Source organism: Iningainema tapete BLCC-T55, from assembly GCF_014698965.1.
GTDB classification, from domain to species: Bacteria; Cyanobacteriota; Cyanobacteriia; order Cyanobacteriales; family Nostocaceae; genus Iningainema; species Iningainema tapete.
Map to the genome: position 1 here is coordinate 1 of NZ_JACXAE010000084.1, position 57,671 is coordinate 57,671.

52 protein-coding genes and 3 pseudogenes are annotated in these 57,671 nt (G+C 42.1%); 18 read left to right on the forward strand and 37 right to left on the reverse strand.

Annotated elements, in window-relative coordinates; translation table 11 throughout:
• The first annotated feature begins 300 nt into the window (after positions 1 to 300).
• The 3 genes from ICL16_RS27205 to dacB all read left to right on the forward strand — a co-directional run bounded on the left by ICL16_RS27205 (position 301) and on the right by dacB (position 4,312).
• Positions 301 to 1,194, forward strand: coding sequence for a WGxxGxxG-CTERM domain-containing protein (locus ICL16_RS27205; protein WP_190834357.1), 894 nt, complete (start codon positions 301 to 303; stop codon positions 1,192 to 1,194).
• Positions 1,195 to 1,549: 355 nt separating this feature from the next.
• Entirely contained in the window at positions 1,550 to 2,680 is a 1,131-nt protein-coding gene (locus tag ICL16_RS27210; RefSeq protein WP_202895751.1) for a PAS domain S-box protein, read from the forward strand.
• A gap of 117 nt (positions 2,681 to 2,797) precedes the next feature.
• A complete protein-coding gene (gene dacB / locus ICL16_RS27215; RefSeq protein WP_190834573.1) occupies positions 2,798 to 4,312 on the forward strand; it encodes a D-alanyl-D-alanine carboxypeptidase/D-alanyl-D-alanine endopeptidase in 1,515 nt (504 codons plus the stop codon).
• A 32-nt stretch (positions 4,313 to 4,344) separates the two neighbouring features.
• Here dacB and ICL16_RS27220 read toward each other — a convergent pair whose 3' ends face one another.
• The 3 genes from ICL16_RS27220 to phnD all read right to left on the reverse strand — a co-directional run bounded on the left by ICL16_RS27220 (position 4,345) and on the right by phnD (position 7,923).
• Positions 4,345 to 5,136: an FHA domain-containing protein gene (locus ICL16_RS27220; RefSeq protein WP_190834362.1), complete on the reverse strand. Its 792-nt coding sequence runs from the start codon at positions 5,134 to 5,136 to the stop codon at positions 4,345 to 4,347.
• Positions 5,137 to 5,272: 136 nt separating this feature from the next.
• The gene (locus tag ICL16_RS27225; protein WP_190834364.1) at positions 5,273 to 7,009 is read right to left on the reverse strand and encodes a sensor histidine kinase; all 1,737 of its coding nucleotides are present in this window, start codon (positions 7,007 to 7,009) and stop codon (positions 5,273 to 5,275) included.
• Entirely contained in the window at positions 7,006 to 7,923 is a 918-nt protein-coding gene (phnD, locus tag ICL16_RS27230; RefSeq protein ID WP_190834366.1) for a phosphate/phosphite/phosphonate ABC transporter substrate-binding protein, read from the reverse strand. The genes ICL16_RS27225 and phnD overlap by 4 nt, the downstream gene beginning before the upstream one ends.
• A 249-nt stretch (positions 7,924 to 8,172) precedes the next feature.
• Between phnD and ICL16_RS27235 the strand changes: the two genes are divergently transcribed.
• Entirely contained in the window at positions 8,173 to 10,338 is a 2,166-nt protein-coding gene (locus tag ICL16_RS27235; RefSeq protein WP_190834374.1) for a hybrid sensor histidine kinase/response regulator, read from the forward strand.
• Positions 10,339 to 10,386: 48 nt separating this feature from the next.
• Here the strand turns inward: ICL16_RS27235 and ICL16_RS27240 are convergent, their stop codons facing one another.
• Both ICL16_RS27240 and ICL16_RS27245 read right to left on the reverse strand, forming a co-directional pair.
• Positions 10,387 to 11,589 (reverse strand): DNA double-strand break repair nuclease NurA, encoded by a 1,203-nt coding sequence (locus ICL16_RS27240; protein ID WP_190834376.1) that lies wholly within the window; start codon positions 11,587 to 11,589, stop codon positions 10,387 to 10,389.
• Between the two features lie 69 nt (positions 11,590 to 11,658).
• On the reverse strand, positions 11,659 to 12,441 hold the full coding sequence (locus ICL16_RS27245) for an HAD family hydrolase (RefSeq protein WP_190834378.1): 783 nt from the start codon (positions 12,439 to 12,441) through the stop codon (positions 11,659 to 11,661).
• 222 nt (positions 12,442 to 12,663) lie between these two features.
• Here ICL16_RS27245 and ICL16_RS27250 point away from each other — a divergent pair, with 222 nt between their 5' ends.
• Positions 12,664 to 12,918, forward strand: coding sequence for a TIGR03643 family protein (locus tag ICL16_RS27250; protein WP_190834380.1), 255 nt, complete (start codon positions 12,664 to 12,666; stop codon positions 12,916 to 12,918).
• Positions 12,919 to 12,946: 28 nt separating this feature from the next.
• Here the strand turns inward: ICL16_RS27250 and ICL16_RS27255 are convergent, their stop codons facing one another.
• From ICL16_RS27255 to ICL16_RS27280, 5 genes are all read right to left on the reverse strand, one after another.
• Complete coding sequence (locus ICL16_RS27255; RefSeq protein WP_190834382.1) at positions 12,947 to 14,191, reverse strand: DNA methyltransferase; 1,245 nt, start codon at positions 14,189 to 14,191, stop codon at positions 12,947 to 12,949.
• 3 nt (positions 14,192 to 14,194) lie between these two features.
• Positions 14,195 to 15,082, reverse strand: coding sequence for a hypothetical protein (locus tag ICL16_RS27260; protein ID WP_202895752.1), 888 nt, complete (start codon positions 15,080 to 15,082; stop codon positions 14,195 to 14,197).
• Positions 15,083 to 15,333: 251 nt separating this feature from the next.
• A complete protein-coding gene (gene gntT, locus ICL16_RS27265) occupies positions 15,334 to 16,683 on the reverse strand; it encodes a guanitoxin biosynthesis MATE family efflux transporter GntT (protein WP_190834384.1) in 1,350 nt (449 codons plus the stop codon).
• Between the two features lie 88 nt (positions 16,684 to 16,771).
• Positions 16,772 to 17,290, reverse strand: coding sequence for an SET domain-containing protein-lysine N-methyltransferase (locus ICL16_RS27270; RefSeq protein ID WP_202895753.1), 519 nt, complete (start codon positions 17,288 to 17,290; stop codon positions 16,772 to 16,774).
• A 422-nt stretch (positions 17,291 to 17,712) separates the two neighbouring features.
• A complete protein-coding gene (locus ICL16_RS27280) occupies positions 17,713 to 17,919 on the reverse strand; it encodes an ATP-binding cassette domain-containing protein (RefSeq protein ID WP_190834386.1) in 207 nt (68 codons plus the stop codon).
• Positions 17,920 to 18,195: 276 nt separating this feature from the next.
• Here ICL16_RS27280 and ICL16_RS27285 point away from each other — a divergent pair, with 276 nt between their 5' ends.
• Together ICL16_RS27285 and ICL16_RS27290 are read left to right on the forward strand one after the other, a co-directional pair.
• The gene (locus tag ICL16_RS27285) at positions 18,196 to 18,645 is read left to right on the forward strand and encodes a hypothetical protein (protein WP_190834388.1); all 450 of its coding nucleotides are present in this window, start codon (positions 18,196 to 18,198) and stop codon (positions 18,643 to 18,645) included.
• A 478-nt stretch (positions 18,646 to 19,123) separates the two neighbouring features.
• Positions 19,124 to 19,831, forward strand: coding sequence for an O-methyltransferase (locus tag ICL16_RS27290; protein ID WP_190834390.1), 708 nt, complete (start codon positions 19,124 to 19,126; stop codon positions 19,829 to 19,831).
• 155 nt (positions 19,832 to 19,986) lie between these two features.
• Here ICL16_RS27290 and ICL16_RS46045 read toward each other — a convergent pair whose 3' ends face one another.
• Positions 19,987 to 20,454: a hypothetical protein gene (locus ICL16_RS46045; RefSeq protein WP_238360980.1), complete on the reverse strand. Its 468-nt coding sequence runs from the start codon at positions 20,452 to 20,454 to the stop codon at positions 19,987 to 19,989.
• 259 nt (positions 20,455 to 20,713) lie between these two features.
• Between ICL16_RS46045 and ICL16_RS27300 the strand changes: the two genes are divergently transcribed.
• Positions 20,714 to 20,893 carry a hypothetical protein gene (locus ICL16_RS27300; protein WP_190834392.1) on the forward strand — a complete coding sequence of 60 codons (180 nt, stop codon included), beginning with the start codon at positions 20,714 to 20,716 and terminating at the stop codon, positions 20,891 to 20,893.
• Positions 20,894 to 20,933: 40 nt separating this feature from the next.
• Here ICL16_RS27300 and ICL16_RS27305 read toward each other — a convergent pair whose 3' ends face one another.
• The 7 genes and pseudogenes from ICL16_RS27305 to ICL16_RS27335 form a co-directional block, all read right to left on the reverse strand.
• Positions 20,934 to 22,613 (reverse strand): VC_2705 family sodium/solute symporter, encoded by a 1,680-nt coding sequence (locus ICL16_RS27305; RefSeq protein ID WP_190834394.1) that lies wholly within the window; start codon positions 22,611 to 22,613, stop codon positions 20,934 to 20,936.
• A 9-nt stretch (positions 22,614 to 22,622) separates the two neighbouring features.
• Positions 22,623 to 22,877: a DUF4212 domain-containing protein gene (locus ICL16_RS27310; RefSeq protein WP_190834396.1), complete on the reverse strand. Its 255-nt coding sequence runs from the start codon at positions 22,875 to 22,877 to the stop codon at positions 22,623 to 22,625.
• A 244-nt stretch (positions 22,878 to 23,121) separates the two neighbouring features.
• The gene (locus ICL16_RS27315) at positions 23,122 to 23,760 is read right to left on the reverse strand and encodes a LuxR C-terminal-related transcriptional regulator (protein WP_190834398.1); all 639 of its coding nucleotides are present in this window, start codon (positions 23,758 to 23,760) and stop codon (positions 23,122 to 23,124) included.
• Positions 23,757 to 24,674: a S1C family serine protease gene (locus ICL16_RS27320; RefSeq protein ID WP_190834400.1), complete on the reverse strand. Its 918-nt coding sequence runs from the start codon at positions 24,672 to 24,674 to the stop codon at positions 23,757 to 23,759. Before ICL16_RS27320 ends, ICL16_RS27315 begins: the two co-directional genes overlap by 4 nt.
• 252 nt (positions 24,675 to 24,926) lie before the next feature.
• Complete coding sequence (locus ICL16_RS27325; protein ID WP_190834402.1) at positions 24,927 to 25,118, reverse strand: hypothetical protein; 192 nt, start codon at positions 25,116 to 25,118, stop codon at positions 24,927 to 24,929.
• Positions 25,119 to 25,163: 45 nt separating this feature from the next.
• Complete coding sequence (locus ICL16_RS27330) at positions 25,164 to 25,382, reverse strand: hypothetical protein (RefSeq protein ID WP_190834404.1); 219 nt, start codon at positions 25,380 to 25,382, stop codon at positions 25,164 to 25,166.
• 80 nt (positions 25,383 to 25,462) lie between these two features.
• Positions 25,463 to 25,852, reverse strand: a pseudogene (locus tag ICL16_RS27335) (ArsR/SmtB family transcription factor); the annotation flags it as partial.
• Between the two features lie 113 nt (positions 25,853 to 25,965).
• Between ICL16_RS27335 and ICL16_RS27340 the strand changes: the two are divergent.
• Complete coding sequence (locus tag ICL16_RS27340) at positions 25,966 to 28,191, forward strand: heavy metal translocating P-type ATPase (RefSeq protein ID WP_190834409.1); 2,226 nt, start codon at positions 25,966 to 25,968, stop codon at positions 28,189 to 28,191.
• Here the strand turns inward: ICL16_RS27340 and ICL16_RS27345 are convergent.
• The 4 genes and pseudogenes from ICL16_RS27345 to ICL16_RS27360 all read right to left on the reverse strand — a co-directional run bounded on the left by ICL16_RS27345 (position 28,188) and on the right by ICL16_RS27360 (position 33,010).
• Entirely contained in the window at positions 28,188 to 28,547 is a 360-nt protein-coding gene (locus tag ICL16_RS27345; RefSeq protein ID WP_190834411.1) for a hypothetical protein, read from the reverse strand. The two genes, ICL16_RS27340 and ICL16_RS27345, sit on opposite strands and share 4 nt — an antisense overlap.
• A 272-nt stretch (positions 28,548 to 28,819) precedes the next feature.
• Entirely contained in the window at positions 28,820 to 29,494 is a 675-nt protein-coding gene (locus ICL16_RS27350) for a tetratricopeptide repeat protein (RefSeq protein ID WP_190834413.1), read from the reverse strand.
• Between the two features lie 87 nt (positions 29,495 to 29,581).
• Positions 29,582 to 30,907, reverse strand: a pseudogene (locus ICL16_RS27355) (Nramp family divalent metal transporter).
• Between the two features lie 141 nt (positions 30,908 to 31,048).
• Positions 31,049 to 33,010: an FAD-dependent oxidoreductase gene (locus ICL16_RS27360; RefSeq protein ID WP_190834415.1), complete on the reverse strand. Its 1,962-nt coding sequence runs from the start codon at positions 33,008 to 33,010 to the stop codon at positions 31,049 to 31,051.
• Positions 33,011 to 33,108: 98 nt separating this feature from the next.
• On the opposite strand from ICL16_RS27360, the gene ICL16_RS27365 reads away from it, so the two are divergent.
• Both ICL16_RS27365 and ICL16_RS27370 read left to right on the forward strand, forming a co-directional pair.
• Positions 33,109 to 33,705 (forward strand): TetR/AcrR family transcriptional regulator, encoded by a 597-nt coding sequence (locus ICL16_RS27365; protein WP_190834417.1) that lies wholly within the window; start codon positions 33,109 to 33,111, stop codon positions 33,703 to 33,705.
• 178 nt (positions 33,706 to 33,883) lie between these two features.
• Positions 33,884 to 34,240, forward strand: coding sequence for a DUF6464 family protein (locus tag ICL16_RS27370; protein WP_190834419.1), 357 nt, complete (start codon positions 33,884 to 33,886; stop codon positions 34,238 to 34,240).
• 21 nt (positions 34,241 to 34,261) lie between these two features.
• On the opposite strand, the gene fmt is transcribed toward ICL16_RS27370, so the two are convergent.
• Complete coding sequence (gene fmt / locus ICL16_RS27375) at positions 34,262 to 35,263, reverse strand: methionyl-tRNA formyltransferase (protein ID WP_190834580.1); 1,002 nt, start codon at positions 35,261 to 35,263, stop codon at positions 34,262 to 34,264.
• 644 nt (positions 35,264 to 35,907) lie between these two features.
• On the opposite strand from fmt, the gene ICL16_RS27380 reads away from it, so the two are divergent.
• Positions 35,908 to 37,218, forward strand: coding sequence for a hypothetical protein (locus ICL16_RS27380; RefSeq protein ID WP_190834421.1), 1,311 nt, complete (start codon positions 35,908 to 35,910; stop codon positions 37,216 to 37,218).
• Between the two features lie 49 nt (positions 37,219 to 37,267).
• On the opposite strand, the gene minE is transcribed toward ICL16_RS27380, so the two are convergent.
• The 5 genes from minE to ICL16_RS27405 form a co-directional block, all read right to left on the reverse strand.
• The gene (gene minE, locus ICL16_RS27385) at positions 37,268 to 37,561 is read right to left on the reverse strand and encodes a cell division topological specificity factor MinE (RefSeq protein WP_190834422.1); all 294 of its coding nucleotides are present in this window, start codon (positions 37,559 to 37,561) and stop codon (positions 37,268 to 37,270) included.
• Positions 37,562 to 37,595: 34 nt separating this feature from the next.
• Complete coding sequence (gene minD / locus ICL16_RS27390) at positions 37,596 to 38,402, reverse strand: septum site-determining protein MinD (RefSeq protein ID WP_190834424.1); 807 nt, start codon at positions 38,400 to 38,402, stop codon at positions 37,596 to 37,598.
• A gap of 116 nt (positions 38,403 to 38,518) precedes the next feature.
• The gene (gene minC / locus ICL16_RS27395; protein WP_190834426.1) at positions 38,519 to 39,526 is read right to left on the reverse strand and encodes a septum site-determining protein MinC; all 1,008 of its coding nucleotides are present in this window, start codon (positions 39,524 to 39,526) and stop codon (positions 38,519 to 38,521) included.
• 79 nt (positions 39,527 to 39,605) lie between these two features.
• Entirely contained in the window at positions 39,606 to 40,997 is a 1,392-nt protein-coding gene (locus ICL16_RS27400; protein WP_190834428.1) for a four-carbon acid sugar kinase family protein, read from the reverse strand.
• A 7-nt stretch (positions 40,998 to 41,004) separates the two neighbouring features.
• Positions 41,005 to 41,646, reverse strand: coding sequence for a hypothetical protein (locus ICL16_RS27405; RefSeq protein WP_190834430.1), 642 nt, complete (start codon positions 41,644 to 41,646; stop codon positions 41,005 to 41,007).
• A 254-nt stretch (positions 41,647 to 41,900) separates the two neighbouring features.
• Here ICL16_RS27405 and ICL16_RS27410 point away from each other — a divergent pair, with 254 nt between their 5' ends.
• A complete protein-coding gene (locus ICL16_RS27410; RefSeq protein WP_190834432.1) occupies positions 41,901 to 42,119 on the forward strand; it encodes a hypothetical protein in 219 nt (72 codons plus the stop codon).
• Between the two features lie 7 nt (positions 42,120 to 42,126).
• Here the strand turns inward: ICL16_RS27410 and ICL16_RS27415 are convergent, their stop codons facing one another.
• The 5 genes from ICL16_RS27415 to ICL16_RS27435 form a co-directional block, all read right to left on the reverse strand.
• On the reverse strand, positions 42,127 to 43,380 hold the full coding sequence (locus ICL16_RS27415) for a DNA-processing protein DprA (RefSeq protein WP_190834581.1): 1,254 nt from the start codon (positions 43,378 to 43,380) through the stop codon (positions 42,127 to 42,129).
• Positions 43,381 to 43,427: 47 nt separating this feature from the next.
• The gene (locus tag ICL16_RS27420; RefSeq protein WP_190834435.1) at positions 43,428 to 45,524 is read right to left on the reverse strand and encodes a RecQ family ATP-dependent DNA helicase; all 2,097 of its coding nucleotides are present in this window, start codon (positions 45,522 to 45,524) and stop codon (positions 43,428 to 43,430) included.
• Positions 45,525 to 45,591: 67 nt separating this feature from the next.
• Positions 45,592 to 47,970: a two-partner secretion domain-containing protein gene (locus tag ICL16_RS27425; RefSeq protein WP_190834437.1), complete on the reverse strand. Its 2,379-nt coding sequence runs from the start codon at positions 47,968 to 47,970 to the stop codon at positions 45,592 to 45,594.
• Positions 47,971 to 47,982: 12 nt separating this feature from the next.
• Positions 47,983 to 48,360: a hypothetical protein gene (locus ICL16_RS27430; RefSeq protein WP_190834439.1), complete on the reverse strand. Its 378-nt coding sequence runs from the start codon at positions 48,358 to 48,360 to the stop codon at positions 47,983 to 47,985.
• A gap of 63 nt (positions 48,361 to 48,423) precedes the next feature.
• Positions 48,424 to 48,777 (reverse strand): hypothetical protein, encoded by a 354-nt coding sequence (locus tag ICL16_RS27435; RefSeq protein WP_190834442.1) that lies wholly within the window; start codon positions 48,775 to 48,777, stop codon positions 48,424 to 48,426.
• 266 nt (positions 48,778 to 49,043) lie between these two features.
• Between ICL16_RS27435 and ICL16_RS27440 the strand changes: the two genes are divergently transcribed.
• Positions 49,044 to 49,535, forward strand: coding sequence for a cupin domain-containing protein (locus tag ICL16_RS27440; protein WP_190834444.1), 492 nt, complete (start codon positions 49,044 to 49,046; stop codon positions 49,533 to 49,535).
• 71 nt (positions 49,536 to 49,606) lie between these two features.
• Here the strand turns inward: ICL16_RS27440 and ICL16_RS27445 are convergent.
• The 3 genes and pseudogenes from ICL16_RS27445 to ICL16_RS27455 all read right to left on the reverse strand — a co-directional run.
• Positions 49,607 to 50,077 (reverse strand): annotated as a pseudogene (locus ICL16_RS27445) (acetolactate decarboxylase); the annotation flags it as partial.
• Positions 50,078 to 50,147: 70 nt separating this feature from the next.
• Positions 50,148 to 51,032 carry a GNAT family N-acetyltransferase gene (locus ICL16_RS27450; RefSeq protein ID WP_190834448.1) on the reverse strand — a complete coding sequence of 295 codons (885 nt, stop codon included), beginning with the start codon at positions 51,030 to 51,032 and terminating at the stop codon, positions 50,148 to 50,150.
• 171 nt (positions 51,033 to 51,203) lie between these two features.
• Positions 51,204 to 52,493, reverse strand: a complete 1,290-nt coding sequence (locus ICL16_RS27455; RefSeq protein ID WP_190834450.1) for a Glu/Leu/Phe/Val family dehydrogenase — start codon at positions 52,491 to 52,493, stop codon at positions 51,204 to 51,206.
• 212 nt (positions 52,494 to 52,705) lie between these two features.
• Between ICL16_RS27455 and ICL16_RS27460 the strand changes: the two genes are divergently transcribed.
• From ICL16_RS27460 to ICL16_RS27475, 4 genes are all read left to right on the forward strand, one after another.
• Positions 52,706 to 54,052 (forward strand): cytochrome P450, encoded by a 1,347-nt coding sequence (locus ICL16_RS27460; RefSeq protein ID WP_190834458.1) that lies wholly within the window; start codon positions 52,706 to 52,708, stop codon positions 54,050 to 54,052.
• 67 nt (positions 54,053 to 54,119) lie between these two features.
• The gene (locus ICL16_RS27465; RefSeq protein WP_190834460.1) at positions 54,120 to 55,016 is read left to right on the forward strand and encodes a helix-turn-helix domain-containing protein; all 897 of its coding nucleotides are present in this window, start codon (positions 54,120 to 54,122) and stop codon (positions 55,014 to 55,016) included.
• Between the two features lie 180 nt (positions 55,017 to 55,196).
• Positions 55,197 to 56,381 (forward strand): NAD(P)H-quinone oxidoreductase subunit H, encoded by a 1,185-nt coding sequence (locus ICL16_RS27470; RefSeq protein ID WP_190834462.1) that lies wholly within the window; start codon positions 55,197 to 55,199, stop codon positions 56,379 to 56,381.
• A gap of 14 nt (positions 56,382 to 56,395) precedes the next feature.
• The gene (locus ICL16_RS27475; protein WP_190834464.1) at positions 56,396 to 56,788 is read left to right on the forward strand and encodes a carboxymuconolactone decarboxylase family protein; all 393 of its coding nucleotides are present in this window, start codon (positions 56,396 to 56,398) and stop codon (positions 56,786 to 56,788) included.
• A 7-nt stretch (positions 56,789 to 56,795) separates the two neighbouring features.
• On the opposite strand, the gene ICL16_RS46050 is transcribed toward ICL16_RS27475, so the two are convergent.
• Positions 56,796 to 57,599 carry a peptidoglycan-binding protein gene (locus ICL16_RS46050; RefSeq protein WP_337907131.1) on the reverse strand — a complete coding sequence of 268 codons (804 nt, stop codon included), beginning with the start codon at positions 57,597 to 57,599 and terminating at the stop codon, positions 56,796 to 56,798.
• Between the last annotated feature and the right edge of the window lie 72 nt (positions 57,600 to 57,671).

Consider the following 57,671-nt stretch of genomic DNA (forward strand, 5'->3'; position numbering starts at 1 on the left):
CGAACTCAGAGGTGAAACGCTGCAGCGGCCACGATAGTTGTCGGGTTGCCGACTGCCAAAATAGCTCAGTGCCAGGGTTATATTTCATCAACAAGCCCCCTTACTTTATAGTGAGGGGGCTTTGTTGTTTCTGGAGTGTCATACTTGCGATTGATTTCATTTATAAAAGGATTGTCATAACTTACCACATGAGGATGAAGATTCTCTTAATAATTTGTCATAAGTTTAACTAAGTTAATTCATTAATCTGTTTTGAAATCAAAAACTTTCTACAGTTGAGAACATCAAGGGAACATAATTATGAAACTTTCTAGTTTATCCAAAATTGTCTGGGCTAACGCTTTCGCAGTTAGTTTAGCTACTTTAGCGCTAGTTCCACCTGTTTTGGCGCAAAGTACTGGTGGTAGCTCCTCTTCCGGCACAGGCGGTACAAGCACAACTGGTACGACAGGTACAGGTACAGGTACAGGTGTAGGTACAGGTACAGGTACAGGTACAGGTACAGGTGTAGGTACAGGTACAGGTACAGGTACAGGTACAAGTACAACTGGCACAACTGGTACAACTGGTACAAGCACAACTGGTACAACTGGTACAAGCACAACTGGTACAACTGGTACAAGCACAACTGGTACAACTGGTACAACTGGTACAGACACTTATGGTGGTACAAGTACAACCAATGGTACAGGTACAACTGGGACAACAGGTGGTAGGACTGGTACGGGTACAGATGCCACTGGTACAGGTACAACTGGTACGACTGGTACGACTGGTACGACTGGTGGTAGGACTGGTACGGGTACAGACACCACTGGTACAGGTACAACTGGTACAACTGGTACGACTGGTGGTACGACTGGTGGTACGACTGGTACGGGTACAGACACCACTGGTACAGGTACAACTGGTACAAACAGTACAACCACAGGTGGCTCTGGTACAGATACTACAGGTACTGGTACGACTGGTTCAGGAAATACTGACAGCACCACTGGTACAACTGGTACTAATGCAACTACAGGTACTGGTACGACGACAAATGAGACAAATAATGTTCAAGTAACAACAGAAGTGAGGAGGAATCGCCGTTCTAGCTGGGGCTGGTTAGGATTGCTTGGTCTTGCTGGTCTTTCTGGTTTGATCAATAAGCGATCGCAACCTCAAGCTTATCGTCATCCTCACGAGGTATAATTTGTTGTAGCTTCAAAAGACAAAGGGCATCATCTCCTGCTCGATTAAGCTTTAAAGTAAATATAAAACACACTCATTTTAAGAATCTTCTTAATGAGAGTGTGTTTTGTCAAATTTAGCTTGTAGAGACGAGACTAATACATAGTTGTTGTAAACTTAAAGCAGTAGTACCAATTTTGATGCCTTTTAAACAGCATAGCAGCTAGGTGAAAGCCAAATTTTGACGAGAAAATGTAAATAAATTTGTAATTAACTTGACAATTGGAATAAAGAGGCTTTCTTGCTAAATAGGATTGTAAGTAAGTAGCGGGACTTGACAGTGAACATAGATAATTTTTCTCAGCGTGCACAGATAATGTATAGGCGCTTATCGGATTTCTACCAAAGTGCTACTACATCGCCTTTAACACTGGATGTGCTACCACAAGCTTTAATGGAACTTGGTAGCGTTTCAGAAATGGTAGAAATAGCCACAGAGGAACTGCATCAGCAGAATGAGGAACTCACACAGACACGAAGTTTGGTAGAAGCCGAACGCCAACGCTACCAAGATTTGTTTGAGTTTGCACCAGACTGCTACTTAGTAACAGATGGTAACGGAGTGATTCAAGAAGCCAATCGAGCAGCAGCGCGGATGCTTAAAGTAACACAGCAGTTTCTGGTGGGCAAACTAATGATTACCTTTGTTGCTAGCGAAGAGCGTCATCGCTTTCGTAACGAACTTACCCAAATATGTCAAAGCGATAAAGTTAGAGAGTTATTATTACGTTTACAGCGACGTAGTGACGAGTACATGGATGCAGCCATAACAGTAGCTGCATGTCATAATTCTGCAAGCGATACAATTAACCTACGCTGGCTGATACGTGATGTCACTGAGCATAGACAAGTAGAAAGGACGACTCTCAACCCAGAGTCCGATCCATTTCAAAATCGTCCTGTTTCTCAATATTCTAAAGGAGAAATAATACCTCTGGGCTGGCAATCAATTTTCTGTGTTCGCCGAGGTTTGGTAAAGCTAAGTACACATTGTGAAACTGGCGAAGAAGTTTTGGTAGGGTTAGTAGGAGAAGGAATGGTTTTTAGCTCTAGTATGACTGGACTACATACCTACCAAGCAACAACTATGTCAAATGTTGAATTAGTCTCAATTAGCGTTACAGAAATGCTAGCCTCTCCCACATTGAGTCACGCCCTTTTACCAAAGATTAATCAGAGATTACGGCAAACAGAATCTTTTTTAGTCGTTTCTGGAAGGCGACGGGTAGAAGACCGTTTTTACCATCTATTGCGACTTTTGAAACAAGAAATTGGTCAACCTGTTACCCAGGGAACTCGCCTTAGTGTTCGTCTTACTCACGAAGACCTTGCTAGCGGTTGCTGTACTACCAGAGTAACAATTACACGCTTGATAGGCAAGTTACAAAAACAAGGAAAAATTGGTTTCGACTCGAAAAAACATCTAATTATTAAAGATATGTATTAGAAATATAGCAATCCTACAAGAAATATGAAATTAGGCTTGAAGGTAGCTAATAGCTAATGGTTAATGCTAAAAAGGCAATTAGCAATTCTTCTATTAGCAACAATCATGTTTTTGTTAATACATAAAAAAATTACTACTAGCTTGCTGCTCTTATTCATGGGTGTTCAGGTAGCTACCACCATTGAATCAGCTAAGGCACAAACACGAGTAGTACCGACAGAAACCACAACAAAATCAATTTGCCCAGCCCAATTAAGTGCCGCTATAGATGCTGTGACAAATCGTCCCCAATTCAGTCGAATGCGTTGGGGAATTTTAGTACAAAACCTCTTTGCAACAAAGCAGTTGCTACAAGCAGAAGAACCACAACCTACTGCCTCTCAAACTCTTTACAACCGCGATGCCCAGAAATATTTTACTCCAGCTTCCACTACCAAATTACTAACAACAGCTGTTGCACTACAGCAACTAGGTGCAAATTTTCGCTTTCGCACCTCCATACATAGTAATGGCGATGGTATTGTGCGTGTCGTAGGTAGAGGAGATCCCAGTCTAAATGACGCCCAGCTTACAAATTTAGCGCAACAGTTAACACAGAAAGGTATTCAAAAAGTCAAGTTGCTAATAGCTGATGATAGTTACATTCAAGGAGAAATAGTTCACCCTTCTTGGCAATGGGAAGATATACAATCAGACTACGGCGCACCCATTAATAGCCTAATTCTCAATCAAAATGTTTTTAGCTTAAGGCTACTGCCACAAACTGTAGGAAAACCACTACAAGTTACCTGGGATGATATTCAAGAAACTAGGCAGTGGCGGGTAGTCAATCAATCAGTAACAATTGAAGAAAATCAACCAAAATTAATCAATATTACCCGTGACTTATCTCAACCAATTTTACGAATACACGCACAATTGGCAGTAAATTCTCAACCTGAGATAGTGAGTTTACCTGTAGTTGCTCCTGCTGAATACTTCTTGCGTCACATGCGTGAAGCTTTGTTACTGGCGAAAATTCCAGTGACACAAACATTCGTCTCAACTAATGCTACTACTAGAAATGAACAAGAAATAGCAGCCGTGGAGTCTCCACCTTTATGGGAATTGTTAGCCCAAACTAATATTAATAGTAATAACCTCTACGCTGAAGCTTTATTAAGAGCGATCGCCATCAAAAAACCTCTGTTGCATAATCAAACTACCGCCGATGCTGGATTAGAAGTAATGAAAGCGACATTAACCCAATTGGGAGTCGAACCAACAGGTTACTTTTTGGTAGATGGTTCAGGGTTATCGCGTAAAAACTTAATTAGTCCAGAAGCTTTGGTGCAAATATTAGGTGCAATGGCAAGATCCCCACAAGCACCATTTTTCCGCGCTTCTTTACCTGTTGCAGGCAAAAGCGGTACTTTAAAAAATCGGCTCATTGGCACTCCTGCTGAAGGGATCGTACAAGCAAAAACTGGCACAATGAGCGGTGTCGTTACTCTAGCTGGATATGTGAATTCGCCTAAATATACTCCGCTAGTTTTCAGTATTATGGTAAATCAAAGTGACCAATCTGCATCAGTTGTACGACAAGCAATTGATGAAATAGTCGTGTTGTTATCTCAGCTACAACGTTGTTAAAAATGTAGAGACGCTCCATCGGAGCGTCTCTACTATTTTTTTATAAATCCTTTGAGCGAGCGCACATCATAATTCAAAATTTTGCCCGAACTAAACAGTTGATATCCAGCTATAAATAAAGCAGATGAAGCTAAAATAGCCAGAAGAGAAACTGACGCAAAAACATTGCCTGTAAAAAGTATAACTGCAATTCCCAAACCGATCAAAATCAAGCCTAAATTACGGTAGGCACGACGCCAAGCTATAACTACAACGCCTGCAACACAGAGAAGAATACCTGGAATACGGAAAAAAATGCCAATTTGAGTATTCGCACTTAATATTATAATACCCGTAACCATCAAAATCAACCCCAACAGCTTGCTGGAACGGTCTATTTGAGTTCCGCTGTTAGAGGCAATTAGATCCGCCTTTTGCGGTTGAATAACTGTAGGATTGGTGCGAGAAATAACACTTTGTTGATTTTGTTTATATTGAAAAATAAATGTAATTTTACTTCCTTGACCAAGTTCGATTTTATCTCCTAAATTGAGGGGATAGCGATCGCGTGGCTCCAGCTTTGTATTATTAAGATATGTACCGTTAGAGCTACCCACATCTACGAGATAGTAAGTGCTTCCTTCTACCTGAATCTCTGCATGATTTCGAGAAGCAAAATCAGAGTCTGGTAATAATGACACATCAATATCCGGTGCAATTTGGTCATTCGGCTTACCGATACGAATTATAGCCAGATTGGGGGGTAACTCAAAATATGTGTTAGATTGAACATGAAAAAGTTCTAAACTTAATCCGGTAGTTTGTAATCTGCCTAAATTTTGCATTGCTGGTTTTTGGAGAGCAAATTTTCAAATAATTTAGATTGTCTTAAGGTAAAAACGCGAGGGAATAATCCGAAATTTGAGTGTTTCTAATTTATTATCTATATTATCTCTTAAATTTTAATTTGCGTGATATGTACTAAGGCTGGATGAACTGTAGCATTGTAGAGGATACTGCCTGTTGCAGAGGAATCTCAATCCAAAACTCGGTTCCTTTCCCCACTTCTGACTCACACCGCAGCACACCAGCGTGTTTCTCTACAATAATCTGGTAGCTTATTGATAGACCTAACCCTGTCCCCTTACCCACCGGCTTAGTAGTGAAAAACGGATCAAACAGCTTACGTTTTACTTGTTCTGTCATACCATATCCATTATCAATAATACGTACTACTACTTGACTATTACTATTAATGTATGTATTAATTATAATAGTTGGTAAGCCACGCTCCATCACCCATGACTTATTACCATCTTCCAAAGCATCAATGGCATTATTCAAAATATTCATAAATACCTGATTTAATTGTCCGGGATAGCACTCAACCAGAGGTAAGTTGCCGTACTCTTTAACAACTTCAATTGCGGGATTGTTGTATCTTGATTTGAGTCGATTTTGTAAAATCAGCAAGGTACTCTCAATACCTTCATGAATATCTACTTTTTTCATGTCAGCTTCATCTAGACGAGAGAAGTTGCGTAACGAAACGACGATATCGCGGATGCGGCTAGCACCGATGTTCATAGAGATTAGCATTTTCGACAAATCTTCAATCAGAAAGTCTAGATCGATGTCCTCGATTTTGCTTTGAATCTTCTCTCCAGGAAAAGGGTATTCTGCTTGGTACATTTGCAATAAATCAAGCAGTTCTTGTGCATATTTACTAGCGTGAGTGATGTTAGCATAAATAAAGTTAACAGGGTTATTAATTTCATGTGCCACCCCTGCTACTAACAAACCCAAACTAGACATTTTCTCGGTTTGAATTAGCTGGGCTTGAGTATTTTGTAGGGAGTGTAAAGCTTGCTGTAGTTCGGCTTGTGCGAGTTGGCGATCGCTAATTTCCTGTTCTAAATTTTGGTTTACCTTTGTCAACTCAGTACTGCGATCAACTAATTTACCGTAGGATTCAGCAAGTTTTACTGCCATTTGGTTGAAAACGCGGGAGAGTTGTTCAATTTCATCACCTGTTTGGAGATGCAAGCGATAGTCCAAATTGCCAGTACCTATTGCTTCCGCGCCAATCTGTAGCTTTTTCAAAGAGCGAATGACGGGAAGGATGATGAAAAACAACTGACTGGCAAAAAGAACAATAACAAGAATTACCACCCCATAAGACACAATTTGTGAAATTCTGTGAAGTTGTGTTAGTTCCAGCTCAGTTCTGAGCATTTGCTGACGGGCTTTACCTATTAGTTCATTTAAAAAGAAGTCAATATCTCTGCTAAAAGCATTAATCGATCTGAAATCTTGTTGGGAATCTAATAAATAAGTCTCTGAGTAAGTTGGAATTGGATTTGTTAGTTCTTTTGTTAAGCGGATGAGAAACTCATGACGACGACGAATCCACTCAATCTCAGTTGCATGGGGATAAGAGCGTTCTAATTTATTGAGATTGGCTAAAAACTTTTTCTGATACATTTGTAGATCTAAATCTTGGTCTTGAAGCAATACATAGTCTTTGAGAGCATTAATTTCATTTGTTAAATCAACCTGAGACTGCAAAGCTACCTCAATTGCATGACTAGCTTGCTCCAACTTCCGGCGAGCAGACTGCTCGGCTTGATTCCGCAACACGGTACTTCCACTCAAGATTAGAGCAATTAGTCCCACAAAGACAGCATAAGAACCAATAAACTTAGTGGAAATTTTCATTTTGCCCCCTCGGAATTCTTCATATTTATTGGCAATTGCCGAATTGGTTCATAATCTGCATCCTCAACCAAAGTGTATCCAGCTAATTCAGTACCGACAATATCCTCAATACCCTCTGGTACTTGAAGGAAAGCCCGTTTTAAATCTTTGATTGTCTCAGGGGGTAGTTTTTGGGAAACCAGTATCGGTGAATGGGGAACAGGAGCAGACTGCCAAAGCACTCTAGAGTTAACAGATGTGAGCCTGCCAATTTTTTGCCGCTTGATGTAAGAAGGGATATTGGTTGCTACTGCATCCACGAATCCCTCGAACAGAGTCGCTTCAGTTTTAGCGTGAGTGCCGGGAAAGATAACTTGAGCAAAGTCACTCAGTTCGATTACGTTTTCTTTCAAAGCGGCAATTTGCATCAAATATCCAGAAGTAGAAGATTTGTTCACAAAGGCAATGCGCTTACCCTTTAAGTCTGTAAGGTTCTTAATCGAGCTATCTGCTTTAACAATGATGGCAGCTCGATACCAAGGTCTTCCTGTATACTTATCAATAGGAGCAACCAAGGGTTCAAATTCAGCACCACGCTCTCTTGCTTCAATATATGACACAGCTTCCACATAAGCCATGTCTACCTTTTGCTCTATCATCCAATCAACTACTTGCTTGTAATCCTCGGCAATCAAGAAATCAACCCGACGCCCTAACACCTTTTCCAAGTAGTCGTCGAGAGGTTTAATCATTCGTTTTTGCTCTGTTTTAGTTTGTGTTGGCAGTACTCCAATTTTTAATTGAGGCGACTGTGTGCCTTTGGTTACTTCATCAGTATTCGCAAAATGGCGTTCGCCAAAACCTCCTACACAACCACACAGGAGCAGCGCAACTACCACTGCTACTTTACTGAATAAGCCATAGCATTTTTTCATCGCATCCAATTTAGATAGCTCATCAATTTGACAATTGTAGTCGTCTACTCATAAGTACGACTAAATCTAGATTTCCCGAAAAAAGTACTCAGCTAACACTGCATCAGCAATCTGGCTGGGAGAGTGATTTGTAAAGAAAAGTTAAACTAGATGTAGTTAGGGATACGAAAATTGACAAGATGTATACAATAACCCAGCATAAAATCTTCCGAGCCACTGCTCTTACAAACCTTATTCAATATAAAAACAATGAAAGATGAGGAAAAGACAAAAGAGCAGCTGATTCAAGAGTTAGCTGCACTACGTCACAGCCGCTCTTTATTAGAAACAGTAGTTTTGGAGCAACAGCATGCACAAGAAGCGCTGCGACAGCAAACCCAGCAGCAGCAACTGGTAGCAGAAATTGCTCAACGTATTCGACAGAGTTTGAACTTAGAAGAGGTTCTCAATACCACAGTCTCTGAAGTACAACAGTTTCTTAGTGCCCAGCGGGTGTTCATATACCGCTTTCAACCAGATTGGAGTGGGGTAGCTATTATAGAATCAGTAGATTGTGGTTGGTCATCAATTCAAGGTCAAAAAATTACCGACACCTTTTTTGCCGATCCCCTGAGACGGGAACTATACCAGAAAGGTCGCATTCAAGCAATCGAGGATATCTACACAGCAGGTTTATCCCCATGTCATGTTAATTTATTGGCTCAGCTTCAAGTACGTGCCAACTTAGTGGTACCCATCATCCAAGGAGAACAGTTATGGGGGCTGCTGGTTGCTAACCAGTGTTCGCAACCTCGTAAGTGGCAGCAGTTAGAAATTGACTTGCTTGAACAACTGGCAACGCAGTTGGCGATCGCCTTACAACAATCCATGCTGTTTGCACAACTACAAATTGAACTAACTGAGCGCAAGCAGGCGGAAGAGAAAATTCGCGAACAAGCTGCCCTACTTGATATTGCCACCGATGCAATTGTGGTTCGAGATTTGGAAAACAAAATTTTATTCTGGAACAAAAGCGCCGAGCGTATTTACGGTTATTCAAGCGAGGAAGCTTTAGGCAAGGATGCAGCAGAGTTACTTTACAAGGATACAAGCGCGAAACTTACAGAAGCACTGCATCAAGTTAAGCACATAGGCTGCTGGTGTGGAGAGTTGACAAAAGTAGACAAAAATGGTACTGAAGTCATAATCGAAAGTCGTTGGACATTAGTCCGCGATGAACAGGGAAATCCAAAATCAATCCTGACTGTTGGCACTGACATTACCCAAAAGAAACAACTCGAAGCCCAGTTTCTCCGCGCCCAGCGATTGGAGAGCCTTGGCACACTCGCTGGAGGTATTGCCCACGATCTAAATAATATACTTGCCCCGATGCTCATGTCTGCTCAACTGTTGCAAATGAGAATTACTGAGAAGCAGAATCAGCAATTACTTCAAACAATAGTCACCAACGCTCAACGCGGAGCCGCTTTAGTCAAGCAAGTGCTATCATTTACACGCGGTGTGGAAACTAAGCGCGCAATATTGCAACTCAGGCATCTGATTTTAGAAATTGAGCAGTTTGCCAAACAGACATTTCCCAAATCTATCGAACTTCGTCAAGATATAGCACCAGATTTATGGACTGTTTTTGGTGATGCTACACAACTGCATCAGGTACTAATGAACTTGGTAATCAACGCCCGCGATGCAATGCCCTACGGTGGTGTTTTGAGCATTAGAGCCGAAAATTTCTTTGTTGATGAAACTTATGCCAGGATGAATATAGAGGCAACTGTTGGTCCCTACATTGTGATTACTATCAAGGATACTGGAATAGGTATGCCCCCAGAAATACTAGATAGAATTTTTGAGCCTTTTTTCACTACCAAAGAGGTGGGTAAAGGTACAGGGTTAGGACTTTCAACTGTGCTGGGAATTGTGAAAAGTCACGGCGGTTTTATCAATGTTACTAGCACAGTTGAGCAAGGAACACAATTTCAGGTATTCTTAAAAGCAGTGTTGGAAAACCAAAAGCAACCAACAAAAAATTTGGAATTGCCAGCAGGAAATGGAGAATTAATTTTAGTAGTAGATGACGAAGCTGAAATTCGCACAATTACTAAAATAATGCTGGAAACTTATAACTATAAGGTAATTACTGCGAGTGATGGCATTGAGGCAATGGCATTATACGCTCAGCATCGCAATGAAATTAGTGTAGTTTTGATAGATATTATGATGCCCACAATGGATGGTTTAACCACCATACGTGCTTTACAAAAAATGAATCCGTTGGTTAAAATTATAGCCTCTAGCGGCATTGAAGAAAATAAGCATTTAACTCAAGCAAGTGGCGTTAAAACGTTTTTGTCCAAACCCTATACAGTCAAGCAGTTATTGCAAACTATACAAACTATTCTAATTGTTAATTGTTAATTGTTAATTGTTGTTAGCAATTAGCTATTAACCATTAACTATTAGCAGTTAAGCGATACTGCCCCGCTTGCGGACTTCTTTGTAAGAAGTTCCCACATTTTTCAAGCCTGCTTTAATCATTTGACGTTCGAGGAGGGCAAAGAAACGCGCTTTATCTGTGCCGCGTACTACTGCTTGATTGTGGGCTTCGGCGATCGCCACAGGATACCCGTAACCTTTTTGTACTTGCGCCAGCATCAACCCAAGTGCGGCATCAAACATAACTGTATTTTCTGCTACCCATGACGGAATCTCTATCCGGGCAATTTCGGTGCCAACATGAACGTAACAAAAGTAAATAGGCATGTCATCATACAAATCAAGAATGCGGGCATTACTACGCCAAAGGGGACCACGTTGCCCTGGTTTAAGTTGCGTTACCCACAGAGCCGTATCTCGCAACGGGTCAAATACTTTACAAGGTACTTTTTCGAGTTGATTTGGGCAAAAAGTTGCACAATCGGGTACGGGGTGAGTACAAGCTAACAACCGCAAAAAGTTCATTCCTTCCACGTTGCGAGAGGCGCTCAGATAACCCATCAATGGTACTTGCGCATTACGTAACTGTCGCCAAGCTTCGATAATCGGGGGTAAGATGCGATCGCGTGCATCATGCGGTAGTTGTTCTAAAAACCAGTAAATTAAGGAACCATCTACCATCGCTAATGTAGGTACTGCTTGTGCTGATGTGATTTCTCCAACACTTTGCACCACGCTGCAAGCAAGTTCTGCTAACACAGTTGCTTCACTTGCTGTACGACAGAAACTCATCCATTCTTCAGTACGAATCCCCCATTGACGAGAAAGATATAAATCTTCTGGACGGTAAAATACTTCTGGTAAACTATCTAACAGTGGGTGGCGATTTTGTCCGTAGTGCAAGACAACTCTACCAATGTTTAAGAGATAACAGTAGGCGATTTCGTGGTGGTTGGGCGCAATTTGCGAACCGTCGGTAGCAATGACAGTGTGGACTTTAGGGGGAACAGGAATATCAATGCAGGTGTTGAGTGGTTCTATGGGGGTAGCATTGGCAAAGAGGATGCGATCGCGCCATTTTTGCTGGCGCTGCACGACTTCTTCCTGACATTCAATTGCCCTGGCAAAATGTTTTTGGGCTAATTCTAATCTTTGGCGACTGGCAGTGGCTTCTTGTGTCAGATGCTGACTTAAACCCTGCATTTGTCTGGTAAGTTTGGTAAGGTCTAGCATATTATTTTAAATTTTGGAATCATGAATTAATAAATTGTAGAGACGTTCCGCCGGAACGTCTCTACATCCCTATACCCATTCTGTAAAATCTTGGGCAAACATAGACAGAGATAATAGCTGAACTCGTGGGTCGTTTTGAGCAATATCTTTTTCAGTTTGTGTATTATAACCCCAGTCTGCAAGGAAGAGCTTTACTTGTTCAAGATCTGGTTGCTGTTTAACTAACTGTAATGTTTTTAGTCTATCTTCTACAAACCATATTTCTGGTGGAGTACTTTCTGTTTGAATTAATTCTCGCAAAATTTCATATTTAGGACGCTTTACCTCTTTGCCAAAAATTTTCTCTGTTGGTATATTTACCCCTTGTTGTTGCAAAAGCTGCTGGGTGAATCGTCCTTCTTTAGTTGTGATAATGTAAATTTTAACTCCATTAGCTACAGTTGCGTTGATTTTTTCCAGTACCCCTGGATAAAATCTATGTAGACTCAGCCAACCCGTCTTATCTGTGGCTATCCATTCATCTCGCACTTTGTCCAATTTTGCGCCAATTTCTGCGGCGATGATCTCATCTTTCTGTAAAAGTTGTTGATTGATGCTTGCCCATTCTTGAAAAATCTTGTCTTCAGGAATTCCCTCTACCAAAGCTTTGACTAAAACTGGCATTTCCCAACCTGTTTCAATTACAGGTCTAAGTCGGTAGAATAAGGCTGCTAAATTTTCTGGTGGGGTTTTTTGCTCAGGTGTCCAAATTAGACAGTAGGTACGCCACGCTACCTCAAAATACTCAATCAGTCCGTTGCATATTACACCATCAAAGTCTAGAGCGAGAATTGTGGGAGTACTTGCTGTCATTGTTTTGAGAATTAACACTGCTTTTGTCAGCTTATCCGATTTTAGATTTTAGATTTGGGGTGTATTGCCACCGATTTTTATAACCGTCTTTAAAAACTACATATTAATGTAGTAAGGTGTTAGTTGGGTAACGCTACCGCTCAACCCAACCTACAATAACTATATTTACAGGTATCAACAGGATTTGTGTTATAATTAACTCAGTAATTATGCTCCACTACAATGAATTTGCCTGATTTAAATCCCGAAACAATTGACCGTATAGTTGAAATGGCATGGGAAGATAGAACGCCATTCGATGTGATTGAAGCTCAGTTTGGGCTGCAAGAAAAAGATGTAATTGCTCTGATGCGTCGCCAGATGAAGCCATCTAGTTTTAGAATGTGGCGGGAGCGAGTTACCGGACGCAAGACAAAGCATCTACATAAGCGAGAATTTATTGAAGGTCGGTTTAAGTCAGATAATCAAAAAACGTGAGGGAATTAGTAAATTTATAGTTTTGCTGTTAGTTGGGTTTTTGTGCTGAGACAATAAACTCAAAAAGTTCCTTTTTTGATGTTCGCTTGCGGATTGTGCGAATATTGATATTGACAAAGCCTACCGATTCAAAAATGCTGGCAAAAATACATTCGACTGGAAGCATAACATCATAAAATTTGGAGTTACCCACAATGTAATGAATAAAACCTCCAGGTTTTACTACTTTGAAAATCTCTTTGGAATGCTGTACCATATCGTAAAAGTATTTATGCACATAGCGAGAAAGTAACTCGCTTGTTTGAGCGATATTGTCGAGAATTGTGTAAAATCCATCATAGGAAATTTTCAAGTCATACTCTGGTTTCCACTTTCCTACATTACTTGTTGCACACCCCCAAGTTCCGCCGATTGCTTTCCAATCAAGCTCTCCCGCATCCCGTCCGTTCTGCAAATAGCCTAGCCAGTACATATACGGACGTAGCTCCCGAATGTAACTCATGCGATTAGGATAAGGTGGCGAAGTAATCACACAAGTGTAACGATTAGGCTCTAGCTTCACGCTTAGGTTTCGAGCATCACAAAGAAAAACACGCGGATGTGAAATGATTTTTGATTTTGCTGCTTGGCTAATTGTAGAAGTTGCTTGTTTCCAGATTAGTATTGTTTCATCCTCTAAAAGTTGTAATAATGGCAAGTTGCTATTACCGTTCTTTTTAAATGACATTGATTGATGTCCGAAGCTTACATTAGCTCGCTCAATCATGACGCGGCAAAATGTGACTTTAAGTAAGTCAGCTACACTTTCAGATATTGACTTCTCTGCTTCATTAATTACCCTCATTGCATGACTAAGACTCAAGAGCGTCTTTTTGTCCCACCACTTCTCTATTTGATGTAAGGGGGGAATCCATGCAACAATTTCTTCTGTGGTGAGCATATTTTCTACAACCAAATTAGAAGCTTTTTCAAAATTCACTATTTCTTCTTGTTTATAAGAGCGCGTTTTAGCGCGTGTAAGCCACACAAGAAATGGATTGATATCGATTGTATCGCTTTCAATTCCTCTCTCGGCACATACAAGTACCGTAGTACCAGTTCCACAAAATGGATCAAGTACTACTGGATTTTTGTCTTTGTATGTGTCCAACAAATCTGAAACAAGATGAACTGAATATGCGGGTGTAAGCCTTAACCATCCATAACGGGTATGCTTGAGATTGCCTTTATGTGTCAAGTGGTTATAAAGACCAATACTTTGTTGAGCTTTCATGAGTTAAGCAGTAAGTAGAGCAGTTAATATAACTTCTATTTCGTTTTTTAGGCGTACAGAGTTCCTTTGAAAAAAAGCTGCGAGATCGTAACCAATAACGTCTCGAAAGAATACGTATGTGCTGTCGGTTGTAGAACCATGCGTTGTACCTGTTAATAGTAACCACTGAGCTTGAGTATAGCGTTGAGCCACATCTGCATCTATTTGCATGGAAAAAAGAACTAAAACAGGAATGTAAAGATTAGCATAGGCGTTGGAAGCATTGGAAATATCCGCATTCTGTCGTTTGGAGTCTTTACTTTTATAACCTTGCCTTGCTTCAATTACTATACCCTTATTGCTCTCGCGTGTTTTTTGAGGTAGAAACAGTTTATCTGCGGCTTCGTTTATCCACTGCTGAATACGGCTCCTTGTGTTAGTATCTCGTAAATCATCAAGTTCAATACGTCCATCCAAAGAAAGACGACGCGGTTTAGCTTTTGATGAAGGTACTAGGTAGCTCCAATTGGCTTCTTCCTTGGATAAACCAAGATGGTCTTGTAAAATTTGATTGAGAATCCATTGGCTGCCAATACCTAATTGTCGGTATACAGAAGTCATTCCACCTGCTGCTTTATGAGCGGCATACATGAGAGGAGAGTCAAGACCTATCCAGTTATAAAATGGGTCAGAACCGTACATTTGCTGAAATTGCCCAAGTGTCATTCCAGTTTTTCCACCCTGACCAAATTTTGGCTGGTATTGTGCACATGCACGCAAAGGGGTGGTTAGTAAGAGGAAATAGCGTTCATCTTCAGGTAGAGTTTGTGGGAGATCGGGAGGCGGTACTGAAATGTCATCTTCGTCTAACGAAACTAAAATTTCTGGTTCATCTTTTTCATCGTTGATCATGCTTTTTACATCCTGTTTTCTAATGACTCAGCTTGAAACTGCACCAAGATATTTTAAAACCTATGTAGAACTGGTGCGTTAGTTATCAAGTGAGTGTATGTTATGGTAAATTCTTTTAATGGCGATCGCGTGTGACTATACCCAAAATCAAGCATCTACTGAGGGTGAGAATTAGTCACAAAAGGAAGGGTGAGCGATTTGGGATCAAACAAATGTTAGCTTTTTTACGTTAAGCTGCCCTGGCGTAAATATCAAGTAGTTGTTAGGGTAGCGTTTCCATCACTGCTAAAAGTCCTGAGTAGCTGTACCCCAAGCGCCACCATTCTGGTTATTGTGAACAAAGATAAAGCCAACCACAAGATGTGATTACTGTGAAACGAAAATGCAACAAAAGCTGTAGGCGCAAATCCCACTGTAGTGGCTGCTAAACTAGCATTACGGAGAGTATGCCCGGATGCCAAACCTAAGAAGTACCCTTCCAGGGTCCAAGCAATTGAAGCACATACTAGCACAAGTAGTAACCAGGGGACATAAATATTAATGTGCTTGATGACTTCGGTGTGGTTAGTAAAAAGCCCAAAAACAGTCTGAGGAAATAGCACAGACACTCCGCCGAAAGAGAGTCCCACCAGCAGACTGGTTACCACAGCAATTCCAACTAAGGGTACTAACTGCTCGTTTTCTCCTTTGCCTTTAAAGTTTCCCGTCAAGGTTTCTGTGCCGAATCCCAGTCCTTCAATAAAATAGTTACTCAATACGTATACTTGTAAAAGCAAGGTATTTTCAGCATATGTAATTGTCCCCATTCTTGCACCTTGGTAGTCAAATATAAGGAAGGCAAGGAGAATAACAAAATAGCTAACAAAAATATTTCCATTTAGGGTAAAGGTGGATTTTATCGCTGAGGCATCCCAAATTTGTCCAGCTACATTTCGTACCTCTTGCCACTGGATTTGTTTACACAAATAAATCAATCCTACCAACAGCGCCAGATACTGGCTAATAGCTACGGACAGTCCAGCGCCCGTAGTTTCCCAACCCCATCGGACAATCAAAAGGTAGTCGAGTGCGATATTGACAGCATTGCCAACAAAGGACAGCAACACAACCAAGCCATTTTGTTCCTGTCCCAGAAACCAACCAATTAGGACAAAGTTGAGCAAAACGGCAGGCGCTCCCCAAACCTGAGCGTTGAAATAGGCAATAGCTGAAGCTTTGACTTCTGGGGTGGTACTGAACAGAGCAAATCCGAATTTTTCCAAAGGGTACTGCAAGAGTACGATGGCAACACCTAGCACTAGAGCAATTATGCCATTACGCAGTCCCACCAACAGTACAGCCTCTGGGTCATCTCGTCCTACAGCTTGAGCTGTTACTCCGGTGGTGCCCATTCGTAAAAAGGCTAAAACCAGGTAGAGGTTGCTAAGCAGGTTACCAGCCAGGGCAACCCCAGCTAAGTGGTGGATTTCTGACAGATGACCTAAGAAGATGACACTGAACGTACTTGCCAGTGGCACCATGATATTGGAGAGGACATTAGCGATCGCCAGTTGGAAGAAGCGAAGGAGGAGATCGTACTGGCTGACGAATGTCTCCTTCATAGATTGACTCAAATTGCTATTTGCCAAAATCCTTACTCAAAGAAAGTTTAATTTTTTACATTACTTTAATGATTTTAGTCAAAGCGATTCATCTTGCGATTCTCTCCAGCTTTTGTTTTATATAATCGCTGAGCTTATACGTTTGCAAAATAGCTGGGTGTAAATATAATGCTCCCTGAATGCGTCCCAGGCATTTGTGAGTTTTGCAGTCACAATCAAACGTTTGAGCCATACACCATTCAGTAGATGGGTAAAAGAAGGTCATTTCTTCACCCACCTCAATCCTCCTCAGACAGCGAAGAACCAAATCTGTGGTGTCAAAAAACACATTTGGATTGCAACTGTGATTTATGTATTGCAAAAACTCTGGAGCGAGCATAATATGTTGCTGGTCATTCAATTGTACTGATAAATAATTTGGCTCATTCAATATTTCTTTAGATTGGAAAGTGGAAATCACCTCATCCTGTATAAAATTAACATTTGCATGGAGGGATTTCTGACCTGTTTTAGAACATTCCCATACTTCTGCAAAAGATGAAACTTTAGTGACTTTATGTTGAAGAGTAGTTAGCTTTTTCTGGTCTGAAAACATTCCTTGGAGCATTGATTCAGTTTATAGTTTTTTTACTTTAGAAATTCTGCATTGACAGGAGTTTGACTTTATGCTTTTGAGCTAGTCTCCTTTTTTAGATTTAGTTAACTAAGAGAAACATATTACTACACGTGATACCAATTTTCAACTACTCTTCTTTAAAGATCACTTGTTCTTATTCTTCGCAGAGCAGTAATTCTTGATAGTATTGCTCAGGATCAACGGGCAAATACGCAGTCATATCCAAGGAGTGTTGACACGGATTGAGCTTAAAAGCCTGAGTGATGTTAATTCGACTTAAGAAATCCAAATCGTGGGAAATAATCCACAACGCACCTTGGTACTAATTGATACCCTCAACCATTTGAGCGACGGTTTCAATATCTAAGTTATTAGTAGGTTCATCGAGAATGAGCAAATCAATGGATGATATACTAATGATGGCGATTTACCAAACTAGATTTGCCTGAACCATTAGCACCTGCGATCGCGACTCTATCACCAACAGACACATGAAGATTAATGTTCTTAATTAGCAAGCGATTTGTTACCAAAAGATTTGCACCTTGAATGTCAATTAAATTTCTGCGTTTTTGACTTCGTTCCTCCAAATGAATATTCGTCGCCTTCGTCGTTTTCACCTTCGTCTGGGCGACTTTTTTAGTTGCCTTTTACCATTTCCTCATGTTTCTTTTTCGCAGTACCTGCTGTCACCTCAGCTTTTCTTTGAAGCAAAGGTTTTCTGCTACTACTTCATGTCCGCTATTTCAGTTGAGGCTTGTTTAGGTTTGATATTAATTACAGCATAGCACTATCAAATTTCGGATGAATAGGATAACTTGACATTTTGCTGTCATAGTTATCGACCAAGCTAGAAGTAAGGTTAAAACCATTTTCAAGAGTGCATTTTGCTTACAATGTCTCAATCTCTTCACAAGTCGGCAACTACTTGTTCCTTACTTTTAGCTGGAGTTTTAGGTGGTCTATTGGCAACTTATTCTTCCACTATGGAACCAGTTGAGCTACCAACAGCTAGACTTGCCGATTCTAACACTATTCCACAGTCGGCAGAACAAGTCAACAAAACTGCTCTGACATTAGCTGTAGTTACAGCAGGTGGAGTTGCTATTGGCTTGGCTTTAAGGGTAAAAAATGGAAGTAATGGATTCCCCGCTGACGCTTCCTCTATCATTACCATTGACTCAGCTAGCCGTAAACTTCAAAAGGAACTTCTTCTACTATTGCATGAGGATCAACAGACAGCCCATCGGCTTTTCACTCAAGCCAAGCTGAAATATCCAAACAAAACAGCGAACTGGTATGTCGAAAAAGTGATCTATGATTTGAAGCGCGATCGCGGGGGGTAAGATTGGAAGTTGATACTACACGAACCTCGACGTACTCTACTTACTCTGTTGGCAGTTTACGCTCAACACTTATTGTCTGACTCTTGGCGATAGAACTATGGTTTAAGTAATTATTTTCTTTTTTTATCCGGTTTCAAAAAATTAACCTAAATTTAATCAAATTTTTATCCTTAAGATGTAACTTATTTTGAGGATAGAAATCTCATGCAACAGAAATTTATGGTTGTGTCAATACTTCTCGGTTAAGATTTTCTCCCCCTAAACTCCCTTAATTAGAGCGGCAGTAAATCTCTCTTTTTGAGGGGGTGATGAGAGCGATCGCACTATTAACTTAGTAGTATTGTATTAGGTTTCACTATCTTGAAAATCAAAATCTTTTTTTTTATAAACAAAAAAACATTAAATGAGTTTTTTGGATTAAATTACTACTTATATGTCATGATACTTAAGTCACTTAAACATCACAAAATAAGCAGAAATGGAATTACAAGATTTACTAAATAACCCCCCTTTGTTGCATCAAATGAATACAGGTGAACTTACCTCTTCATGGAAGTTACACAATGAAACCTTATATTATATAGACAAACATGTAAACCACACTTCCAAAACTTTGGAAACTGGTGGTGGTATGAGTACAATTCTCTTTACTTTGAAAGGTGCTGAGCATACCTGTATTGTTCCAGATCAAGGTTTAGTTGACAGGATTAAACAGTATTGTGTGAATCATCAAATTGATGCCAAAAAACTAAGTTTTCAAGTAGATAAATCTGAGAATGTACTACCATCAATAGAAGTTAATGACTTAGATTTGGTACTTATTGATGGACGGCACGCATTTCCTTCACCATTTATTGATTGGTATTATACAGCTTGGAGATTGAAAGTAGGTGGACTTTTGCTCGTTGATAATACAGAGATTTGGACAGGTGCGGTTTTAAGAGATTTTCTTTTAGCTGAGCAAGAATGGCAGTTACAACAAGAAGATTTACCGCAATGCGCTGCTTTTAAAAAATTGGCAGAGTATACACATTCAAAAACATGGGGCGAACAAGTATATACATTACGTAATAGTAGAAATCATATCTTATCGGCAAAAATACAACAAGCTTTTAGACTTTTGCGGCAAGGTCAATTATCAACTTTAATGAATAAGTTAGGCAATTTTACAATCAAAGCAACATAGTAGGAGTTGTGAGTGGGAGCATGTAAGTTTTACAATACGCCTGCCCGCACCCTTCTAGGGTGTTAGCTAAAAGTGACATGCTCTCGTTGTGAGTTCCATTAGATATCTCCAAAAAACAATCTAGAGACGTTTCATGGAACATATCTACTCACAAATCATTGTAGTTTAAGATTCTCAGTAATTTGCTGGAGTATTTCGTTAAGTTGAGCAATTGCCTCATCCGATGGTTGTGATTCTCCACCTAATTCAATTTGCACTTTGAACTTCAAGTCCATATTACCAGCAGCATTTTTAACTGCGGCGATTTTTTGGGCAAGTTTTTGAAATTCGTGGGTTTGCAAGTAAGCTGCTGTCACCCTCACATTACTGTTTGGTTGGGATGTGGATATATTGGTTCGATAAGCAGAAGGTAAATCAGAAACACTTGGCTGTTTCCCTGTCGCCTCATTTCTTCCCTTCGGCTTAAGTAGACGAATTTTTCCTTCTTCTAGAGCTTGTTTAATTGTTCGTTTCAAAATTAATACAGCCATTTGAGACAAAGAGCGCTCCTCCGCATCTGCCAATTTTTGCAGAGCTTCCTTGTCTTCTTCTTCCATGTAAAGAGTCACAGTTACTTTAGCCATGAACTGATCATAGGCTCTCCTATGTGTTTTGACCTTAAACACACAAAAAAAAATAGAAACACACAAAATTTATGTTATGCTAGCTACCACGCTGGTTACAAGCGTGCAATAGTTGACTTGAACTTACTTAATACTTCTTTATCAAGCCAAAAGCCAGCCCTCAACTTCCCACGGCTGATGCTGGCTTCGGCTTCCCCATTGATGGAGACAATTTCAATGATAAGACCTTCAGTGACTAGCTGCATTGGGAGGAGGTTTCATGACATATCATGAAAAACTCAATCCTTGGTGTGTAGCAAAACTTCTACCAGATATGCAGCATCAGATTGTGGCTCGTTTTCGTCGCCGTAGTGATGCAGAAGCTCATTTACAAGCTTTACGCAAGCTAATTCCCGGCGTAACGTTTAAGATTGTCTTCAATCCGTTTCCGTTAGATTAAGGATTTTTATCCCCGACTTTTCTAAGAAGTCGGGGATTGCTTACACCTCAATACTCTTTGAAGGTACACCTTCAATAGCAGGAGAGCGCAAATCTTCTACTAGCGCTTGAATTTCTGGTGGGGGTGGTGGTGTGAGGCGAGAAACTACTAGGGTTACTACTAAGTTAATTAGCATACCCAAAGTACCGATGCCTTCCGGAGAAACGCCAAAGAACCAAGGTTGTACACCGCCAAATTTGACTTGGACAATGTAGATGATTGTAAATATTAAACCAGTTAACATGCCAGCGATCGCACCTTGAGAATTGGTGCGCTTGTCGAAAATTCCCAAGACAATCACTGGGAAGAAGCTAGCTGCTGCTAAACCGAAGGCAAAAGCCACTACCTGCCCCACAAATCCTGGTGGATTTACCCCAAAGTAACCAGCGAGGACGATTGATAAACCTACCATGACGCGCCCCACAAATAACCGCTTTTGTTCTGAGGCATTTGAATCAATGATGCGGTAGTAGATATCATGAGCGATGGAACTGGAAATTACTAGCAGTAAGCCTGAAGCTGTAGACAAAGCAGCTGCTAACCCCCCTGCTGCGACTAGGGCAATTACCCAAGGCGAAAGTTTAGCTACTTCTGGAGTGGAGAGTACGATGATATCTGGGTCAATTTTAACCTCGTTCGTTTCTTTATTGGGAGTTAATTGAAGACGCCCATCTTTATTTTTGTCGTCAAAGCCAAGTAGTCCAGTTTTTTCCCACTTGTTTACCCAGTCTAGTTGCTGTACTTGTGTAATTGTTTGATTATGCAAGGAACTGATGAGATTGTAGCGAGCAAACATTGACAGGGCTGGAGCGGTGGTATATAGAATGGCGATAAACAACAATGCCCAACCAGCAGAGAAACGGGCTGCACGCACATCGGGTACTGTATAGAATCGCACAATAATGTGAGGTAAGCCAGCCGTGCCTACCATCAGAGCAATGGCAGTAAACAGTACATCGAGTTGTGATTTGTTCACAAATGGTTGAGTGTACTCTTTAAATCCTAAATCTACTTGAATTTGATTGAGTTTGTCTGCAACATCGCTAAAAGTAAATGCCAGTTGGGGGATAGGATTACCTGTGAGTAACCAAGCGATCGCGAAAGCTGGAATCAAGTAAGCTACAATCAAAACACCATACTGTGCTACTTGTGTCCAGGTGATGCCTTTCATGCCGCCGATGACTGAGAAAAATCCGACAATCACCATGCCGATGATGACACCTGTACTCACATCTACTTGTAAAAAGCGGCTGAAAACAATGCCTACACCCCGCATTTGTCCGGCAACGTAGGTTAATGAGACAAATATGGCGGCAACTACCGCTACTAGACGAGCTGTATTAGAGTAGTAGCGATCGCCAACAAAATCTGGCACTGTATACTTACCAAATTTTCTTAAGTAGGGAGCTAATAGTAATGCTAGCAGTACATAGCCTCCAGTCCAACCCATGAGATAAATAGAACCGTCGTATCCTAAAAAAGAAATCAGCCCCGCCATGGAAATAAACGAGGCTGCGGACATCCAATCGGCAGCAGTAGCTGCACCATTAGCAATTGAGGGTATTCCTTGACCGGCGACAAAGAATTCTTTAGTATTGCTGACTCGTGATTGCCAACCAATGTAAATGTAGGCAACAAAGGAAAGTCCAACTATTAAAATAGTCCAAATTTCAACTGACACTGTTTTTCCTTATTTTTTGATATTATACTTGTGGTCTAGTTTGTCCATTTGAAAGGCGTAAATAAAAATCAATACTACAAATGTTATAATTGATCCTTGTTGCGCCCACCAAAAACCAAAGGGTACGCCAAAAAAACGTATCCCATTTAAAGGTTGAACTAACAAAATACTAAAGACGATGGAAACTAGTGCCCAGACGATTAAAAGATTACGAATTAAAGCAGTATTAGCACGCCAATAAGAACGCTGCTGATGTTGATCCATTGTTTTTTAGGTTCCATTTGATCAGGTTCTATTCTGCGAGTGGGGACGGCAAAAGGCTTGAGCGCGTGAACGTTTCCAGGCGATTAATTTCCCCAGCACGAGTGGGTACTAATATACCATGATGAATGTAAAATTTATTTGTAGAATTGTTTCTATTCGATGAATTTACCCAGCGAATAAGTTGAAGTGATTGTTTTAGTTGAACAATTGAGTTTTGCAAGGAAAATCGTCTTGCGCTAGCAGCTTAGAGCATAATTAAACCCAACCTGACACCAACAGTAACAGCTTCGGTGCGCGATGAGACGCCTAGTTTTTGAAAGATGGATGAGACGTGAAATTTAACAGTATGCTCGGAAATATTTAAGCGTTTTGCGATCACCTTATTCCCCAGCCCAGAACCTAGCATTTCTAAAACCTCTATTTCCCGTGGTGTCAATGCTTGCACGGGTGTCACCACTTTTGAGCGCCAACTTGATTCTGTTAAAGGAAGTAAATACTCGACAACATCTGGGTGCAGCACCACTAACCCCGAAGCCACCGCTTCAACAGTAGCCAAAATTTCTGACTCTGTGCTTGCTTGAGGTAATATGCCCCTGACACCAGCTCGCAGTGCCGCCTCGATATCAACGCTGTCGAGTTCATTAGCAATGACAACAATTGCCGATGAGAATTGTTGTTGTTGATTTGCAAGCAATTCCCACACTGATTCATCGTAATTGCTACTTAAATCTATTAGTACCACCACATCGGGTTGTAGTTGCACCGTGGAAAGTGCATCCACCGACACACTACCCACTACCGTTAGTTCGGGATTGGTTGTGAGCACCGCCGACAACCCTGCCCGCACTACCGGGGAAGCTGCAACTATCAGTACCCGACTCATGCTGTCTGTTCCTTTGTAAATCTTTCGCTGATAGTTATGCCTAACTCAACTAATGCGCCACCACGAATAACTTTAGCTTGGATAGTTTTACCAACGCGATCGCTACTATTGAGAAGTCCCAGCACATCACCTGTATCATTTACACAAGTGCCATCCAACTCCACCAACACATCCCCAATTAGCACACCAGCATTGTCAGCAGGTCCATTTACCTCTACATTAACGACAATCACTCCACTAGCAGAAGTTAAATTGAGTGCTGTTTTCAAATTTTCAGGTAAGCGTACAGGTTGCATTCCCAACCCCAGATAACCTCGTGCAATCCTTCCCTTGGCAAGTATTTGATCCACTACCCGATTTACTGTAGCCGCTGGGATAGTTAAAGCAGTACCGCGCCGCCCTGATGTGTTCATTCCTACTATATAACCTGCGGCATCTACTAGTGGTCCACCAGCAAAACCAGGGTAAAGCGTAATATCTGGACGAATGAACTGGTCAATATTGCCACCACTCATACTCCGCCAAGCACCACTGACAACACTCACAGCACCCATAGCTGCCCGGATATCACCTTCACTACTTCTTGCCAATCCCAGTACCAAATTACCAACTTTAAGTGTTTGAGCATCACCAATCTTCGGCGCGGGGATTTCCACATCTTGTAAGCGAAAAACTGCTACATCGGTGCTAGAGTCACGCCCAAGGAGTGTAACTGGTACAGTCCTTTGCTCGGCTAAAGTGACCGTGATCTCTTCATGGCGGCGCAGAGATTCATCAGAAGTAACAATAATACCATTACGCCAGTGGATCCCACTAGGTGAAAACCGTTTACCCGTGTTAACTGCAACAACAGCGCTCCCTACTTGCTCTACAGTCTCTGCTAAGTTGTTAGACAAATCTAGTAATGAGGACATTTAATTTCTCCACAAGTTTTTCTGGATGCTCATATCGTGTCGCTTTTTCCTCAGTAATGGCATCAGAAAAATGGGGAGAACTGATCCTAGAAAAATGGCTAGCACCGCTGCCTTGGAAGTCAAAATTCACGCATTCAAAAGTCAAAAATCATACTTATATTCTCAGCTTTTGCGCCATTTTGGATGGTAGCTTTATTTCCACCATAATGTACTAATGCAATCCGCTTGGAACTTAAGTTCCAACCTCATAGCTTAAGTCCGTTTTAACGGACTAATATCTTTGGCATTTTTGCCACCGATAATGGCTTGGAAGACGTTTCCGAATAAGGAGAAAAACGCCGCAACTACCAACACTAACATTAAAGCAGCAAGGGCAGCAAAAGGAGAGGTAATAAACAATAGTAAAAATGCAAACGTCAGAATACTGAGCAGTGTCCTATTCATCTTCTTCACCTCTTAAGAGTCTCTAGCTTCTAGCTAACCAGAGGCTCATAACCTTAACCACATCTTTAAGAAGGATTTATTGCTTTTTGGTACTAATGTCAAGTAATGCCCACCAGAAACGTATTTGTGGGGGGTGACTTTAATTTGTCCTGGGTAAAGCGACTTGACCTTGCTCTCAGTATCGCCAATGCGTGCGCCTTTGAGAGTCGCAATTAAGCTATTTTTCCGGACATCAACTCTGGCAATGCGACCATTTGTCACCATGAACTTAAGATCTTGGGATCCACCTTGTGACTTGACGTAGTAGCGTTCGTATTTGCGTTTTTTGGAATCAAAGTATTTGCTTCATCCAAATGTTCTACCAATATGTGGTACAGATTGATAACGTGACTTTCAGCCAAGCTATAATAGACGTTCTTACCTTCTCGACGATAGCTGACTAAACGCATCGCTTTTAATAATCTCAGTTGATGGGAAACCGCTGATTCAGTCATTTTCGTCAATGCAGCTAAATCGCAAACACACAACTCACCTGAAGCCAACGCTGATATGAGGCGCAGACGGTTCGTATCTGCTAAAACCCCAAATACTTCTGCCATCTGCTGTGCCTTGTCTGTTGGTAATATTTGCGCCTGACAAGAACGTACATGATCTAAATGCACCAAATGAGTATCACACCCAGGTGCATCATAATGGAGTTGATCTAAGTCTTGCTTTGGCTTGCGCTTGTTCATGTCTTTAACGAAATGATTCTCAATTTCATATTAACTAAAATTTAAATATTGCTCAATTGAAGAGTTGCTCAATTGTTGTATTATATTTATGATACCAATTTGCTCAAGCTGCTATGACTCAAACTCGTGGACTGAAAACTCTTTCAAAGCAAGTCACTGGTATGGACTGTGGAAGCTGTGCTAAGACAATTGAAGTTAGCTTGCAGCAGCTACGCGGTGTGACGGAAGCGTCGGTTAGCTTTGCTACGGGAACAGTAAAGGTATTATATGACTCGGAACTCTTGAGCGATCGCACCATTTATGAGCGGATCAAAGCTTTGGGTTATACAGTTGAGCAGAGTGATGAGGTATCACAGCATATTCATTCGTGTTGTGACAACCACAACCACGCCGATCATCATAACCACAAACACAACCATTCAGTCCCCAAACCGACTCAAAAACACAACTCAGCAGACTGGAAATTCTGGATTGCTAACCGCCGGGGACAGAGCGTAATTTTAGCGGGAGTAGGGTTACTCTTGGGGCTACTGACTCAACATTTAGGGCTACCTATCTGGATAGCGCGAGCTTTTTATGGCATCGGCATAGTAGTTGCTGGTTATCCTATTGCAAAAGCGGGTTTGTTTGAGTTACGCTTGCGCCGCGCCGATATGAATCTGCTGATGACTATTTCAGTGATTGGGGCAGTGATTTTGGGAGACTGGTTTGAAGGGGCGCTAGTCCTGTTTTTGTTCTCTTTAGGCACAACTCTACAAGTTTTTACCTTTGGGCGCACCCGCAATGCTATTCGCGCCTTGATGGATTTGACTCCACCTACTGCTACTGTGAAGCGGGGGAACAAAGAAGTTACTGTTCCCGTTGAAAGTGTTGAGATTAGTGAAATTCTGACGATTCGACCAGGACAGAGGGTAGCATTGGATGGTGTAGTCGTTTCTGGCACAAGCGCCATCGATCAGTCTCCTATCACCGGAGAGTCGATCCCAGAAGATAAAGCTCCTGGCGATACTGTCTTCGCTGGGACGTTAAATCAAGGAGGCTTTTTAGAGGTCAAAGTTACCCACACCAAAAGCGATACAACTGTTGCTAAAATTATTAATTTGGTGGAACAAGCCCAAGAAAGCCGCGCTCCTTCCCAGCAGTGGGTAGATAAGTTTGCCGAAGTCTACACCCCGATTGTGATTTTGATTGCGATCGCTATTGCCCTCATTCCGCCCTTAGCGTTTGCTCAATCCTTTAACGTCTGGTTCTATCGGGCGCTGGTAATGCTGGTAATCGCTTGCCCTTGTGCTTTAGTCATTTCCACTCCAGTATCCATTGTCAGTGCCATTGGTGCAGCAACCCGTCAGGGGGTTTTGTTCAAAGGCGGCAAAGCACTGGAGACAGCAGGGCGAATGAATATCCTTGCCTTTGATAAGACTGGAACAATTACTCGGGGATTGCCAGTAGTTGATCGTGTTTATGGCTTTGGCGAAACGACAGAGCTAGTGTTCCAGGTTGCTGCCAGTTTGGAGCAGTACTCAGAACATCCTCTAGCTAAAGCTATTGTGGCTCAAGCTCAAGATCAAAGAACTAAGCTGCGAACTCCTTCCAACTTTACCGCTCTACCAGGTAAAGGAATTAAGGCAAAAATTGGCAATTCAGTTTACTTTGTCGGTAATCGGCGTTTATTTGCGGAGCAAGGCATTTCCTTGTCACTCGAAGCAGAATCTTTATTGGTTGAAATTGAAACCCAAGGTAAAACACCCGTGCTAGTGGGAACTCAGACAGGATTGTTAGGAGCAGTTGCCCTAGCAGATGGATTACGGTTAGAAGCAACCGAGGCGGTGCGACTCCTCAAACAAGTTGGGCTGAAACGGCTGGTGATGTTAACAGGCGATCGCGCTGCTGTTGCCAAGCAGATTGCCCAACAGGTTAACATTTCAGAATATCAAGCAGAACTGTTACCGGAAGATAAACTGCAAGCGATTCAGCAGTTGCGTCGTGATGGGGTCGTAGGTATGGTTGGGGATGGTATCAATGATGCTCCTGCCCTAGCGGCAGCAGATATTAGTTTTGCGGTTGGTGGTATCGATATTGCCCTAGAAACAGCAGATGTAGTGCTAGTAGGAAGTGACTTAAGGCGACTTGCCTATGCAGTAGATTTGAGTCGTCGCACCGTGTCAGTAATTCAACAAAATGTAGTTTTTTCGCTGGTGACAAAGGGACTATTCTTGCTGTTAGGTACTTTTGGTTTTGTCGGGTTAGCAGTTGCCATTTTGGCGGATACCGGATCTTCCCTGTTGGTAACAGCAAATGGCATGAGGCTGTTTAAAGCCAAAACTAATGACAACTCCTAATACACCATTGGTTGTCCGCCTTGCAAAGCACGAAAAGCATTCATGCAATATGGGCAATCGCAGCCAAATAAGGCGATCGCTTTGTCGCTTTCTTCTGCGCTAAAGTTTAGCATGGCAACGTTTTTGTCCGATTGCTGTGTAGTATAAACCTTTGATGACGCTTGATTTGTCTGTGTAGTCCTCGTACATACAAACTGTTTGTAACTGATATGTGGATGACGTATGCAGGCTTGTCCATCTTTCATACGGATTACTGGCGGGGTAGCGTGTGCCGGATTAACTACCCCGATCACAGACATCAAAGAGGCAAAAACCGTGGGGCTGGCAAGCAAAGCAAGCTTTAGTTTTTTATTCATTGGTTTGAGGAAAAATGTAGCTGACTGCTAACAGTAACTGATTACTTGTTACAGGTCAAGTAAGTTTTTATCTGGAATAATAACAATTTTTAATCTTTTTTTCTATTACATTTGTTTTGCATATAAAAAACAGAACTAAACTTTCTTCAGCCACTGATTTCATATCCTGGTAAGTTGAATTAGTGCTTGATAATGATTATCTTTTTGTTTTTTTTGGTTCCTTCTTAGAGTTTATTAAAGTATACGCTACTGACTAATAGTCTACCTTCTAACTATTGCTTAATCTGCTCAAGCAGAATTTGTGTTTTTTGATAGCCTTGTATATTCCCTTGCGCTTGAAATAGTTTTACTGCTTGCTGCAAATCTTCAACAGCACTGCGTTTATTCAGGAGCGCATATTGAGCAAGTCCCCGATTGGCATAGGCATCGGCTAAGTTAGGATTAATACTTATTGCCGAGTTAAAGTGAGTAATTGCCAGCTTGTGATTTCCCTGAGTATAATTAGCAAGTCCTAAATTATAGTAACCATCTACAAACTTCGGATCAATTTTGAGCGTCTGGTTAAAATCTGCAATTGCTGTTTTAATATCTCCAATTTCCGCATAGGCAGTTCCCCGACTGTTATAAGCATCGACATGATTAGGGTTGAGTCGTAGCGCTGAGTCAAAATCGGCGATTGCTGCTTTAAAGTTGCCTAACTGAGATTTAGCCAAACCTCGGAGGCAAAAACCTTCATAATATCTGGGGTTTAGCTGCACTACCCGATTAAAATCTTCAATAGCTCCATTGAAGTTTCCCTGCTCAAGCTTTTGTTTTCCTCGCTGATAGTATTGCTGAAAATTCGTCTGTTCGATGGGCGTTTGTGGTATCTGAGCATAAGCTGCTCTTACTCCACCCAGTACACAAGTTATTCCCAAGATAGCGATCGCTAATTGAAGATAATTCATTGCCAGACTCTCTCCATATTCAAGATTCCGACGCAGTTTTGCACGGAATTGTTTCCTACTGGATCAATTCTAAACGGCTTCAACAGATTAGGGGACAAGATGCAGCCAGCCCAAAAGACTTTGTAATAGTAACTCCGCATTTAAGACGATGATGACAATAGCGACGAACCAGGCTAACAATTTTAACCACAAGGGATTGACAAAATCACCCATCAAGCGACGGTTACTTGTAAACATTACTAATGGAATCACTGCAAACGGTAATTGCAAGCTGAGGATAACTTGACTGAGAACTATGAGGCTGCTTGTACTGTTTTCGCCAAACAGAATAATTGCAATTAATGCTGGAATAATAGCAAGCAGACGAGTTACTAAACGACGTAACCAGGAGGGAAGACGAAATTGTAAAAACCCTTCCATAACAATCTGCCCTGCTAAAGTTGCGGTTAGGGTTGAACTTTGTCCAGAAGCAAGTAAGGCAACACCAAAAATAGCACTAGCAACACTAACTCCCAATAATGGTGAAAGCAGTTTGTAAGCATCCTGGATTTCAGCAACATTCTGATTACCGGAAAAATGGAAAGTCGCAGCAGAAACAATTAAAATTGCTGAATTGATAAATAGTGCTAAAGATAAAGCAAAAGTGGAATCAAATGTACCAAATTTAATGGCTTCCCATCGCTTTTCAGTATTAGGCTGCCAAGCGCGAGTTTGTACGATTGAAGAGTGTAAATATAAATTATGTGGCATCACTGTTGCCCCTAAAATGCCGATAGCTATATAAAGCATTTCTGGGTTTTTGACAATCTCTCTGTTAGGTAGATATCAGATCATTATGCCTGCCAAATCAGGTTTAGAAAAAATGATTTCGGCTGCGAAACAGATTCCTACTGTTGCTACTAAAGTAGTTACCAAAGCTTCGATATAACGAAAGCCTTTACCTTGTAGAAATAGCAACACCAGCACATCAAGGGCAGTAATACACACGCCCCATACTAAAGGAATAGCAAACAACAGTTGCAGTGCGATCGCACTTCCCAGTAATTCCGCCAAATCACAAGCTGCAATGCCAATCTCACAAAGTACCCACAAACAAAAGTTCACCCGTGGAGTGAAATATTCCCGACAAGCCTGCGCTAAATCTCGCCCTGTAGCAACACCCAAACGTACACATAGCGATTGCAGTAAAATAGCCATCAAGTTTGACAGTAAAATCACTGACAACAAAGCATAACCAAACTTAGACCCCCCAGCGATGTCTGTTGCCCAATTTCCTGGATCCATATATCCAACTGAAACCAGATATCCAGGTCCCACATATGCCAGCAACTTGCGCCAAAAGTTGCTACTGTTAGGAACTTTAATACTACGGTGAACCTCTGGAAGGCTGGGTCTGTATTGTTCGTGAGTCATAAGTTCTGCGCTAGAATATTTTCATATTCTTTTCATAATGTCATAAAATTGGCTATCAACATCAATCTCTGGGGGTATACATCATTACTAATCCTCTCAACAATACAATCTATGCAGCTAATTAGAGCCAGCTAACGTCTCTTAAATCTGAATCAACCCCTGTGGATTTACCGTGAAAAGCTTCCGCCTCTGCAAACCCTCCCGGTATAAAACCTCATTTGCAGCCAGCAACCCACTACTAACAGCCCTTTCCATCAAACCACAAGGAAAAGGCATTTTCACCCAATCACCTGCAAACAACAAATTACCAATACCAGTGCTAGTTTCTGGACGTTCAGTATAACTATTCGGTGGATAACCAGAAAAGTTTTTTTGATTCACCAATTCTCGATGCAATACATTTGCTTCCTTTAACTGAGGAACAATTTCATAAAGTTCCTGCTCAAAAGTTGTTAACAAAGCTTCTTGGGTGGGGAATTGTTTTTCTTTATAGCAGTAAGCATGTAACTCCACCACACTACCACCAGTACGTTTTGCCCAGTCAATAAATTGTTCCTGAACACGATGATAAAGGGTAATGCTATCAGTTAACTGGTAGCCAGATAAAGAAGTAAAATTGCTTTGTTTCCACTCAAAATCGCGATCAAACCAAAAACGACAAACAGCAAACGGATCGGCAATACTCAATTTTTCTACTTGCGATCGCACTACTTCCACATTACCACTCATGCGCTTAAATAGCTGCTGTACACCCGGTACGTCAGTAGCAAAGACATAGTAATCTGCTGTGATTGTCTCTGGTGATGACGAAGTACCATTGACGGCTACCAGTTGTAAACTATCATCCTGACGCTGCACTACTTGATAGCGGGGTAAATCCTGTTGTGCTGGTCCTGTTAAGACTTTACCATCAGATGCGAATACTGAACCATGACAAGGGCAATGAAACTTGCCATCTTCTGCCATTTTTACAGTACAACCTTGGTGGGTGCAGCTTAAGGAAATTGCTTCTTCACCCTCATTAGGTACAGCAAACACTTCATCCGCAGCCCCAAAATATTGTAGAGACGCGCCATGTAGAGACGCGAAATTTCGCGTCCCTACATCAGGGTTACGTTTGACCCAAAATGGTATATTGTTAATATGACTACCAACTTGATAGCTGATTGAATCAATTTTACCTTGTTCTGCTATAATTTCACTTACATTTATTCCCGTAATAATTTTACCACCTTTATTAGTAATTTCCCTAGCTATCGGTTGCACTAAACTTGTTCCCATATCATCTTTAGTGCCATTAAAAGCTAGTCCTTCTGGGTTGCCAAAGAAATAAAAGTGGAAAAACTGCATTAGTTCTGCCACACTCATCGTGTCTGGAGCATTCAAACTAGATTTGGCAAACGGCAAAAAATACAAGTCGTACAAACCTTGAGGAAAATCCTTTTTCACCCAATCTGCAACTGATATAGTATCAAAGCGCCGATAATTCTTTTCTCTCTCAAAGCCACCAATTGCTTGGAATACTTGTAGATGTTTTAATTTTGTGAGATTAATCCCCCATTGGAAGCGGTTGGGGGAGGCTATAGCTAAGTCAACAATATTCCAGGGAAAAGCAGAATGATTGGGACGAAATATTTCTGGTTTGTACTGAGAATTGCGGTAAACAACAGAATAAAAATGTAGAGATTGAAAATTATCAGTTATGCCTAGTTCTGCAACCAAACTATTCAGATTATAGTACTGAGGGAAAAAGCCATGAAAGCCATGCTCCATTAAGAAGTTTTCACCGCCCACTTCTATTTGCCAACTAGCGATTTTACCGCCCAGTTGAGGAGACTTCTCCAATAATGTTACCGCAAACCCTCGCTGACTCAATTCATAAGCACAAGCTAAACCTGCTAAACCACCGCCAACCACTATAACGGTACGTTTGCCACTCAACAGGCGTGGTAAGTTGAGGGTATCTTGTTGAAAAACCGTGGGTTTTGGCTTGTGAAACCGAGAGAATCCCATTACTCCTGCAACCGCACCCACGCCAAACAACTTCAGCAACGTGCGCCGGGAGAGCAAAGAAAATTCTGGTGAATTGGATAATTGACTCATTTGTTACTGAAATTAACTCGTCAAGCTGAATTTTTCCGGTAGCCTAAGTTTAATATAAGATTTGAAATTTGACTACTAAGCGTTAGGTAGGTTGAAAATTGCCAGATAACTCCCCCTGTGCTAAAAAAGTTACGAAGAGTGGACGTGTACGCATTCTGGATGAGGCGGAACGGCTATTCCGTACACGCGGGTATCATTGTGTTACCATGCGGGATATTGCGTCAGAGGTGGGAATTCGGCAGGCATCGCTGTACTATCATTTTCCCAGTAAGGAGGAACTTTTTGTGGCTGTTACCGAACGGATGTTTGAGATTCATCGTACAGGTTTACAGCAGGTAATTCATAATGAGTCAGACTTGCGATCGCAACTTCATGCTGCGGCTTTTTGGTTTCTCTCTCAACCTCCTATTCATTTTTTGAGTATGGTACATACAGACATGCCTTTGTTGGGTGAGGAAAACATCAACAAGTTGTCTGCTGGTTTTCAACAATGTGTGTTTGAGCAAATTCGACAAGTTTTTGCCCAAGCGCAAGAGCGAGGGGAGATTCGCAATACTCGTCCCGAAATACTAGCCGGATTATTTTTGTCTTTCATTGAGAGCATTCCTTATGTTACTACTAGACCAGGTACTGCTAAGAGTGAAGTGATTGTGAATGAGGTGATTTCGGTTTTGCTGGATGGGTTAAAACTATAGAAGTCACCGAGTCAGGATTCGTAGAGACGCGATTAATCGCGTCTGTACTCAGGAGTCAGGAGATAAAGATAAATTATTTACAAATTATTAGTAAAACGTTAACTTCAACATAAACTTAACCAGCTGACATCGGCTAGTGCGTTACTATCCTAGTAATGTCAACTGCATTACAATACTTATGGAACCAAATACTTTACCCACTGAAGTGATTCTGTCGCATCCGCGTCAGACTTTAGGTAGTGTACAACTTGATTGGGCACCACAACCGGGAAACTATCTCGATCTAGAAGGAAAAACTTATGCAGTCTTAGAGCGCCGCCACCGTTATCAGTTTAAGGCAGGGCGCTACCGTTTGCAGAACATAGCTTTGTATGTACAATCTGCTAAACGACCAAGTGAAAAAAGTCTTTTTCAAGGGCGTTGGGTGGTAGGAGATGCTAGCTGTCGCTACAATGCTCATTCAGAAATTATTCGTTGTGCAGTTAATCCAGAAGGACCTTGTGAAACTTGTCGCTTTTATGAAAAATTATTGTAGAGACGTTCCGCCGGAACGTCTCTACATGCCGTTGGTGAAAATTTCTCCCACGGCTAAATGCATTCCATTAACAAAATCCCATCCTGACTGGGGACGTTTACCAGCTGGCTGAACTTCTCGCAATAGTAATAAACCTTCTCCAGTTTGTGCGATCGCTCCCATTCCCTTGGCGATGCTTACTACTTCTCCAGGATTACCTGATTCCCTTAACACATCTGATAATTGATCAATTAATTCTTTCAATTCCTGTGATAACTCATGAGCGTAAGCAGAGTCAAGGGGGGCAGTGGCAGTAATTTTGAGTGGTTGGTTGCGAAATGTAGCGTTACAGTTAGGGTAAAAACCTCTAATTTGATTATGTAGTTGAATAGCGCTCTTTGACCAATCCAAAAGGTAATCTTCCTTTTTAATTAAAGGCGCATAAGTAGCATCATTATTGTTTTGCGCTCTTGGTTGGATAACACCGTCCAACTTTAATAAGGTTTCCACTAACAAATCAGCGCCCATAACCGCCAGTTTCTCTGCCAAATCTTGGGCATTATCCAGTAATCCTATTGGTGTAGTAGCCTCCAACAGCATAGCTCCCGTATCCATACCTGCATCCATTAACATTGTTGTAATGCCAGTTTGTTTTTCGCCGTTGTATATACACCATTGAATTGGTGCTGCTCCCCGATACTTTGGTAAAATGGAGCCGTGTACATTAACGCAGCCTAACTTGGGCATATCTAAAATTTCTTGAGAGAGAATTTGCCCATAGGCAACAACAACGAATACATCTGCACTAGTCTGTTTTAGTTGAGATAAAGTTTCTGGATCTTTTTTCACCCGCTGGGGTTGCCATACGGGTAAATTAAAAGAGGTCGCAACAGTTTTAACAGGTGATGGCGTAAGTTGATTCCCTCGTCCCCGACGTTTATCTGGTTGAGTAACCACCGCCATCACTTCAAATCTACTATCATTCAACAATTTTTCTAGAGTTGGCACAGCAAATTGAGGAGTGCCAAAGAATACGACTTTCATGTTTCTTTGAACCATTAGTTATTGGTAAATAGTAATTCAATGCGACGCCGATGGTGGCAAAAATGTAGAGACGCCCCGGTGGGGCGTCTGTCTACCAACCGGAAAAAAAAGGTATTTTAGTTGACAAAACATTTATTCTCTAGTATAATAAGGTAATCAAGTTATGGTTTTACTGAGTATCTTGGCAAGCCTTTGCGAAAAAGTGAGCTAAGAAGGCTTTTATAGCAAAATTCCGAATACTTGATTTGTTTACTCCATATACATCTACCAAAACGCAGCATTTTCTGCTGGGTTTTATGTTCTCTAGTGTCTTTATTTTTGTATTTCAAACAACAGGCATTCCTTTTAACTAAGTATTTAAGTAATGATAGTTAAGTGGGCTTAGTTGGCAGTACAAATTAAGTATTATCAGCTATGTTTTTTTGACAGAGGTGCTTTTGTGCGCTATTATTCTGGCATCTTATGTAAAAAGGATATGCTTTGTAAAAAAAAATACCGTATTTCTCTAAATCGTATGCTAAGAATAAATAATTTTTTCGGTTAACATTTTTGGTTCTCTGTTATACATATAATCATAGTCTGCCCGATTGTTGTATAGGCATTACTCCTCGCACAGCCACCTCCCCCCTTAGAGAGTAAATAGAATGCTTAAACACGCTTTGCTGTCAGGATTGTTTCGGATGCAACCATTCCTGAAATATGTTGTAGTTGGTATATTAATCGCACCCCTGGTAGCCTCTTCTGGTCGCTCTACAGAGGTGGGAAAATCACAAGCTAAAAACGCCGTGAACACAGAACATGACTCTGTGCCAACAGAGGCGACTGTGAGCGAAGCTGAATCAACGTCAGTCCCTTCATCAGTACAGACAGAGCAAAAAGATTTCTCTGTTTTGAAATCTCATGAGCCAATTTCTATTGCTGTTGTGACTGAACCGCAAATTAGAGAAGAAACGGAATTTACAGAAGATAATTCTTCACCTGTAACAATATCTGAACCGGAACAACTAGCGGCAGTTCAACTCGCTCCACAGTCAGAGCATAGCTTGGGATCTAAAACAACTCGTGCTAGTCAACTAAATTTAGTAGCACGCTTAAGAGCTGCTAAAATCCAGTCGGCGACACAACAAGATAGTTCTGAGACATCAGAGGTAATTTCAACTCAGTCATTGATTGTAGCTAAAGTGATCCCGCTCAAGGAATCTTCATCACTGGCAACAGCAGTACCAGTTGTTGAACAACCGATGTCGCCAGAAACTGAACAGAAAGATCCAATTAACAGCCCACATCCGATTCCTTGGCAATGGATACAGGCTACTCAGGAATCTATTAGTTCTAGGGGCGAAGCGGGAGTGCGTTACTACCGTAGTGTACCTGTGATTTCTCCAGATGGCAGGTATGCAATTTACAGCCGTGTACAACTAGAAGTAAATCCACAAACTTACAATAGCCGCGTTAGTAGTGTTCTGTTTGTTGAAGATCGACAAACCAAGAAGTTGCGCGTGATTGCCTCAACTTCTCCAGTTAACGATCCCTTGTTAAAGGTGAAGGCATCGTTAAGCGATGAGCATAAGCAAGGAACTATTGCGGTGTTAGTTCCAGTAAGTTGGTCGGCAAATGGCGATCGCTTCTTGGCACGTAAGTTTGAAGCCATCATGAACACGAGCGATGCTACAGATCACGCTGTGATTTGGGATCGGCAAAAACATGAGTTTCTTTCTGTCACCCCTGCCCAACACAAACACGAGCATGAGAGAATTGCGATCTTGTTAGGTTGGAGTAAATTTCAACCCGATCAAGTACTGTTTCGGACTGGTGAACTGGGTGACGAAAATTGGCCTTTGATGACGGTTGCTCATGATGGCTCGACTGTAATGGCAACGGAGGCGGATCAACCTGTGACTTTTGGTCAAAAGATTACAGAAGTTTGGGCTGGGCCTCCCGTAGCATATAGATAAATCAGCTAATATTAAAAATTATGTAGAGAGACGCCCCGGTGGGGCGTCTCTACGTTTCGCTGCTATTAACTTCAACGCTAGCTTCTTTCACTCGACGGATGGGTAAATTAGCAATCAAGGCTGTTGTACGTTGGTTGCTTTCTAAAGAAAATTCCAAACCATCCGTCTCTACTTCCACATAGCGGCAAACAACTTCTAGGATTTCTTGCCGCATCTTCTCTAAAGTTTGGGGGCTTAAGTCAGCGCGATCGTGAGCAATTACCAATTGCAGGCGACGCTTAACATGAGTGCGACTGGTGTCAACACTACGAGAAAAAAGTCTTTCTAAAAGTTCGAGAATCATTGTGATTGGGTGTACACATGCTGGAGATTAGGAGTTAAATAATCTTGGTCCACAACAGCCTGCGGAGGCGGGTAAATATGTTGTCGTTGGATGAGTCAAGGTTAAGAAATTCCACCGATTCCCCTTCTAATCTACGCACAATGTTTTCAATGGCTGTAGCTGCTAAAGAAGGGTTCTCCGCCAGCACTAAAGGTTCTCCGCGATTGGTTGAGACAATCACGCGCTCATCGTCAGGGATCACCCCAATCAGAGGAATTGCGAGTAGTTCCTGAACATCTTGTACAGACATCATATCATTTACTCGTACCATTGCGGGTCTAATTCTGTTAATAATGAGATGAATCCGCTTAATCCCTTGTGCTTCTAGTAACCCGACTACGCGATCAGCATCCCGAACTGAGGAAATTTCTGGTGTAGTCACAATTAAAGCTTCTTTGGCAGGGGCGATCGCATTCTTAAACCCCATTTCAATTCCTGCTGGGCTATCAATCAAAACGTATTGGTACTTTTGTGCTAGTGCATTCACCAGTAACTTCATCTGATCGGGAGTGACTGATTCTTTGGTGCGATTTTGTGCTGCTGGTAAAAGTACTAAATTGGGCTGACGCTTATCTTTAACTAAAGCTTGCTCCAACCGACACTCTCGAGCGAGTACCTCAATTGCTGTGTAAACGATGCGATTCTCTAATCCTAGCAGCAAATCCAAGTTTCTTAAACCAAAATCCGCATCAACCAAAGCAACTTGACGCCCCATTTTGGCTAAAGCCATGCCTAAATTTGCTGTAACTGTGGTTTTACCCACTCCTCCTTTACCGGAGGTAATGACAATAATGCGAGTCATGATGGCAACGAGATCAATTAGGTATTAATTGAAATGTATAACAATATTGATGTACAGACGTTCCGGCGGATGTACAGACGTTCCGGCGGATGTACAGACGTTCCGGCGGAACGTCTCTACTGATTTATCCTACTCAATTGGATGCGAGAAAAATCAATAGCTTTGGTGATGCGGATTCCTTGTGGTGTAATGTAAGCCACTTCAGGAAAGAATTGTGTGGGGGATTTTTCTGGTCCCCTGGCGACAGCATCGGCAATGCGCAACTGGGTTGGTTCCATTTGCAAAGCCATAATCATACACTCCCCATTCCCATTAGCACCAGCATGAGCAATTCCACGTAGACGCCCCCAAACTAGAATATCTCCATCTGCGACTACGATACCACCTGGATTAACATCTCCTAAAATAATTACACTACCAGGATGACGAATTTCTACTCCAGATCGCACCGTCATTTCTAGGTAAAGAGCTTCAAGTTGAGTTTGTTTAGTTGTTGACTTAGTACTTAGACTGGTTTGTGGCTTGATTTGTTCTACACAATAACCCGAACTAGCTGCGGCGATCGCTGTTTGACGACGACTGGTAGAAACTGACTTGAGCTGAATTTGGTTTTCACTCAAAGTTTCAGCTAATTCTTGTAGTTGTCTGCTATCCAATAAGCGGTCTTGTGCGACAAGATGTATAATTGAGTTAGGAATTTTGAAGCGATCGCCCCCCATAAGTCTCAGCTTAATTTGTTGGCTGATTTCCGACCAGCTACTTTCTGATGCTGGTAGTTGAGATTCTGATGGTAAAATTAATAACAGTCGTTCCTCCTCATGCTTAATCTGGACTTGAATATGATGATTTACCACTAACTCTGGTAGAGGTAACTCAGATTCTAAATGCAATGTGTCAGAATTGTCGTTTACACCTTCTGGGGTAGAATTAGACTTCAAATAAAGAATGACAGATTCCACCTCTTGTTCAGGAAGGATAGAATGTTCTTCTCCCCCAGAAACAGTATTCGTCTCTACCTCAGAGATAGTCGAAAGTGACTCTACCTCTGAAAGCGTAGAGACTGACTCCACATCAGAAAGTGCTTTATGAGACTTTAAATCAGGGATGGCAGAATCAAAAGTCATGCAGTACTAGCCCAAATGATACAAACCGAGCAATTATCTATATTAAATGAGTAAGTAAATTTTGAGCGCAAACACTCACTTAACTCAACCTTTCATATATTGTTGCCAAGGCATCAGCATCGCCCACATTTCCGGGAAACAGTACCACAGGTAAATTAGGAAACAGGGGATGGTCATTAGGAGTAATTACCATCGAACAACCAGCTAAAATTTGACCTAGTAACCGTGCTGAAGTTAATTCCAGACCAGTACTCAAAACATCGTTTGAGGTAATGCCGCCCTTACTAATTAAAAATCCTATGTCAGAAGGTAAACCTTTGACAATATCCATTAGTAAAGTTGAAACTTTTGTGCCAAATTGCAAACGTGTCGTTACATCAGCAAAAGAAAGTTCCTGCCGACTAGTATAAACTACAGGTGTTTTCCCAGCTTTATGTGCTGCATGGACGCTGGTAAGTATCTCATTTAACAGTATCGCTGATTGGCTTGGTGCATCATCAAGTAACCTTGATACCTCAACTTCGATTCCTACCGTACCCTCAGCTTGCAACAGTACCTCTAATTGTTGAGTAGTCTTTTTGACATGAGAACCAACAATTACTGCACCGGGTTTACCTCCGCGCACATACTGTGCCATATTTTCTGCGGCAATGGGTTGGGGAGGTAATGCCGCTAAAGCAGTTAAGATCGAAGCAGCACTACGAAACAGAAAGCGTTTTCCGTGACTCGCTGCGGCAAGAACATCTTGTGCAAAACGATCTAAATCCGCTTGCGTTTCTCCATCCACAACAACGCACTGATTACCATTAAGTTTCATTAAGCGTTCTAGAGAACCAGCACGAATATCTGCTAGTAAAAATCGAGTTACAGATTGGGAAGAAATACGCCCTTGAGTTTTTTCTTCAACATAATCTGGTAAGTAGCTGTGATGGTAACCAAAAACTGAATCACGAGCAAACTCAGTTTCATGCACTGGAGTTGGTACGCCGTTGATAATTAGGTAATGTACGCTATCGCGGGTAATGCGTCCACCTTCAAAAAATGCTGGGACGAGAAAATGAGCATCAAAAGGACCAAGTTCTTGAGCAATTACATCGGTTTCGATGGGGTAATGTCCCCGTAAAGTTGAATCGGAACGACTGACAATGAGAAACTTAACCCCCCCTGTATCCCCCCCTTGTGAAGGGGGGGAAAAAACCCCCCCTGTATCCCCCCCTTGTGAAGGGGGGGATACAGGGGGGGTTAATTCCAACGCTAGTTTCAAGTTATGGCAAACTTCTTTAGTTACAGATGCTGCTGCTTCTGGAGGCAGCGCTCTTGTATTCGTTAGTACAAAGAATATTGGTGAATCATCCTGTAGTCCCAAGCGTAGGGTATCCACATCCCAACGCATTAGTAGCAAGCAGCTATGGACTGTTTGAGAACCTGTGGGATCATCATCTAGGACAATAATTTTTGGTTTAGTGGTCATTTTTATATCAAGGGTGCGACTGTAATTTTTTTATCTGTGCTTGCACATCAAGGGCTATCTGCAATGATTGATTTAAAAGTTGAGCATATTCAGTTTGACTACTTACTTGTAAAGTTTGTAGATTTGTTAAATTATTGGCAAATAATTCTTGATTGTTACTAAGCAGTCTTTTATTATCCCGCACAATGCGTTCTATTTTCAAAGCACGAACTAAATCTTCACGTACTAGCTGCAAAGCTGTAATAACTTTGTCGCGATCGCTCATACTCTGTTGATTCTCATCTATACTATTGAGCGACCACAAAATTGCGTGATATTTATCGACTTGTTCTAAAAGTGTGGTTAGTAGTCGAGAATAAGTCAAACGCCGCCTGAGCCAACGCACTGAGAGAACAGCGATCGCCACTACAATAAGTAGAATAATAAACAACTCAGTTGATTGACCAATTGTGGGACGAATGATCAATGCATAGATAACACCCACAATGATTGCCGTTAGTACCAACGTTACCACTATTTCATTGCCGAGAAATTTTGAACGCTGGTGGCGATCGCTCATTAGAGAACGTCGCATGATAGTATCTGGAGCAAAACCAGTCAAACGTCTCAGTTCTCCCTTAGAGATTTCTAATCCTAGCAATGGCTGCACAACTGAATACTCCTGTGGAAGCGCAAGTAGCGTATTTATGATATTTTAATAGATTATGTGTAAAAGTAATGGTATGGAATTTTAGTGTATTTGCAAAAGCAAGCCTTGAAAAAAGTGACGAGTAAAGTCGGCATGAGGTTTCAACTATAAAACTTTTGCCGTGCCATGATAGGCATTAGCACCAAAACCTTAAAGTTCCAAGATAAACTTAATCTAATAGAACTGCAAAATATATTTTTGACGAAAAAAGCCAAATGATATCACCAACTTTACTAGAAATTGACCAATCCATCCGTGCCTTGCCACTAGAAGAACAAATGTGGCTTTTAGAACGTCTTGTTCGACACTTGCGAGAAAAGACACATACACATAATTTTCCATTAAATTCTTATGACATGAAAAAAGATTTGGCTGCGATGGCAAGCGCTCCAGACATTCAAAATGAAATAGCCGCAATTAATAAAAAGATTTAAATACCTCTCATTCTAATAAAGAAAGTTGAGTTGTTGGTTGATTAACTACATAAGCGACAGGCTTGCTAATTTTTATCACCTTATCTTCGCTTACTGCTCTATTTAACCAATCCTGCATTTGTGATAATCTTACATCCAAACATTCAGCAAGAGATTTTGCATCCTTGGGTTGTTGTAAATGATTGAGAATAAAAGGTAAAACAGCTTCATAAATATCTTTTGGACTAAGTTGAACCTCTTGGGGACGATTATCTGAGGCAGCATTTGAAGTTATCGTAGTTACTTCAGTCTGTACTAATTCAACAGAGGAAACAGCCGTCGCCAAAAGTTCGCTTAATGAATTATCCCAAGGTTCAGCAGGAAAAGGTTTCGCTCCCATATTGTGTAGTTGCCGATTACCTTCTGAAACAGTAGGATGCATCCGCACAAAAATTGGAACATCTTGCCGTTGCAAAGTTTCAACTGCACCCGCCCAAGTACCACCCTTATTAACAGAGGAACTAACCACAAGAGCATAATCAGCTAATGTATAAATGTACTTGTTTCGCCCCATTGCATTACCAGTATTGAAACCAGCATCAGGATCGTAACTAGAAACCAACGTAAGTCTACCCTCTTTAATGCTATTACGGTAGTTACCGTTCACCCCTGCCTTTGTTAAACTATCAGCCAACACACCCACAGCAGTTCCTCCAGCATTCAACACGCCCAGCATAGCTGCAGTATCCACCCCACGCGCCCCACCAGAAATCACCTGCATTCGGAGTTCAGCCATCTTTTGTGCTACTCTTTGCGTGTAACCAAGTATCTCCTCATCGACATCGCGAGAACCAACAATTGCCAGTCCCCCCATAGATAGTAGTTCGATGTTACCAACCCCATAGAGAATTGCTGGTGCTGAATGTCTTAATCTCTGCTTGAGACGCTTGGGATAGTTTGTGTCACTTCTTCCCAGCACCCACAATCCCTGATTCGTCCACTTCTCAACGGCAAAACTCAGCATTGCACCTCTTTCTAGTAAACTTAACAAGCGATCAGGGTTAAGTTTACTAACAGTAATTTTTTGTAACTGTTCTTTTGCTGTTGGTTGAAGTAAATCTGCTGGGCGCATGTGGTTTTCTAGCAACCACTCAGCCAAACAGTTATACTCACTCAAAGTCAGGGGTTGTGGTTCAATTTGGCGATTTTGTCCAAAGCTGGCACATAGCAGTAAAATTGCTTGAGTATCAGGAGCTAGCACGTGAGTTATGGCGGTTTTCATTCTGATATGATACACCTGCGATCGCGCTGATGTGGTATTAATCTCACTCAAGGATCGAAATTACCAAATGAGTTGAGTGCCAATGCCACAGGAAAAACCAAACCACTGCCAGCACGACGTAAAAGTGCTGCGATTACAGTAAAAGTCCAACGGGAATCGACAATATCATCAACTAAGAAAACAGAACCGCTCATTCCCGCCCAAGTTTCAACCGCGAAAGCACCATCTAAATTATGAGCTTGTTGATAACTGTTGCTCATATCTTTTTGTAAATCATTTGGGCGAACTTTCCGCACAATTGGCATAAAGGGTAAACCTAATTTTTCCGCTAGCCGTTGAGCAAAATTCGGCACAAGTTCTGGACGATTTAACGAAGGAACACAAGTTACCCAAGTAGGAGAAGGCTGCACTTGCCAACGTTGAATCATTTCAAAAGCACCCTGTACTAATACATCATCAAAATGATTATCTCGATATTTACCCTGCTTTACTAATTCTCCCCAACCCGCATCACCCCACAGAGATAAAGCCCTGCCTTCCTCTGCTTTTAAATTGCTTTTAATGTTGCCAGAAAAGCCATAGATGGGAAAGGCTTGTGAAGCCCACTGTTTACGCGGTTCAATAATTTGGTCACTGCGACGTAGATACTGAATTGCCTGATTTACAAGCTCGATTGAATAAGTTTCTGGTAATAAAGTTTTACCTAAACACACAGCACATTTGCCGCAAGCAGTCGGATTTGGATCGTCTAACTCTGCCGCTAAAAAAGCCATTAAGCATTGTTGACTTTGCATATATTCTAACATCCGAGCTTGTTCTTGGCGACGGATTTGTGTAAGTTTTTCTATTTTTTCAGTATCGTGTTGATAAGTTACTGGAGTAGCATACCATTTTGAACCTTGCTTCACTACAGGTGCAGGAGATTCCAGCGACAGCAGTTTCAAAACTTTATCAATTTGTCCTCTGGAAAGATTTAGTTGCTGTTCCAACTGGGGAAGAGAAAATCCATCTGTTGCTTGGTTAAGAGTACTTAAAACTTGTTGTGTATGAATTTGTGGAGGAAAGGCTGTATTGATGAAGTAGTTGGTAATTTCCGAGTCTTCATCACCGCTTAAAAGAATTCCGTAAGCTGTTTCTACTGCTCTACCTGCTCTTCCTACTTGTTGATAATAGTGTACAACAGAACCAGGGCGTTGGTAATGAATGACAAATCCTAAATCTGGTTTATCAAATCCCATTCCTAAAGCTGTAGTTGCTACTAATGCTTTAATTTCATTTTTCAGAAGTTGCTCTTCTAATGCTTCACGAACATCACTTTCTAACTCGCTATGATATGCTTCAGCTTTTATACTCTGGGTTTTTAACCAATCGGCAACTCTTTCGGCATCTCTAACAGTTAATGTGTAAATAATACCACTTCCAGGTAAGTTAGGAAGTTGTTCTGCTAACCATGCCATTCGGGAAGCTGGATTGGGGATAGAAATATTTTGTAGTTGTAAACTTTTTCTAGTTAAATTACCTCTGAATACGCGCAGGTTTGCACCCAGTTGAGCGATAATATCATTTACTACTCGATTGTTAGCTGTGGCAGTTGTCGCAAGTACTGGGATGTTTTGCGGCAGTGCTTGTAAAATTCTCACAATCCGTCGATAATCAGGGCGAAAATCATGTCCCCAGTCGGAGATACAATGAGCTTCATCAATGACAAATAAACCGATTTTTTGGGACACTGGCAGAAGAATCTTTTCTCTAAATTCTTCGTTAGCTAATCTTTCCGGGGAAATTAGCAGGATGTCTACTTCTCCTGCTAGCAACTTTGTTTTGACAAGTTCCCACTCGTCTGTATTGCTGGAGTTAATTGTAGCTGCTTTGACGCCAATGCGTTGCGCGGCGGCAATTTGGTTTCGCATCAAAGCCAGTAAGGGTGAAATTAAAAGAGTACAACCAGCACCTCGATCGCGTAGTAAGCGAGTTGCTAAAAAATATACTAAACTTTTGCCCCAACCAGTGCGTTGCACGACTAGTAAACGGGAACGCCTCTCCACTAACTCTTCAATCGCTTCCCATTGCCCGGTATGAAAGTCAGCAGTTGGATTATCCAGTGACTGACGCAGAAGCGATCGCGCTTCTTCTTGTGTTGTCATATATACTTAATAAGTCAGTGTTATTTCTGTTTTAACACTGAGAAATCTTATCTGCCAAACTATAAAGTTAGTTTTGGAGTGTATGGCACTTAACACCAGTAGATCCCAAACTATAGGGAGTGGTATTAGGTGCATGGGCGATCAACGTCACTTCACCCTTTCCATTAAATACCCAACCAATGGCAGGATTAATCTCCACAGGAGCAGAGGCGGAAGGTGGTTTAATTGTAGTAGTTTTTGAACTACGCTGCTGATTTGTAGCAACGCTCAGGCGAGTATCTGACCACAAAACATCACTACTGAGTGGTTCGTAAGGATTGGGGGACAAGCCGCCGCGTCCGGTGACAACGAAGGTACTGCCTGTTTCGCCATTAAAAGCGGCACAGCCAGAGGCAATTTGCCCAGAGACATCGACAACCTGTGCTGGTAAGGCAACTGTCCCGCGATCTGGGTCAACATCCGGCGTGTTAATTTGTATCCTACCATTTATTCCCAGTTGAGAACTGGCAGTAATGTCATTCGTCTGTGAAGTTTCTTGAACGCGGCGATCAACGCCAAAGATACCTTGCGTTGTGATATTAATATTACCTCCGCGACCCCTAAAAGCATTGGCAGTAATGTCGCTATTTTCTCCTGGAACAGCGACGATTAATTTGGAGTTGATATCGATATTGCCACCAGCAACATCCGCACCAACCTGTGAGGTGTCGGCAGAGGTGGTGATCTGACTGTTGTTGCGTAATAGCAATAAGTCTAAGCCCTGTAGTGTAATATTGCCGCCTTGACCCGATTTGGTTTCAGCGATAAGTTTTCCTCCATCTAGACTTAGATCGCGAGCTTGTATCTGAAGGTTGCCTGCATTTCCTGACTCTACACCAGCCACAGTTACTCTAGCCCCATCCCGAACAATCAACTGCCCTGTGGTAATTGTTAAGGAACCCGCATCTCCCGTACCCCGAGTTGAAGCAAACAAACCACTGTTCGGCGAACCATTTAGTCCTGTTCCGCTTAGTTCCACCAAATCCGAGGCAAATACTGTAAGATTTCCTCCCTTACCCTGACTATTTATATTAGTACCAGCTGTTACCTGTGCTCCATCCCGGACAATCAACTGTCGAGTATCAATCGTCAAAGAACCCGCATCTCCAGAACCTAGAGTCTGAGTAAATAAGCCGCTAGGAAAATTCCCAATAGCCGAATTTCCGCTCAGTTTTACCATTGCGGCGGTCACTTGCAACGTTCCTCCACGACCTTGGTTTCCGCGAGTACTAGCTGATACATTTGCCCCATTCTCAATCATTAATTGTCCCGTGTCAATAGTCAGATTACCCGCCGCCCCTGTACCAAAAGTATCTGCAAACAAAGCGCTCGGATTACCATCCGCATCAGTGCCGATCGCTTGCACAAAGTCAGAGGCTTTCACCGTTAAACTTCCCCCAGTCCCCGAACCCGAAGTAGAAGCTGATATTTGCGATCCATCTTGAATAGTTAACTGCTCTGCACCGATAGAGATTCCTCTACCGTTTTGACTCCCCTGAGTGTCTGCGAAAAGTAGTGATCCATTGCTGAGCGTGACACGCCTGCCCTGCACTTGAATATTACCGCCGCCCTCGCCACTGACATCGACAATAGCTCGATTGCTAAGTGATACATCTGCTGTCGGTACGTTATTCGGAAAACTTAAGGGCTGGTTGTTGCTATCAAGGTTCAATCTGATCGTTCCTTCTCCAAGTATACCTCCCAAAGCGATCTGACCACCTTGAGCTTGTAGAAATCCGTTATCCAGGTTCACATTGCCACCCACCAACGCCAAGGTTTTACCTGGTTGTACCGATACTGCCCCTTGCACTCTTATGTCTGTTGCAGTTCCCCCAAATTGCAGACCTAGTGGTACACTCACTGTCAGTAAGGGTGTTGTTTGAGGAGAAGTTGCACTGAACTCAGTGCCATCAGCAAATTTGATTGCGCTAGCTGTACTACCCACAAACGAACCACCCACACTTAGTACGGCATTTGGTCCAAAAATGATTCCATTGGGATTAATCAAAAATAAATTGGCATTGGAAGGAAGTATATTGCCGTCGATCGTCTGGAAAGTCCCAAGGATGCCCATAATTTTAGAACTGTTACTACCAGTTACCCTTGCCACAATATTCTGAATATTACCGGGACTTAAGAAGAAAGCTGCCCGTCCTTCACTAACGTTAAATTCCTGAAAACTGTGGAACAGATTATTACCTTGAGATACCCCACCCCTCAGTACTTCTGTAGAACCATCAAATTGGTTCGTGTCAACACGAGAACTTTGAGATCCTAGTGTGTTATCAGGAGTAATAGCGCTTTGGGCAAAGACACAATCTACAGCACAATAGGCGATCGCCACACCAATTGCCATTGAACTTGCTAGCCTTATTTGCCCAGAATAAAATTTCCAGCTTTGAGACATATCAATATTTTCCTATGGTGAAAAAAGCTGCTGCTGTATTACATTTGCAGTATCCAACTCCTGTAATTGCTGACTTAAGTTTGGAACCAGTATTTGCAGTTTCTGTACTGTTTCTAGATCGTCGTCTATCAGCTTCTGTATTGCTTGTGGATCTTCCTGCTGTAGCTGCTGTATAGCTTCTGGATAAAGCTCTAGCAGTATCCATATTGGTCGTTTAGTCCATAGATTAGGTGGATGAGACGGGGGTATAAGTAGCGGGCGTCTACATTCTTGTCCCGGCAGACAAACGGTTTGTGCAATGGCGTACCCCTCACTAAAGGCGATCGCATAACCTATCACCACTCCCACTAAACTATACGAACAGCATTTATGTATACGAGCTAGGGTCATATTATCTGGTATCCTTTAATACTTTCGTAGTTTTTACAGCTAATTAAGCTACCTCTGTATTAATTATCTTGCATACTGCTGTAGTTGCTGTCTTGAATTTGGAGCCAGTTGTTGCAGCCTCTGTAATGTATGTGGATCAAGCTGCCTCAGTTTCTCTATTGCCTGTGGATCTTCTCGCTGTAGCTGCTGTATTGCTTGTGGATTGAGCTTTTGTAGTTGCTCTAATAGCCGAGATGGTAACCTAGCTGGTGGATTAGGTTTGATCGGCTTGTAAGATGCTGGCGGGATGACACACGGCTGTCCTGGCAAACAGGGATTTTGGGCAAAGGCGTACTCTCCCCAAGAAGCGATCGCGTAACCTATCACCACTCCCACTAAAGTATACGAAAAGCATCTATATGTACGAGCTAAAGTCATATTAATCTGGTTTCCTTTAATACTTCTGTAGTTATACTGGTGTTGCAGAATTTAGGTAGACTAGGATTTAAAACTCTATATAATTATTCAGAAGTTAATTAAGGATTTACGCAGCCAGTGATAAATATTTACGTTTCTTTACACCGTCACCGATGGAAACATTGCTCTACTTTTCAACACAGATGATTGGCAAGAACACCATAACTCCAAAATCCCAAGATAAACTTAATTTAATTGCACTGTTACTAAGAAGGACAAGTATTAAAATGACCGAGAAAAAATCTTTTCTTTTAAAAGCTTCTGAAATAGCCGAGAAAAAAACTACTTTCTCTCATCCTTGGAACCGTAACTCGCTAATTATAGGAACTCAGATTAGTCGTTTAGTGGGACTGGAAAGGGTGGGCGTAAGCTTTGCCAAAATACCACCAGGTAAAGAATCATTTATATATCATGCTCATCATCGCGAAGAAGAATGGATTTATATTATTTCTGGTAGTGGGGTGGCGGAAATTGATGGTGAGGAATTTGAAGTTAGCGTAGGAGATTTCATGGGTTTTCCCACACCTTCAGTTGCCCATCATTTACGTAATCCCTATGACGAGGATTTGGTTTATCTCATGGGCGGAGAGTCCCTTGATGTTGAGATTGCGGACTTTCCTCGGCATGGTAAGCGAATGCTTCGACGTGGAACAAACGTGGAAATTTACGATATTTCCAACGCTAAAAGTATGGAGGAAGCTTTTCAGGATGGCGAATAATTTACATCTTTTATGGCTTTTGTTGCTTCTAGAACTTGGAGAAGAAATCATTATTTCCAACCTCAAAGCAATCATTCCAGAGATGCTTGCTCAAAAGCAGTATTATTAGGCAACGTTATCTGCCAATCTCGCAAGGTTTTCACATCAACTACAGGGTTAAGAAATACTCCATCCATCAGATGCCCTCCTGCTTTGTTATCACTTGTAATCAAATGAAAGTGATAGCCGGCTTGGTTCACACCCTTGAGGTACTGCGGCAGTCGAAATCCCACTAATGTACCTCGCACCTCACGCAATTCAAAAACAACCTGCTGCTGACTAAGCACTTCATTTAACGGGCTATAAGGTGGTGTTTGTTTGGGAACACTCCTCACTTTCAAAGAGGGAAAGGTTCCTTGCAAGCGAATCGCATAGGGCAAGTTCTTACTTGGTAACTTTTCGTCGAGAAGCTGCTGCAATTCCTGATAATTCATTTGTCCAGTCAAACGAAGCGATCGCTCTCTACGAAAAAATGTCACAGCAGAAAATGGTGTTTTAGCTTCATTTTCTACTGGTAAAAATAAAACCTAGAACTCCAGTATCTCATATCTTGCGGCGTGGTTGATGCTGCTATTAATACAGGATAGATGGTAGAAACACTCCTGCTGGTTCGTTATACAGACCGAAACTCATTAACGTTGCAGTCTGAGTGACACGCAGTCCTTGCTTCAAACACCAGCGGAACAAGCCAGCATTACGCATTGGAACATAAAAGCCAGTCTCGGTGAACGCGGACGCTGCACCAATCAACGCCTTTAAATCTTCATTATTCTCGCCAATGGCGTGACCTAAGCCACCGATTTCAGTAGCGTAGCCTGATATGCGCCCATCACATTCGACCAACGTTGCCGTACCATGCTCGACAGCTTCCCTGAGTTCACCTGCGCGGTTATGACCATGAATAATATAGCAGAGTTGATTACACGCCGCAAGGTCAGCAGCAGTTGCCGGACGAACGGTACGCCCAGGTATTGTTAAGCCGAGATGTTTTCCTTCAAGTTGCGCCAGTGGTTCGCGCACATCGAAGCCGAGTTTGGTATACAAGGCAAGGGAGTGGGTGTTATGCGCGGCTTGAACGAGTCGCACACCAGCGAACCGTTTTTCCTGTGCCCGCTGTAAAACATGTTCCATCAGGCGACGACCTACCGACTTGTTTTGCGCGGCGGGATCTACCATTGTAGGACCGATTCCAGCGATAGTTTCGCCTTCCCACAAAAAGTTAAGACCGATGACGCGCCCATCAAGTGCCTCAGCCACGACCGAATAAACCGTTGGGTGCACCAATAGTTCGGACACAATGCTAACCCCAAACTCCGCAGAAGGAATGTCTGGTGTCAAGCCGTGTTTTTCCGCAACAACACGGAGCGCCTGATACAAAATTGTACCACAAGAAACTGCATCTTCGGCAAGTCCCTCACGTAGGATCACCGAAGATGTTGGTTCTAATATTTTGTCCATGATGAAAAATTTTACAAGATAAGTAGGTAGGTAAAATTAAACATAACATACATGCTTATGTTAGTAGTACCGTGAGAGCGCTCAAGACAAGGGTTTTAAGCGCTTAAGCGCTTACTACAAACTTCTATTTATTTACGCTTTGTTACTTACATTAGAGTATAACAAAGATCATCAAGGGTAGAGTCCGCGATCGCTCAGAGCTTGAGCCACACGACCTACACCTAGAGTGTATGCTGCTAACCGTAGGGGAATTTGTCGCAGTTGCGATTGCTCAATCACCTGATGGTATGCCCGCACCATCAACTGTTCCATTTCCCGATTAACACGTTCTTCATCCCAAAATACATAGGAAAGTCCTTGCACCCACTCCAAATAACTCACCACCACACCACCAGCATTAGTCAAAATATCTGGTAACACTGTCACACCCCGCGCCGCCAACGCCTGGTTTGCTTGGAGAGTCACAGGACCATTAGCTGCTTCTGCTACAATAGTGGCTTGGACTTGATGAACATTTTCCTCTGTAATTTGGTTCTCCAGAGCCGCAGGAATCAGCACATCGCAGGGCAAAGTCAGTAACTCTGAATTGGTGATTGATTCTGCTTGTGGGAAACCGACAATACTCCTTCGGTTGTGTGCAGCATAGGCTTGCAAAGCTGGAATATCTAAACCATCTTGTGCAAAAACTCCCCCAGTTCCGGTAGAAACAGCTATCACCTTGGCTCCCGCTTGATGTAGTAGTAAAGCTGCCGCACCGCCAACATTCCCAAAACCTTGGATTGCTACCCGCACCCCTGCTAGTGACTTACCTAAATCTGCCAGTGCCTCCCGTACAGTAATCATCACACCACGCCCGGTTGCCATTTCCCGTCCCCGCGAACCACCAATGGAAAGGGGCTTACCAGTCACAACCCCAGGCACAGCATGACCTACATTTACAGAGTAAGTGTCCATAATCCAAGCCATCTCACGGGCAGAAGTACCCATATCTGGAGCGGGAATATCTACAGCAGGACCAATATCCTTAATCAATTCACTAGTATAGCGACGAGTGATGCGCTCGAGTTCGCCAACACTGTAGCTTTTTGGATTGATAGCAATACCTCCCTTCGCACCACCGTAGGGAATGCCAAGTAAAGCACATTTCCAGGTCATGAGCATTGCCAGCGCTGACACTTCCCGTAGTGTCACAGCTTGATGGTAACGAATACCACCTTTATAGGGACCCAAGATATCACAGTGCTGCACCCGATGTCCAGCCAGAACCTGCACTTCACCATCATCTCGTTTCACAGGAATAGAAACCGTAACTACCTTGCGTGGATTGCTGAGGGTTGCCAAAATACCTTGGTCAAGCTTCAATTCTCGCGCCGCCTGCTCTAGGTAGCTACAAGCTTGGTCAAATGGACAGATGTGCGCTGGAGTTGGAGTTTCCAGCGGCAGCAGGGAAGTTGAAATCATATAATTTTCTTCTGCGGTATCCGACCTGATGTATATACTTAGCTTAGCTTTTTTTTAAGGAAAAACTAGAAGTTTTGTAAACTTCGTTACAGTTATTTGTTTTATTCTATTGTATATATGTTCAAGAAAAAATTTGCGTGAAGTTTGCTGAAGCAGGAAAATAGTGGGAAGCTAAAAATAGCCAGTTTTGTGTTAAGTGAGGCACAGTTGCCATGACCAGTACCCAAAGCGAAAGCAAATTACCTTTACCTCCAGGCAACTTAGGTCTGCCTTTTGTAGGAGAGACAATAAGTTTTTTGCGCGACCCAGATTTTGCTAATAAGCGGCACAAGCAATATGGCGCGATTTTCAAAACTCAACTTTTTGGGCGTCCCACGATATATATGAGCGGAGCAGAGGCAAACCGCTTTTTGTTCACCAACGAGAACCAATATTTTTCTATTAGCTGGCCCTATAGCACTAAAGTTTTACTGGGACCTGCATCTCTATCAGTGCAAACAGGAGGCTTACACCAGAAACGACGCAAGCTGCTATCACAAGCCTTTCAACCCAGGGCGTTGGCAGGGTATGTCTCCACAATGACAGACATTACCCGCAGCTATACCCAGAAATGGGAGCAGATTGGTACATTAAAATGGTATCCTGAACTAAGAAAATACACCTTTGATGTTGCCTGCAAGTTGCTTATAGGAACAGATGCAGCCGCTGATAGTCATTTTGGAGAGTTATTTGAACACTGGTGTGAAGGTTTATTCACCATTCCTGTGCCTTTACCTTGGACTAAATTTGGTCGAGCGCTGCGTTGCCGTCAACAACTACTAAAGCGTATTGAGGAGATAGTGCTGAAGCGTCAACAGCAGCCTTCTTCCAGTCAGGATGCTTTGGGATTACTGTTGCAAGCGCGTGACGACGATGGAAATAGCTTGAGTTTGCAGGAACTAAAAGACCAAGTGCTACTGTTGCTATTTGCAGGTCATGAAACGTTAACATCAGCGCTTGCTGCTTTGTGTATGCTGTTAGCGCAGCATCCGCAAGTTCTGGAAACTGCCCGCAAAGAACAACAGCAACTGGGATTTACCCAACCACTGACTTTTGAAAATTTGAAGCAAATGAACTATCTTGAGCAAGTTCTCAAAGAAGTCCTACGAGTCATTCCCCCAGTAGGTGGTGGCTTTCGGGAAATCCTCAAGCCGTTTGAGTTCAATGGCTACTTAATTCCCCAAGGCTGGAATGCTCTTTACCAGGTAGGCAAAACACATCAAGACAACAGTGTATATACTGAACCAAAAATTTTTGATCCCCAGCGCTTTTCCCCTGAAAGGGCTGAGGATAAATCAAAATCGTTTGGCTATGTGCCATTTGGAGGTGGATTACGAGAATGTCTGGGCAAGGAATTTGCCAAATTGGAGATGAAGTTGTTCGCAGCATTGTTGATTCGCGAGTATGACTGGGAATTAGTACTAGGACAAAACCTGGAGCTAATTATGGTTCCCACACCTCATCCTCGCGATGGTTTGCAGGTGAAGTTTCGCCGTGCTGTAAGTTCTCAAGTAGGTTGAGTTGAGGAACAAAACCCAAATTAGATGTTTTTATGATATATTAGGCACATAAGGATGTATCCGTACCATGCCAGCAGACAAACCTATAGTCATCACCAACGAACAAGCGGTTTTGCAGCTTTATCCGCGATCACCAATCCTCACAAGTCTGCAAGCTAATTGGCATGGCTTTTCATTTGGATATATGTGTCAACCTGCTTACCAACTACCAGAGGTTTACACACCCCGGTGGCACTCTATTGCTATTTTCACACATGGAGCGCGTGTAATTCATGCCGACCGGAAAATGGATGGACGTAAGCAGCGTGATGCTGTCGTCGGAGGTGACATAGTTATTACACCAGTTAACATTGGGCATCAGGCAGCTTGGGAAGCGGAAGGAGACTTTATCATGCTGGGTATTGAACCACAAGTGTTTGCCCGTGCAGTAGAAGAAGACGCAGAAACCGAACAGATAGAGCTTAAGCCTCTATTTGCCACACCCGACCCGCTAGTATACCAAATTGGGCTAGCACTTAAAAGTGTTCTAGAAAACAATCCCTTACAGAGCCGCCTCTATGCCGAGACAATGGTAAATGCCTTATCCGTGCATTTAATGCAACACTACTCTACGCGAAAACCACAACTGAGAGAATATGCAGATGGTTTACCACAGTTGAAGTTGCGGCAAGTAATTGATTATATCAAAGAGCATCTTGACCAAGACTTAGGTTTAGCAGAACTAGCAGCACTGGTACAGATGAGTCCCCATTATTTTCTCACTCTATTCAAAAAAGCTACAGGCATGACTCCCCATCAGTACGTAATTCGCTGTCGGGTTCAACGTGCCCAGGAATTACTTTTGCAAGGGGAATTAAGTATTGCACAGGTAGCATATCAAGTTGGTTTTGCCAACCAAAGTCATTTAAATTTGCACTTCAAGCGTTTAGTCGGTGTAACTCCGAAAAAAATCTTGCACACATAGCAAGAACTTACAAAAAATCGGAAGAATCTGTCAGACAGCAGGTTGTTAATTTCCCATAGTTGAATAAAAGGTGTTGCTAAATAAAAATCTCACGCAAAGGCGCTAAGAAGCCAAGGTTTTCTTTGCGCCTGGGCGTAGAGCGTGAGGCTAAAAAATAATTCATAGGGAGATTCTGCGTGTATGGTAAGAATAGAAACCAAAACTGAACCAATGGTGATTAACTTTGGTCCCCATCATCCCTCCATGCATGGGTGTTTCCGGTTAATAGTCACCTTGGATGGAGAAGACATAATGGACTGCGAACCAGTCTTGGGCTATCTGCACAGAGGAATGGAAAAGATAGCCGAAAACCGCACCAATACAATGTACATCCCTTATGTCAGTCGCTGGGATTACTATGGCGGCATGTTTAACGAAGCAGTCACAGTCAATGCTGTGGAGAAACTGGCTAATATTCAAGTTCCCAAACGTGCCAGTTACATTAGGGTGATTATGCTCGAACTCAGTCGAATTGTCAACCATCTTTTGTGGTTAGGACCATTTATTGGTGATATCGGCGCACAATCTCCGATCTTTTATACGTTGCGCGATCGCGAGTTGATTCTTGATTTATTTGAAGCTGTTTCTGGCTACCGCATGGTCAACCACAATTATTTTCGCGTAGGTGGGCTTGCTGCCGATCTACCCTATGGCTGGGTAGATAAATGTCTAGATTTTTGCAAATATTTCCCCCCTAAGATAGATGAATACGAAAGGTTAATTACTAATAATCCCATCTTTCGCCGTCGAGTTGAAGGAGTGGGAGTCCTTAGTCGGGAAGAAGCTATCAACTGGGGCGTTTCTGGTCCAATGTTGCGGGCTAGTGGAGTAAAGTGGGATTTACGCAAAGTAGATCATTACGAATGCTACGACGATTTTGACTGGGAAGTGCAGTGGGATACAGGCGGAGATTGTCTTGCTCGTTATCTAGTTAGACTGGGAGAGATGCGCGAGTCAGTCAAAATTATTGAGCAAGCACTTCAAGGACTACCTGGTGGTGCTTATGAAAACTTAGAAGCTCAACGCATGAAAGCAGGTGCTAAGTCAGAGTGGAATGGGTTTGATTACCAGTTTATTGCTAAGAAGATTGCACCTACCTTCAAAATTCCCAAAAGTGAACACTATGTTCGAGTAGAGGCGGGAAGAGGCGAAATGGGGATTTATATCATAGGAGATGATAACGTTTTCCCCTGGCGGTGGAAAATTCGCCCAGCAGATTTCAATAACTTGCAAGTTCTACCGCAATTAATTCGCGGTCAAAAAGTGGCGGATGTTTTCGTGATCTTGGGTAGTATAGATGTTGTCATGGGATCGGTAGATCGTTAGGGAAATTTTTAAATATGGGTAAGCTGATCGAATATGAAGATGCTAGCGATGAAGTGCGTGCAGTTTATGATGACATCCGAGCCACGCGCCAAAATGATTATATCAACAACTTTTGGAAAGCTTTAGCCAATCATCCCCCCACTTTAGTGCGAACATGGCAAACTGTGAAGGAAGTGATGACTAGCCCTGGGGAACTCGATCCACTAATGCGGGAGTTGATTTATATTGCCGTCAGCGTGACTAATGGTTGCGAGTACTGCATCGCCTCACATACGGCAGCAGCATATACTAAGGGAATGAGCGATGCTATGTTTGGTGAACTGATGGCGATCGCCGCCACTGCAAACATGACCAATCGTCTCGCTAACGGCTATCAGATTCCAGTAGATGAGCGATTTAAAACTTAAAATCCCATTAGGAATAGTATACTCCCAGAGCTAGTGCGGTTTGCGGTCCCACTACTCCGTCAGCACGTATGCCATTTCTGGCTTGGAAACTTCTGACTGCATAGTAAGTTGTATTATCGTAGTATCCAGTGGTGCGAAGACCCAAAGCTGCTTGAACTTGTCTAACGGCTTGACCACGGGAGCCTACTGCCAAACGACGGGATCTAACGCTAGAATAATTGCCATCGGCTCCGCCGATACTTATACCAGAATTACTATCCGATCTATAGGAGTATCTGTCGTAATAATCAGGATTGTAGTTACGGGAACTGGAAAAAGACCGATTGCTGTTATAAATGTAAGATCCCGGATCTGTGTTGTAAGGATAGTCGTTACGGTAACTAGAGGTGTTACGATTGCGAGAGGTGTAGTAATCCCCATCGTTGTAGTTACGAGAACTCAACGCCATCCAATTAGTAGAAGCGTAATAACTGTTATCTGTATAAGCGAAACCGTTTCTGTATCCGATGACTCGTGGAAGTCTTGAACCATTACGGTAACATGCAACAGATGGATAACTAGTGCTAGGACCAGTACGGATGTTAAGACAACTACCGTTAGTGTTTACATAATACCTACCAGGACCTCGATAGGTAGCTGTTGCTTGATTAGGGAAGAAAATCGCTAACAATACTCCGAGAAGAGCAAAAGTTAGCCAAGCTGACTTTAATTGTTTTTTCCCAGCAGATTGCATTTCAGAGAGACTGTATTCGATATCTATGTTCTCTCCTTCATTGGCAATCACCATGTTAGAGTAAGCAAGATATTCCACTTCAAAGCTCCTTACGATTAAAGGTTGGTATGATTACAAAAAGCTTCTTTGTCTAACGTTTTAATTTTATCT

Coding starts and splice junctions, on each gene's coding strand:
- ICL16_RS27310 (WP_190834396.1), bottom strand. CDS start 22,877: ATGGATCAACATCAGCAGCGTTCTTATTGGCGTGCTAATACTGCTTTA.
- ICL16_RS27285 (WP_190834388.1), top strand. CDS start 18,196: ATGTCTCAATCTCTTCACAAGTCGGCAACTACTTGTTCCTTACTTTTA.
- ICL16_RS27465 (WP_190834460.1), top strand. CDS start 54,120: ATGCCAGCAGACAAACCTATAGTCATCACCAACGAACAAGCGGTTTTG.
- ICL16_RS27470 (WP_190834462.1), top strand. CDS start 55,197: ATGGTAAGAATAGAAACCAAAACTGAACCAATGGTGATTAACTTTGGT.
- ICL16_RS27220 (WP_190834362.1), bottom strand. CDS start 5,136: ATGCAAAATTTAGGCAGATTACAAACTACCGGATTAAGTTTAGAACTT.
- ICL16_RS27270 (WP_202895753.1), bottom strand. CDS start 17,290: ATGCTCCAAGGAATGTTTTCAGACCAGAAAAAGCTAACTACTCTTCAA.
- ICL16_RS27320 (WP_190834400.1), bottom strand. CDS start 24,674: ATGTCCTCATTACTAGATTTGTCTAACAACTTAGCAGAGACTGTAGAG.
- ICL16_RS27255 (WP_190834382.1), bottom strand. CDS start 14,191: ATGAAAGCTCAACAAAGTATTGGTCTTTATAACCACTTGACACATAAA.
- ICL16_RS27430 (WP_190834439.1), bottom strand. CDS start 48,360: ATGACCCTAGCTCGTATACATAAATGCTGTTCGTATAGTTTAGTGGGA.
- ICL16_RS27455 (WP_190834450.1), bottom strand. CDS start 52,493: ATGATTTCAACTTCCCTGCTGCCGCTGGAAACTCCAACTCCAGCGCAC.
- ICL16_RS27400 (WP_190834428.1), bottom strand. CDS start 40,997: ATGACCACTAAACCAAAAATTATTGTCCTAGATGATGATCCCACAGGT.
- ICL16_RS27425 (WP_190834437.1), bottom strand. CDS start 47,970: ATGTCTCAAAGCTGGAAATTTTATTCTGGGCAAATAAGGCTAGCAAGT.
- ICL16_RS27225 (WP_190834364.1), bottom strand. CDS start 7,009: ATGAAAATTTCCACTAAGTTTATTGGTTCTTATGCTGTCTTTGTGGGA.
- ICL16_RS27260 (WP_202895752.1), bottom strand. CDS start 15,082: ATGATCAACGATGAAAAAGATGAACCAGAAATTTTAGTTTCGTTAGAC.
- ICL16_RS46045 (WP_238360980.1), bottom strand. CDS start 20,454: ATGGCTAAAGTAACTGTGACTCTTTACATGGAAGAAGAAGACAAGGAA.
- ICL16_RS27475 (WP_190834464.1), top strand. CDS start 56,396: ATGGGTAAGCTGATCGAATATGAAGATGCTAGCGATGAAGTGCGTGCA.
- ICL16_RS27210 (WP_202895751.1), top strand. CDS start 1,550: ATGTATAGGCGCTTATCGGATTTCTACCAAAGTGCTACTACATCGCCT.
- ICL16_RS27350 (WP_190834413.1), bottom strand. CDS start 29,494: ATGAATTATCTTCAATTAGCGATCGCTATCTTGGGAATAACTTGTGTA.
- ICL16_RS27440 (WP_190834444.1), top strand. CDS start 49,044: ATGACCGAGAAAAAATCTTTTCTTTTAAAAGCTTCTGAAATAGCCGAG.
- ICL16_RS27240 (WP_190834376.1), bottom strand. CDS start 11,589: ATGCTAGACCTTACCAAACTTACCAGACAAATGCAGGGTTTAAGTCAG.
- ICL16_RS27290 (WP_190834390.1), top strand. CDS start 19,124: ATGGAATTACAAGATTTACTAAATAACCCCCCTTTGTTGCATCAAATG.
- ICL16_RS27345 (WP_190834411.1), bottom strand. CDS start 28,547: ATGAATAAAAAACTAAAGCTTGCTTTGCTTGCCAGCCCCACGGTTTTT.
- ICL16_RS27435 (WP_190834442.1), bottom strand. CDS start 48,777: ATGACTTTAGCTCGTACATATAGATGCTTTTCGTATACTTTAGTGGGA.
- ICL16_RS27450 (WP_190834448.1), bottom strand. CDS start 51,032: ATGGACAAAATATTAGAACCAACATCTTCGGTGATCCTACGTGAGGGA.
- ICL16_RS27380 (WP_190834421.1), top strand. CDS start 35,908: ATGCTTAAACACGCTTTGCTGTCAGGATTGTTTCGGATGCAACCATTC.
- ICL16_RS27250 (WP_190834380.1), top strand. CDS start 12,664: ATGAATTTGCCTGATTTAAATCCCGAAACAATTGACCGTATAGTTGAA.
- ICL16_RS27235 (WP_190834374.1), top strand. CDS start 8,173: ATGAAAGATGAGGAAAAGACAAAAGAGCAGCTGATTCAAGAGTTAGCT.
- ICL16_RS27360 (WP_190834415.1), bottom strand. CDS start 33,010: ATGAGTCAATTATCCAATTCACCAGAATTTTCTTTGCTCTCCCGGCGC.
- ICL16_RS27460 (WP_190834458.1), top strand. CDS start 52,706: ATGACCAGTACCCAAAGCGAAAGCAAATTACCTTTACCTCCAGGCAAC.
- phnD (WP_190834366.1), bottom strand. CDS start 7,923: ATGAAAAAATGCTATGGCTTATTCAGTAAAGTAGCAGTGGTAGTTGCG.
- gntT (WP_190834384.1), bottom strand. CDS start 16,683: ATGAAGGAGACATTCGTCAGCCAGTACGATCTCCTCCTTCGCTTCTTC.
- minE (WP_190834422.1), bottom strand. CDS start 37,561: ATGATTCTCGAACTTTTAGAAAGACTTTTTTCTCGTAGTGTTGACACC.
- ICL16_RS27325 (WP_190834402.1), bottom strand. CDS start 25,118: ATGAATAGGACACTGCTCAGTATTCTGACGTTTGCATTTTTACTATTG.
- ICL16_RS27420 (WP_190834435.1), bottom strand. CDS start 45,524: ATGACAACACAAGAAGAAGCGCGATCGCTTCTGCGTCAGTCACTGGAT.
- ICL16_RS27300 (WP_190834392.1), top strand. CDS start 20,714: ATGACATATCATGAAAAACTCAATCCTTGGTGTGTAGCAAAACTTCTA.
- ICL16_RS27315 (WP_190834398.1), bottom strand. CDS start 23,760: ATGAGTCGGGTACTGATAGTTGCAGCTTCCCCGGTAGTGCGGGCAGGG.
- fmt (WP_190834580.1), bottom strand. CDS start 35,263: ATGAAAGTCGTATTCTTTGGCACTCCTCAATTTGCTGTGCCAACTCTA.
- ICL16_RS27205 (WP_190834357.1), top strand. CDS start 301: ATGAAACTTTCTAGTTTATCCAAAATTGTCTGGGCTAACGCTTTCGCA.
- ICL16_RS27340 (WP_190834409.1), top strand. CDS start 25,966: ATGACTCAAACTCGTGGACTGAAAACTCTTTCAAAGCAAGTCACTGGT.
- minD (WP_190834424.1), bottom strand. CDS start 38,402: ATGACTCGCATTATTGTCATTACCTCCGGTAAAGGAGGAGTGGGTAAA.
- ICL16_RS27410 (WP_190834432.1), top strand. CDS start 41,901: ATGATATCACCAACTTTACTAGAAATTGACCAATCCATCCGTGCCTTG.
- ICL16_RS27370 (WP_190834419.1), top strand. CDS start 33,884: ATGGAACCAAATACTTTACCCACTGAAGTGATTCTGTCGCATCCGCGT.
- minC (WP_190834426.1), bottom strand. CDS start 39,526: ATGACTTTTGATTCTGCCATCCCTGATTTAAAGTCTCATAAAGCACTT.
- ICL16_RS27245 (WP_190834378.1), bottom strand. CDS start 12,441: ATGACAGCAAGTACTCCCACAATTCTCGCTCTAGACTTTGATGGTGTA.
- ICL16_RS27330 (WP_190834404.1), bottom strand. CDS start 25,382: ATGGTGACAAATGGTCGCATTGCCAGAGTTGATGTCCGGAAAAATAGC.
- ICL16_RS27415 (WP_190834581.1), bottom strand. CDS start 43,380: ATGAAAACCGCCATAACTCACGTGCTAGCTCCTGATACTCAAGCAATT.